A 57,671-nucleotide genomic window follows, 5' to 3' on the forward strand; every position below is an offset into this window, starting at 1 on the left:
GGTTCATCGCGGCTTTCCGGGGAAGGCCGCCTTGATTTTCAGAAAAAAGTATTCTGAGTCCCTAAATCCATATGCCATGCGCTTTATCACTTTGATCTTGTTGTTCACCCCTTCCAGCACACTCGTGTGCATCGGGTAGTTTGCACTCGCCAGGATCCCCCGCATATATTTCGATAAATTTCGACCAAATCGTTGCAGCGGCGCTAGCCCGCTTTCCTTCACCTGCCGCATCCAGCTCCGCCATCGTCGCCATCCTTCCCACACGCTCGGCGCATACCAGATGCCCTTCAACCCCTCTTTCAGCACGTACACCATCGCCAGCGGTTGATTCGCCGCCAACAGCTCCTGCAACTTCACATCCTGTTTTTCACTCAACTTCGCCCGATTACGTAGCAGCAACCAACGCGCACTTTTGACCACTTTTCGCGCCGGTTTATCGCTTTTCAGTGCATTCGCCTGCTCCACTCGCACCCGGTCCACCACCTCTCGGCCATAGCGAGCCACCACGTGGAACAGGTCGTAGACCACCTCCGCCTGCGGGCAGTGTTGCTTCACCTCCAGGTCGAACGCCGTGTTCATGTCCATCGCCACCGCTTCAATCTGCTGGCATCGCTCGCCGAGCTGCTCGAAGAAGGGACGGATAGCGGCCCGGCTGTTGCCGTGCCCCACCCACAGGACGCGGATTCGCTCGGCATCCATGATCACGGTGGCATAGCGGTGTCCCTTGTGCAGGGCAAACTCATCCATCACCAGCCGCCGCACCTCCCCAAGTTCGATGGTGCCCACACTGGTCTGCAAACGGCGCTTGTCGATCTCCTTGATGGTGTGCCAACCGACCCCGGTGAGCTGGCTGACATGGCGGATGGGGAGGTACTGAACGAGCGCTTCAATCCAGCACTGCATGCGCCGGGTGAGGCGGGAGCCAGAGGGGAGCCAGTCGATATGTTCACTGACGCGACCACAGCGCAGACAGTCGACGCGGCGAACAGGCAGTTGTAACCAGACTTGTCGGTCAAATAGGTCTCGCTCACGCACCCGGCGGATACGTTGGTCGTGGATCAATGGCGTGGGTTGCAGGCATCGGCGACAACGGGGCAACAGGTCGGCGCGAGGCTCAAGGGTAAACAGGGTGTGATGGTTGGCAGAAAGCGCTTGGGCGATGACGGTATAACCTGGCCAGAAGGAGGCAATATCAATATGATGCACGGCGACAGCAGGGTGATGGTGGTGGTGTGTTTGGAGACAGCCAGTTTACCAGCACCCTGTCTGTCAACTTCCACTTCCCCAAGATCCCGCGAAGAACCTTTTTTTATGGGTAACGAAACGATGAAAGGGTTATTGATCGCTGATGACGATGGCAACCCGGCGGTTGGCGGCCCGGCCCTCTCTGGTCTTGTTATCCGCCAGCGGCATGGTCTCGCCACGGCCATGGATCTCCAGATTGGCTGGCTTCATGCCGACCGAGACCAGCACATCGGCCACCGACTGGGCCCGCTTCAGGGAGAGCTGCTGGTTGTAGCTGCTCTCACCGGTATTGTCGGTGTGACCATCCACCCGCGCCTTGTCCAACCCTACGCCAAGCAGTGTTTTACCCAGTTTTTCAACGGATTGACGCGTCTGGGGGTTGAGCGCCCCCACGTTGTTGGCAAACAGCACCCGGTTGGCCAGATCCAGCGTCCACCCCTCATCGGTCAGATAAAAGCCCTGCTCCTTGAGCACGGCGATTTGCTCCGGGGTCAACCCCTTGGGCGCGCTCTGGCAACCGGCCAGCAGCGACAACATCAACCCCAGCAGGGTCACTTTCAACAGGTGGGTGATCTTCATGGTTTGCTCCTTGTTTATGTTGTTATTCTTGCCAGTCAGGCGATGGTTTGCTGTTCACTGCGGCGCGCCCGTTTCGCCAGATACATGGCTGCATCGGCCTGATCACACAGCACGCTGGCACTCATGCCCGCCTGATAGACGGCAAAGCCGACACTCACCCCGGCCACCAGCTGACGACCGTCACGCAGCGCCACCGGTTCGCTCATCGCCTGCTGGATGCGGCCAATCACCTCTTCCACCTCATGCTGTCGCTGGAGTGGGCCAACCAGCACTGCAAACTCGTCACCACCGAGGCGAAACACCAGATCATCCGGACGCAGCTGATGTTGTACCCGTCTTGAGAGCGCGATCAGCACATCGTCACCGGCGTTGTGCCCCAGCGTGTCATTAATTTGCTTGAAGCGATCGCAGTCGAGATAGAGCAGCGCAAACCCCTCTTGCTCGCCGAGGGAGATGGCCTGCGCGAGCCGTGCTTCAAACAGGGCGCGATTGGGCAGTCCGGTGAGGGCATCGTGGGTCGCCTGATGGAGCAAGCTCGCATTCTCGCGGGCTTGCTGGGCCTGCCAGGCTTGCAATTCATCCAGCAGGGAGTTGAAGTCATCCCCCAGCTCGTTTAGCTCAACGATATCGGCCGGTGGCGCCCGCATCCCCAGGGTGCGTTGTCGGCGTACCGAGTGGGCGACAAGTGCCAGTTTGCGCAGCGGTGCGGTGATGGAGACCTGCATCCGGTCAGCCACATAGAGTGCCACCATGGCGCTCAGCATCAGACAAACCACCATCACCAGCAGCGCCGAGAGCAAAAACAGCAACAGGTATTCACCGTGGCCGCGCAGCTCGATGGTGGCGATCTGCTCACCACCCCGCAGCATGGGGAGTTTGACAGGCCCCGGCATCAGCAGTTGGGCCAGATAGTCTTCGAGCGTCACCAGCGGGTTGCTTCTGGGGCGCTCCCAACTGGCGAGCAGCTGGCCATTGGTCAGCACGATAGTGGCTTCAGCCACCTCTTCCTTGGCAACGATGCCACTGAGCGCCTCGCTCGCCGCCTCCTCATCGTGGAACACCACCGCAGCCTCAGCGCTGTAGCTGATGGCGCGTGCTACCAGCTCCAGATTGTGGTCGGCGTAAAAATGCACTACCAGCAGGGCCACCAGTGTAAAAAAGAGTCCCGCCACGCTGACGGCTGTGATGGCGGCCACCAGATGGGTTCGCCCCAGGCTCTGACGCAGGGTCAGACGGCGGGGAGCCGCGCTCACCTGTCGTCTCATGGAACCCCCTTGTCGGCATGGGCCAGCTTGAGCACGGCGGGATGCACCCGCACGCCGCTCAGGGCCAGGGCATCGAGGTTCACTTTAAACCGCACTCGCACGCTGTCCGGCGAGGTCTGCAGGCAGAACACCGAGCTGGTGGAACAGTCGTGGTTGTATTCGCTGATGCTGAGCACTGGGTGTCCCTGCAGGCGGGCAAACAGCGCAATCCGGGTCGGCTCGTCGAGTACCCCCAGATAGAGCACATCGCAGTGATCGCTGATGGCCGGATCGCTCGCCTCGTAACGATGGACCTGCACGGTACGGCCATTGGCCTGACGATCGATGGTAAAGAGGGCGCCGGCATATTCGGTCGGCGCCGCCACACACATGCGCAGCACCGCAGGCTCGGTGGGCCAGCGGGTGTAACTCATGATATCGAGCACCAGCTCCCTGACCGCCGTCGCCCGGCTCTCCGCGGCCGTTTCCGCCAGCGCGCGGGGCAACAGCAGGCCAAACGCAACCAACAGGAGCGCCAGACGGGCAGTTAAACGGGGGGAAAAGAGTAACAGCATGATCGGGAGGTGGTCGCCTTGACAATACCGCTGCTATGGCATTGCGGTTCGGGTACATGACCCCAGATAGTAAGTTGGCTGACACTGGCCTGACAAGTCTCACCCCGCCATCGACTACAGAGTTCGTGTAAAGAAAACGGAGAGCCCGTCTGGTAACGGGCTCTCTGGTGGCAGGCAGCAAGGTGGAAATCACTTCTTGCTGATGCCGTATTCCCGCAGCTTGTTGGCGATGGCGGTATGCGACACGCCCAGGCGTTTGGCCAGCTGGCGCGTCGACGGGAAGGCGGGATAGAGCCGGGCCAGCAGCTGGCTCTCGAAGCGCTTCACCGCATCGTCGAGATTCCCCTCAAACCACTCGTCGATCAGCGGCATGGTATCGGCCGCCACCGGCAGGTCGATCTGCTCGGGCCCCAGCTCATCCCCTTCCAGCAGGGTCATGGCACGGTAGAGACAGTTGCGCAGCTGACGCACGTTGCCCGGCCAGCGATAGGCGGTCAGGTAGTCGGCCATGTTGCGGGTAAAGCGCGGACGGGGTCGCTGCAACTCGCTGGCAAAGCGGGAGACAAACTGCTGGGCCAGCACCATGATGTCCGCCTTGCGCTCGCGCAGGGGGGGCAGTGCCAGACTCAGCACGTTGAGGCGATAGTAGAGATCCTCGCGGAAGGTTCCTTCGTGCACCAGATCCAGCAACTGCTTCTGGGTGGTGCAGATGAAACGCACGTTGACCTTCACCTCCTGCTCGTCACCGACCCGGCGGAACACCCCATCCTGCAACACCCGCAGGAACTTGGTCTGCAGATGGGGAGACATGTCGCCGATCTCGTCCAGCATCAGGGTGCCGCCACTCGCCAGCTCCAGCACGCCGCGCTTACCCTCGGTGTTGTTGCCAAAGGCACCGGGGGCATAACCAAACAGCTCGCTCTCGGCCACGTTATCGGGCATGGCGGCGCAGTTGAGGGCCATAAAGGGGTGACTGGAGCGCAGGCTGGCCCCGTGACAGGCACGGGCCAGCAGTTCCTTGCCGGTGCCGGTCTCGCCGACAATCAGCAGCGGCGCGTCCTGCATCGCCAGTTTGCGCGCTTGCGACAGCACCTCTTTCATCTTGGGACTCTCGGCCTGCAGATGCTCGAAGCCCCCCACTTCCACCGCATGGAGCGCGCTGAAGTGCAGGCCGACCCGACGGGCAGATTTGAGCACCACCACGGCACCGGCCAGCGCCTGCTTGCCGCGGGCTTCTGCCACGAACAGCGGCATCAGATCCGCCAGATACTCTTCGCCATTGAAACTGAGCTTGCAGGTCTGTGGCTTGATCTCGCTCGCCTCCAGCCAGCGGGTGAAGGAGAACCCCTTGACCAGCGAACCGAGCGCCACGCCGCGCACCTCCTCCACCGGCAAGCCGAGGGTGGTGAGGGCCGACTGGTTGGCCTGGGTCACCTTACCCTTGCTGTCGAGAGAGAAAACCAGATCCGGCAGCGCCTTGAGCAGCGCCTCGATCTCGTGGTGCTCTCGCTCGGAAGGCATGTAAGGGATGGTCTTGACGTCGTAGACGCCGGGAATACGGCGGATCTCCGGCATCAGGTGCTGAAAATCACTGAACTCCAGCTCGGGAAAGTTGAGATAGATGATGCCTGAGGTATCTATTTCGATGCCGCGCAGATCGATATTGTGCTCCACCAGGCGGTCGAGCAGTTCCCGGGTCAGGCCCAGGCGGTCTTCACAGCTGACTTCAAGACGCATTCGGGACACACTTCCTAGCTAACTCTATGAATGAGCGGATAATACAGTCTCGATCCCCCCAGTGCGAGCGCCAGCCCATAAAAATGCGGGCCTGCCCCGCTTTCGCAGGCAGGCCCGGGTCAACCAATGACGCTGGTGTGGGGCGCCATTACCGGAGTAACTGATCGGTACGCGCAGCCATGATGAAGTCGTTGCGGTGCAAGCCGCCAATCTTGTGGGTCCACCAGCTGACGGTCACCTTACCCCACTCGGTCAGGATGGCGGGATGGTGGAACTCCGCCTCCGCCAGCTCCCCCAGGCGGTTGGTAAACGCCAGCGCCTCCTTGAAGTTGCGAAACGTAAATTCCCGCCGCAGTTGCAGCGCCCCCTCCACCACCAGCGGTTGCCAGTCGGGAATCAGCTGCATCAGCTCGCGCAGCTCCTCATCGCTCACCTTGGGGGCATCGGCGCGGCACGCTTCACACTGCTGACTGGCCAGTTCGGACATGGGTGACTCCTGCTTGAATTAATGAAAAATTAATGAAAATGAAATAGGGTTGTTTGCTGTTGGTCAGCTCGCCTGCTTGCCAGTGGCAACCTCAAAGCGCGGCGGATAGAGGCCCAGCCGACTGGCCTCGGCCAGCGCAGCCATGATCTCCTCCCCGCTCAGCTGGTAGAGCTGGTCGAGAGTCGGCAGCACAAAATAGGTGGGCTGCATAATGTCGATGCGATACGGGGTGCGCAACACGGTCAGCAGATCGAAAGATTGCAACAGCGGCTTACCCGAGAGGGCATAGGTAGTCTCGCCGATGGAGGAGAGAATGCCGCCACCGTAGATACGCAGCCCGTCCGGCGTTGCCAAGAGGCCAAACTCCACGGTGAACCAGTAGAGCCGCGCCAGAAAGACCCGTTGTTCCTTGCTCGCCTGTTGCCCCAACTGACCGTAGAGGTGGGTAAAGTGGGCAAAGGCCGGATTGGTCAGCATGGCGCAGTGGCCAAAGATCTCGTGAAAGATATCGGGCTCTTGCAGGTAGTCGAGCTCGTCCCGGCGCCGGATAAAGGTCGCCACCGGAAACTGGCGATTGGCCAGCAGGGCGAAGAAGCGATCGAACGAGATAAGTGCAGGTACTGCCGCCACCGACCAGCCGGTCGCAGGCTGCAAGACGGCGTTGATCTCGGCCAGCTGGGGGATGCGATCACGGGGCAGCCCCAGTCTGTCGAGACCGGCCAGATACTCGTCACACCCCTTGCCATCGAGAGCGGCGAACTGACGTTCGATCAGGACCTGCCAGGTGCCGTGCTCTTCGTTGCTGTAGTGAATCACCCCGTCAGCATCCGGCTGGTGGGCGGTGTAGAAGGTTGCCATAGCGGTTCCATCCTCTGGCGCCACATCAGGCGCCTTGCCGTTTCATCACGGCTTCACTGTAACGAAATGGCAACAAAAAAAGCAGCCGACCCATGAGTCGGCTGCCGGAAACAGTTGTAAATAAATTGTGACAACCGCTATTAATCTCCAGCAGCCATCAAGGCTTATTGAGATACCCCGCCAGCTGGCCGATCAGCCGCTTGCGCAACTCGCCGAGTTTGGGTTTCTCGTCCGCACACCAGGGCAGCGGGCGGCACGCCTCTATGGTGCGCAGGCCAAGGCGAGCGGTGAGCAGCCCGGCCCCCACCCCTTGTGCGGCGCGGGCAGAGAGCTTGGCGGCAAACTCGGCGCCCAGCAAGTCCATCCCCACCTCGGTCACCAGCTCGGTGGCACCGGCGTAGAGCATGTTACGAAACACCTGACGGATGAGGCGTATGCGGCTCCAGTAGCCAAGTTCGATGGCATAGACATCGGCGATATCCTCGATCATCCGCAGGTTGCGCCACAACATCAGCATCATGTCGACGGTGGCGAGCGGGCTGAGCGCCACCAGCACAGCGGCCTCCCCCGACCATTTGGCCACCCGCGCCTGTGCCAGCTTGTCGCGCTCGGCGAGCACCAGCTGGCTATAGAGGGTCAGCACTTCCCGATCGCTGTGGCTCTCGTCGAGCTGAGCCAGCCAGGTCTGATACCCCTCGCGCCCCTTGTCGCCACTTTTGACCGCCAACCCTTCGCAAAAGGCTTGCCCCTGCCCGACTCCCTGATGGGCCAGCAGATCCTCGGCCCGCGAGCGCACATCCTGGCGCCGCTTGAGGGTGCGCAGGCGCAGCCACTCGCGCCCCACCACCCCGGCGGTGCCCGCCGCCACCAGCGCCGAGGCTGCAAGCCAGGCGCTGCCCCAGAGCGGGGTGGTGAGGAATTGATCGTAAAGAAAGGCGCCATACTGGCCCAACGAGAGCAGACCGACCGCCCCCAGCCCCCACGCCAGCAGCCGATGACGGCGACGCGGTTTGCTGACGAGGGCGCTCTCCACCTCGGTGAAATCGTCCAGCTCGTCGAGGCGCTCGAAGCTCGCCTCCTCCAGCCGCTGGGCCGTTGCGGGCGGTCGCTCGTCACTGGCCACCGTCATGGCAGGCTCAAGGATCACCTTGCCCTGCAGCGGTGGCCGCTCTTTTATCTGATCGTTCATCGCATTGTTCTCCTGTGCGCAGCCTTCGGCTCAGGTGCCAAGACCGCACACCGTTATTCGAGGTGATCCCCGAGCAGAAACTCCAGCGCCGCATCGAGCCGGATATGGGGCAGCGCCTGATGGGCGCTCATGGGCATGGGGCGAAACGCCTGAAAATCAAAGCCCTGACTGTTCCACCACTGCGCGGGCGGAATATGGGGCGGCACCTCCCCGGGGAAGAGCAGCAGCGGCTCACCGCTTAGGCTGGTGCCGCGGATGGCGGGAAACTCGCGGCCATTGGCCACCCCCTTGCCCACCTCGGTCGCCTTGATGGCGGCGAGCGCCAGACACTCGGTAGTGATCCCCTCGAAACGGGCCTGGCCGCGGCCGCTGCGCACCAGATGCTGGAGCAGGGAGACCATGGGCGCATGCTGTTCGGGGGTGACGTGATCGGCCTTGCTCGCCACAAACAGCAGTTTGTCGATACGGGGCGAGAAGAGCCGCCGCCACCAGTTGCTCTTGCCGTAGGCAAAGCTCTCCATGATGCGGGCGATGGCCTGCTGCATGTCACCAAAGCTGGCTGCCCCGGCGTTGAGGGGCTGCAGGCAATCCACCAGCACGATCTGGCGATCGAAACCGGCAAAGTGCTGCTCATAAAAACCCTGCACCAGATGCTGCTTGTACTGCTCGAAGCGCTGCCTGAGGGTGGCGTAGAGGGTGCCATCGGCAGGCTCGCCGGCGGGCATCTCCCACACCCAGGGGACAAATTGCAGCATGGGGGCACCGGCATACTCCCCCGGCAAGACGAAGCGACCGGGCTGGATCAGGTGCAACCCCAACTCCTGTTTGCAGGCGTGCAGATAGGCGGTGTAGCGCTCGGCTAGCTCAGCCACCGGCCGCTCTTCGAAGCGCTGATCGACCTGCCACCCGGGTGTCAGCCAGCTGGCGGCAAGTGCCTGCAGCTCTGGGCGACGAAGCTGCTCGCGCACCTGTTCGCTCCACTGCTCGTAGCTCATCTCAAGGAGCGGCAAGTCGAGCAGCCACTCCCCGGGGTAGTCCACCAGATCCACGTAGAGGGTGGAGATCTCCCCCAGATGCTTGCGCAGAGGATGACGGGTGCGATAGCGAATTTCGAGCCGCACTTCGGCCACGCCGCGGGTGGGCTCTGGCCAGGCCGGTGGATCGCCAAATAGGGAATCGAGGCCGCGCTCGTAGGCAAAGGTGGGAATGTGGGCATTGAGCTGCGGCACCCGGCGAGCGCCGAGAATGCGCCCCTGACGCAGGGCATCCCACAACGGCAAACGGCCATCGATGGCCGCGTGTTCCAGCTGGTTGACCAGCGCCGTGATAAAGGCGGTTTTGCCGCTGCGAGAGAGGCCGGTCACCGCCAGCCGAATATGGCGATCCCGCACCCGGTTCACCACGTCGTTCGCCTTGTGTTGCAGGCGAGTCAACTTCTGTTCCAGTTTATTGAGTATCAAGGCTTGACCCGTTCTCCCTTGGTGGTTGCATCTGGATAGCTGGTGTCGATGGTGGCGCATCACGGGAGGCGCCGCCATCGACATGGGGGCTTCAGCAAGAACTACAGCTTGCGAAATTCCCGCTGCAGGGTGAACTCCCTGGAGGTCACCAGCTTCTCGATCCGCTGAACTCTGGGCTCCAGCGCGTCAAGTTCCTGCGCGATGCGGCCCAGCGCCTGATGAGGGGTGATCCCCGCCTGCCAGCTGCGCGCCTTCATCCGCACCTCGGCAAAGTCGGCATCCTCTTGCGAATAGAGGGTGACCGGCTTTTTATCGAGCAAGAACCAGGCAGCGATATAGGCGGTGAAGGTAATGAAACCGGCGAAGATAAGGCCACTGATGGCGAGCAGCCGCACGATCCAGGTCTCCACCCCGAAATACTCAGCCAAACCGGCACAGATCCCGGCTATCTTGCCACGCTGGGGATCGCGATAGAGGTTACGCCCTTCACGACTGACACTGCTCATACCTTGTTCCTCCAACCGGGTACTTCCGCATCCAGAATCGACTCCAGCGCGCCCACTCGCTCCTGCATCTTCTCGGTGCGAGCCAGCAGCCCTTGTAGCTGTTCCCGCTCGCTATCGGCAAGACCGGCGCCAATCCGCCCCTTGGCACGATAGTGCAGCACCAGCCAGATGGGAGCTACCACCACCATGAAGACCACCATGGGAACCATCAATACGCCCAGCAGATCTTCCATCTGTTACTCCCCCTGTTTGCCTTCGCTTTTGCTGTCGCCCTGGCCCAGCTTCTGGCGCATCGCCTCCAGCTCGCGGCTGATCTGGTCATCCACTTCCAGTTCGGCAAACTGCTGCGCCAGCGCCTTGTCGGACTGACCCAGATCGGCGCGCGCTTCCATTTCGTCGATGCGACGCTCCATCCGCTCAAACTTGCTCACCACCGCCTGGCTCTCGCCACGGGCTACCTGACTCTGCACATTGAGACGGCTGCTGGCCGCTTCGGTGCGAATGGCCATCGCCTTTTGACGGGCGCGGGCATCTTCCAGCTTGGCTTCGAGCTGACGGATCTCTTCACCCAGCTTCTCGATGCCGCTGTCGACCGCTTGCTGCTCGCGGTAGAGGGTCTCTGACAACTCGGTCTGTTTCTTCTTCTCGATAAGGGCGGCGCGGGCCAGATCTTCACGCCCCTTGGTCAGGGCCAGCTCGGCCTTGGCTTGCCACTCGTCGACCCGCTCCTGATGACGGGCGACCTGACGGCCAATCTCTTTCTGGCTGGCGAGGAAGCGGGCCAGATTGGAGCGCTCCTTGACCAACTCGTCCTCCATCTCCTGGATGATCAGGCGCACCATCTTCTGGGGATCTTCTGCCTTGTCGAGCAGGGCCGTCAGGTTGGAATTGATGATGTCGGCCAGACGGGAAAAAATACTCATGATTGCACTCCTGTTATTGGCATGGCGTTGTTTCTCCATTGACAATGGCAACTTGTGTGCCAATCTGGAACAAAATTTAACTTGTTGATTTATATGGGGCAGAATAGCCGGATTGCAAGATGCCTCGAGCAAGAGATGATTAAAATCACCAACTTTTGGTAAGATTGACCAGCTTTTACAACTGACAGGGATCACTATGACCACGGCCACGGAAAGCCTGCTGGGGGAATCCAACGCATTTCTCGAGATCATTGAGCAGGCCTCACGGCTCGCCCCGCTGCGCAAACCCGTGCTGATCATCGGTGAGCGGGGGACGGGCAAGGAGCTGATCGCCCACCGCCTACATTATCTCTCGGCGCGCTGGGATCAAAGCTTTGTCACCATCAACTGCGCTACCCTGAGCGAGAGCCTGCTGGAGACCGAACTGTTCGGTCACGAGGCGGGATCGTTTACCGGTGCAGCCAAGCGCCATCAGGGCCGCTTCGAGCGGGCCGATGGCGGCACCCTCTTCCTCGACGAGCTGGCCACCACCAGCGCCCGGGTGCAGGAGAAGCTGCTGCGGGTCATCGAGTATGGCGAGTTCGAGCGGGTGGGCGGGGCCAAGCCCCTCAAGGTGGATGTGCGGCTGGTCTGCGCCACCAACGAGGATCTCCCTGCGCTGGCCAACAAGGGTCAGTTTCGCCACGATCTGCTCGACCGGCTCGCGTTTGATGTGATCACCCTCCCCCCCTTGCGGGAGCGGCGGGAAGATATCCTGATGCTGGCGGAGCACTTCGCCCACAGCATGACCCGGGAGCTGGGCTATCCGCTGTTTGCCGGTTTCTCGCGCAAGGCAACCCAGCTGCTGCTGGATTACCACTGGCCGGGCAACGTGCGGGAGCTGAAGAACGTGGTGGAGCGCAGTATCTATCGTCAGGGCAATCCCCAACTGCCGCTCTCGCCCCTGGTGCTCAACCCGTTTGATTCGCCATGGCGACCACAGGTCACGCAACCTGCGCAAGAGGCCCGAAGCGAGGTACAATCTGCATCCCCCCTCGCCTTGCCGCTCGATCTCAAGCAGGCGGTGGCGGAGTACGAGATTAATTTACTCAAGCAAGCGATGCAGCAATCCCAGTATAATCAGCGCAAAGCCGCTCAACTGCTGGCCTTAAGCTATCACCAGTTCCGTGGCATGCTACGCAAATATCAGCTGCTGGATGGCGATAACGATGCAGAACAAGAGTGAAGGAGCGCGGTTGATGCCGACTCCAGCAACACGCCAGCCTTCGCGCTGGCACATTTGTATCAAAACGTGCGTACAAAACCCCTATAAGAACATGGTTCAACAATGAGAATGCTCACACCCTTGCTGCTGGGTCTGCTGGTGCTGGTCACCGGCTGCCAGAAGCAACCCGAGGCCTCCAAAACCGGACTCATCTATTGTGCTGAGGGATCCCCCCTCTCCTTCAATCCCCATGTTTCCAACTCCGGGGTGACACTGGATGCCAGTGCCCGTCCGCTCTACGACCGCCTGCTGGAGGTGAACCCCAACACCCTGGCGCTGGAGCCGGCGCTCGCCACCAACTGGCATGTCAGCGAGGATGGCCTCACCTATACCCTGACCCTGCGCAAGGGGGTGACGTTTCACCATACCCCCTGGTTCAAGCCCACCCGCACTTTCAATGCCGATGACGTGGTCTTTACCTATGCCCGCCAGCTGGACGAGCAGCACCCCTATCACAATGTCTCCGGCGGCGATTACCCCTACTTCTACAGCCTGGGGCAAGATCTGCTGATCAAGCGGGTGAGCAAGAAGGGGCCGCAGACGGTGGTATTCGAGCTGAACCAGCCGAACGCCTCCTTCCTCGCCACCCTGGCCAGCGACTATGCGGTGATCCTCTCCGCCGAATACGCCGAGCAGATGTTGCAGGCGGGCACCCCTGCCCTGCTGGATAGCCGCCCCATCGGCACCGGGCCGTTCAGCTTCAAGGAGTATCGCCACAACGAGTTCATTCGCTATCTGCGCCATCCCGGCTATTGGGGCGGCGATGCCAAGATTGAACAGCTGGTCTACGACATTACCCCCAAATCCGCCAAACGGCTGGCCAAGCTGCTGACCGGCGAGTGCGACGTGATGAGCACCCCTTCCGCCAGCCAGCTCTCGGTGATCAAGCAAAATCCGGCGCTGAGCCTCTCGGTCCAGTCGGGGATGAACGTCGCCTTTTTGGCCCTCAATACCCGCAAGCCGCCGTTCAACAACGTCAAGGTGCGGCAGGCCATTGCCAGCGCCATCAATATCGACAACCTGCTTCAGGCGGTCTATTTCGATACCGGCCTGCCCGCCAACAGCCTGCTGCCGACCCTCTCATGGGGGTACAACCCCAGCCTGCCCGAGCGCAAACCCGATCTGAAACGGGCGCGCCAGCTGCTCAAGGAGGCGGGTCTGGAGAAAGGGTTCGAGATGCAGGTGCTGGTACAACCGGACGCCCGCCCCTACAACCCGGATGCGGTCAAGACCGCCCAGCTGATCCGCAGCGATCTGGCCAAGGTCGGGATCAAGCTCAAGATCGTGCAACGGGAGTGGCCGGTGATCGAAGGCCGCCTCACCAAGGGGCAGTACGACAGCCTGCTCTCTGGCTGGATTGCCGACAACGCCGACCCGGACAACTTCTTCCGCCAGTTGCTGAGCTGCTCGGCAGTGGAGCGCGGCAACAACTACAGCCGCTGGTGTAGCCCGGCCTTCGATCAGTTGCTGGATGATGCGGTCACCACGCCCCAGCTCTCGTTCCGGCTGCGCAACTACTACTATGCCCAGACCCTGCTTAACGAACAGCTGCCGCTGATCCCGCTGGCACACGCCTTGCGTACCCAGGTCAGCCGCAGCGACATCGAGGGGCTGACGCTGATGCCCTTTGGCGGCACCTCCTTCAACCAGGCTCACAGGGAGTAAGCATGCTTCTATACACCTTGCGCCGCATCAACCTGCTGCTCATCACCCTGCTGGCGCTGACCTTTGTTGCCTATCTGCTGGACTATCGGCTGATCGGCCATCAGCTCAGCTTCTGGAGCGGCTATCCCGATTTCCTGCGCCGCATTTTCGCAGGTGACCTGGGGCTCTCCAGCGTCTCCGGACTGCCGGTGCTGGACGAGATCCGCCACTACTTCCCGGCGACCCTGATCCTCTGTCTGGCGGCGTTCGCCATCTCGCTGCTGGTGGGGATTCCTCTCGGCACCCTGGCGGCCCTGTCACAGGGCAAGACGCTGGATCTCTCCATCATGACTGCCGGTCTTATCGGCTATGCGGTGCCGGTGTTCTGGCTGGCGCTGCTGGTGGTGATGCTCTTTTCGCTGGATCTCGGCTGGCTGCCAGCCTCCGGGCAGATCAGCCTGCTCTACGACGTCCCCCCCATCACGGGCATCGTGGTGATCGATGTGCTGCTCAGCAACGAACCCTGGCGGCAAGCGGCGCTGCACGATGCCCTGCGCCACCTCATTCTCCCGTCACTGGTGCTGGCGGTGGTGCCCACCACCGAGGTGATCCGCCATGTGCGCAGCTCCCTCATCGACGTGATGAAGCAGAACTACATCAAGGCGGCGGCGAGCCGGGGCCTTTCCAAGGCGCAGATCGTCTGGCGCCATGGTCTGAAGAACGCCCTGCCGCCGGTACTGCCGCTGCTGGGTCTGCAGCTAGGCAGCGTACTCACCTCCGCCATGATCACCGAGGTGGTGTTCGAGTGGCACGGGATCGGCCGCTGGCTCATCAGCAGCATCGCCCTGCAGGATTACGCCGCCATTCGCGGCGCGACCCTGGTGGTGGCCAGTTTCGTGATCCTGACCAGCGTCAGCACCGAGTTGCTGACCACCCTTATCTATCCGGCACGGCGCAAAGAGTTGTATGCCAAACAAGATTGAACGCGCTCATGGCGTGACCAGGAGCCAGGTATCCTATGCAAGATAAATCGAACATCTATCCCGAGCTCAAGATCCTCTCACCCCTTGAGCAGACGTGGGCCTCATACAGCCGCAATCCGTTGGCGATGGCGGGGCTCTGGTGCTTTTTGCTGTTGCTGTTCATCACGCTGGTGGGGCCGCTGGTCGTCCCCTACGGCATCGATGAACAGCACACCGACAAGCTGCTGCTCGCCCCCTCCTGGGCGGCGACCGGCAACATCGACTACTTCCTCGGCACCGACGATCTGGGGCGCGACATGCTCTCCCGGCTGGTGGTAGGGGCGCGTCTCACTTTTGGTTACGCGCTGGTCGTTGTGGTGATCGCCATGGTGGTGGGCTCCGCCATCGGTATCCTCGGCGGCATGAGCAAGGGGCTTAAATCGAGCGTGCTGCACCACCTGCTCGATACCCTGCTCTCCATCCCCTCCCTGCTGATGGCCATCATCATGGTCGCCATCATGGGGCCGGGTTTTGGCAATACCCTGATAGCCATTACCCTGGCGTTGATCCCGCCCTTTATCCGGGCCACCTACAACGCAGTACATGCCGAGATGCAGAAGGAGTACATCACCGCCAGCCGTCTCGATGGCTCGCCCCCCTTCCGGATCATGCGTCTGGCTATTTTGCCCAACATTGTCGAAACCCTGGTGGCCCAGACCACCCGCACCTTGTCGGCAGCCATTCTCGATATCTCGGCGGTCGGGTTTCTCGGTCTAGGCGCCCAGTCTCCCCAACCGGAGTGGGGCACCATGCTGGCCGATTCGAGCGACCTTATCTATCTCGCCCCCTGGACTGTCACCCTGCCCGGCATCGCCATCCTGTTCAGCGTGCTGGTGACCAATTTAGTTGGTGAAGGCATTCGTGAAGCACTCAAAGAGGGGAATGACTGATGCCGCTGCTCGATATTCGCAATCTCACCATCGAGATCGACACCCCGCAAGGCAAGGTCAAGGCGGTGGACAAGGTGAGCCTGACCCTGACCGAGGGGGAGATCCGCGGTCTGGTGGGTGAATCCGGCTCCGGCAAGAGTCTGATCGCCAAAGTGATCGTCGGCATCGAGAAGGACAACTGGACGGTACGTGCCGACCGGATGCGCTTCAACGACATGGATCTGCTGACCATGGCCCCCAAGGAGCGCCGTCGCATCATGGGTCGCGAGATCGCCATGATCTTCCAGGACCCCATCAGCTGTCTCGACCCCTCCGAGGAGATCGGCACCCAGCTGGAAGAGGCGATCCCGACCGATTCGTTCGAGGGACAATTCTGGCAGCGCTTCCAGTGGCGCAAGAAGAAGGCCATCGCCCTGCTGCACCGGGTAGGCGTCAAGGATCACCGCAAGGTGATGCGCGCCTATCCCCACGAGCTGTCGGATGGCATGTGCCAGAAGGTGATGATCGCCATGGCCATTGCCAACCAGCCGCGTCTGCTGGTAGCCGACGAGCCCACCAGCGCCATGGAGTCCACCACCCACTCCCAGATCCTGCGACTGCTGGACAAGATGAACAAGCTGGGTAATACCACCATCCTGATCATCAGTAACGATATCGCCGCCATCGCCAATCTGACTGATACCATCAACGTGATGTATTGCGGCCAGATGGTGGAAGTGGGCACCCGGGAGCAGATCCTCGAAACCCCGCATCACCCCTATACCGATGCCCTGCTCAAATCGATCCCCGACTTTGACAAGCTGGTGCGCCACAAGTCGCGCCTCGAGACCCTGCCCGGCGTCATCCCGCCGCTGCAACACCTGCCCATCGGCTGCCGTCTGGGGCCGCGCTGCCCCTACGCCCAGAAGCAGTGCGTGCAAACTCCGTTGATGAACAAGATCAAGGGCCATCAGTTCAGCTGCCACTTCCCGCTGAACATGGAGGAGCCCAAAAAATGATGACCGTTAATGCCCCCATGAAGGAGCCCCGCTTGTGATCGAGCCATCCCTGTTGCAGGTCAGAGGCCTTAGCAAAACCTACCAGAACCGTACCGGTCTGTTTCGTCGTCAGGCGGTAGAGGCGATCAAGCCCCTCTCGTTTGACCTCGAAGTGGGCCAGACCCTCGCCATCGTCGGCGAGGCAGGCTCCGGCAAGAGCACCCTCGCCCGCATTCTGGCTGGCATGATCGAACCCACCAGCGGCGACATCGCCATCGACGGCCAGCTGATGGTGCATGGCGATTACCAGACTCGCTGCAAACTGCTGCGGATGATTTTTCAGGATCCCAACACCTCGCTGAACCGCAAGATCCGGGTCGGCCAGATCCTGGAAACCCCGCTGCGTCTCAACACCGAGATGACCGAGGAGGAGCGCCGCGAGAAGGTGGTGCAAACCCTGCGCATGGTGGGGATGCTGCCGGACCACTCCCTGTTTTATCCGCAGATGCTCTCCTCCGGTCAGCAACAGCGGGTGGCGCTGGCACGCGCGCTGATCCTCAACCCCAAGATCGTGGTGGCCGATGAGGCGCTCTCCACCCTGGATATCTCGGTGCGCTCCCAGATCATCAACCTGCTGCTGGAGATGCAGGAGACCATGGGGCTGAGCTATGTGCTGGTAGCCAACGATTTGGGCATCGTCAGCCATATCAGCGACGAGGTGCTGGTGATGCACGAAGGTCGGGTGGTGGAGCGCGGCAAGACTCTCAAGGTGTTTGCCGATCCCCAGCATGAGGTGACTCGCCGTCTCATCCAGAACTACAACAACGAATACCGTAAATAGAGAGGCGCTGGCCGCTTCCCTTGCCGCTGTGTTTCGCCGAGCTCACTCGGCGAGATCAAAAAAGCCCACTGCATGCAGTGGGCTTTCTGTTACCGGCGTTGCTGCTTAGGCTTGCAGCAGCAGACGGTTGATGCGGGAGACGAAGCTCGCCGGATCGTTCAGCCCGCCCTGCTCGGCCAGCTGGGCCTGTTCGTGCAGCAGGGTGACCCACTCACCGAATAGAGCCTCGTCTTCAATGGTGTCGAGTTTCTTCACCAGCGCGTGATCAGGGTTGAGCTCCAGAATGTACTTCTGCTCCGGTACCGGCTGGCCGGCCGCGCGCATCAGCTTGATCATCTGGGTGCTCATACCGTAGGCGTCGGTGACGATGCATGAGGGGGAGTCGGTCAGACGGTGGGTGACACGCACCTCTTTCACTGCATCGCCCAAGCTCTTCTTGACCCGCTCCACCAGACCGGCGTTGGCCTTTTCGGCCTCTTCCTGGGCCTGCTTGGAGGCTTCGTCTTCCAGATCGCCGAGATCCAGTTCGCCACGGGTGACGGAGATAAGCTGCTTGCCGTCGAACTCGGTCAGGTGGCTCATCAGCCACTCGTCCACGCGCTCCCACATCAGCAGCACTTCGACACCCTTCTTGCGGAAGATCTCGAGGTGCGGGCTGTTCTTGGCAGCGGCATAGGAGTCAGCAGTGATGTAGTAGATCTTCTGCTGGCCTTCCTTCATGCGACCAACGTAATCCTCGAGAGAGACGGTCTGGGCTTCGCCCTCGCCCGCGGTGCTGGCAAAGCGCAGGAGCTTGGCGATCTCTTCGCGGTTGGCGTAATCCTCGGCCGGGCCCTCTTTGAGCACGTTACCGAACTCTTTCCAGAATTTGGCGTACTTCTCGGCATCGTCTTTCGCCAGCTTGGAGAGCATGGTCAGCACGCGCTTGGAGCAAGCCTTGCGCAGAGAGGCGGTCACCTTGTTGTCCTGCAGGATTTCACGGCTGACGTTGAGCGGCAGATCGTTGGAGTCCAGCACCCCTTTGACGAAGCGCAGGTAGGTCGGCATAAACTGCTCGGCGTCGTCCATGATGAAGACGCGCTGCACGTAGAGCTTCAGACCGTGCTTCTGCTCGCGGTTGTAGAGGTCGAACGGTGCGCGGGCCGGTACGTAGAGCAGGCTGGTGTACTCCTGCGCCCCTTCCACCCGGTTGTGACCCCACAGCAGCGGATCTTCAAAGTCGTGGGCGACGTGCTTGTAGAACTCCTGATACTCCTCGTCCTTGATATCTTTCGGGTTGCGGGTCCACAGTGCAGTGGCGCGGTTGACCTGTTCCCACTCGCCCGGGGTGCCGACGATGGTCTCGCCATCCTCTTCCCGATCCGGGGTACCCTCTTTGAACATCTCGACCGGTACGCTGATGTGATCGGAATATTTACCCACCACGGAGCGCAGACGCCAGTCGTCGAGGAACTCGTCCTCTTCGGCACGCAGGTGCAGGATAACGTCGGTACCGCGACCCTCTTTGGTCACGTCAGCGACGGTGAAGGAGCCTTCCCCTTCAGATTCCCACTGTACGCCCTGCTCCGGAGCAGTACCGGCGGCGCGGGAGACCACGGTCACCTTGTCGGCCACGATAAAGGCGGAGTAGAAACCGACCCCGAACTGACCGATCAGCTGGGAATCCTTACCCTGATCGCCGGAGAGGTTTTTGAAGAATTCTGCGGTGCCGGACTTGGCGATGGTACCCAGGTGCTCAATCACCTGCTCACGGGTCATACCGATCCCGTTATCGGAGATGGTCAGGGTACGCTTCTCTTTGTCCACCACCAGACGCACACGCAACTGGCCGTCGTTTTCGAACAAAGAGGCATCGGAAAGCGCCTTGAAGCGCAGCTTGTCCGCCGCATCGGAGGCGTTGGAGATCAGCTCGCGCAGGAATACTTCTTTGTTGGAGTAGAGGCTGTGAGCCATCAGGCTCAGCAGTTGTTTGACTTCAGTTTGAAAGCCGTGGGTTTCGGCATGAACACTTTGGGTCATGGACCAATCCTCAGAAACATCGGGTTGAACATACGCCCAACCTAGATGGGGACGGCCAATCAAATATCAAGGGGCGAGTGTGCAATCCCGCTCACTCGCCCCTTTAAATCCGCTCAAACGGCTATTTCTTACCCAGCGCGACCGCTATTAATGCGGGGAAACTGGCTTTCGCCTTGCTATTTCAAGCGTTGGCGCCCCATCAGGGAGTGGGAGAGCGTAGTGCCATCCACCAGCTCCAGCTCGCCCCCTACCGGCACCCCGTGGGCGATGCGGCTCACCTCCACCCCGGCGGTACGGGCCATATCGGCGATATACCAGGCGGTGGCATCCCCTTCAATGGTGGGATTGGTGGCGAGGATCAGCTCGCTGATGTGCTCTTCCTTCAGACGGCGCTCCAGAATATCGAGCCCCAGCTCCTCCGGGCCGATGCCGTCCAGCGGCGACAGATGGCCCATCAGCACAAAGTAACGACCGGAAAACTGACCGGTCTGCTCGATGGCCGCCACGTCCGCCGGGCTCTCCACCACGCAGAGCAGGCCATTCTCTTCCCGCTTGGGATTGGCGCAGATATCGCAGCGATCGTTCTCGGTAAAGGTGCGGCAGTGGCTGCAGTGGCCAATCTCGGTCAGGGCGCGAGAGAGCAGCTGGGCCAACCGCAAACCGCCGCTGCGCTCACGCTCGAGCAGGGTAAAGGCCATCCGCTGGGCAGACTTGGGCCCCACCCCAGGCAATACCTGCAGGGCTTTCATCATCTCATCGAGCAGGGGACTGAACTTCATAACACTCCTTACACAGGCCTGCCCCTCGCCACCACCAGGGCCACGACGGGTCAGCAAAACAGGATAACGCCATTGGCGCAGGACTATACCCGAGCCCGCCGCCCATCGCCATCGGCTTGCCCACAGCGCTCGCAAAAACGCGGATAGCAAAAAGCCCTGATGTTTCCATCAGGGCTTTGCAATTTGGCGGTGAGGGAGGGATTCGAACCCTCGATACGTTGCCGTATACACACTTTCCAGGCGTGCTCCTTCAGCCACTCGGACACCTCACCAAATTTTTGCTCACTGTTTTATGTGCTTGAGCTGCACATTCGCTTGCGGACCATGCCGCGGCAACGGGGCGTAATGTAAGGGATACGATGGCTTTTGGTCAATGCAATTTTTTACTTTTTGCGTTCGTTTGCTCAATATCCGAACCAAGTGACCAAAAATATGCCGTTTCGTATCCCTTTCAATCAATTTACTGCCGCTTCGTGCAAATGTTCACCTTTGAGCGCCTCTTCCAGCGAGCCGTAAAATTCCAGCTTGCCGGGCTGCGGCCGCACCTTGGCACGGGCCAGGGTCTTGAGCGGTTGGAACTGCAACTCGGCCACCCGCAACTCGACACCGGCTTTAGCCATCTGCTTGCCAAAGTGGAGGAAGGCAGACAGACCGCCAGCATCGAGGATGGAAACCGCCTCCATCTGCAACACCAGCACCTTGTGTCCTTTCACTTGCGCTTCCAGCTCGGCAAAGACCCGTTCGGCCGCGGCGAAGAAGAGCGGGCCGTTGATCTTGTAGAGCAGGCCGTTGTCCGGCACCTCATGGGCATAGCGCTTGTGCTCGGCCAAATCGTGCAGTTTGGTCATCTTGGCGATTTCGCGCATAAAGAGCAGGGATGCCAGGATCACCCCGAAGGTGATGGCGATGACCATGTCGAAAATGACGGTGAGTGACAGGCAGACCAGCAGCACCAGCACATCGGATTTGGGCGCGCGACGGATCAGCTCCACCACCTTGTGCGCTTCACTCATGTTCCAGGCCACGATGAGCAGCAAGGCAGCCATGGCCGAGAGCGGCAACCAGGAGAGCCAGGGGGCCAGCACCAGAATGGCGGCCAGCACCACCAGCGCATGGACGATCCCAGATATGGGGGACGTAGCGCCGGCACGCACGTTGGCGGCAGAGCGGGCGATGGCTGCGGTAGCGGTAATACCGCCAAAGAAGGGGGCGACGATGTTGCCAAGCCCCTGCCCCACCAGTTCGGCGTTGGAGCTGTGTTTGCGACCGGTCATGCCATCGAGCACCACAGCGCAGAGCAGCGACTCGATCGCCCCCAGCATCGCCATGGAGAAGGCGGCAGGCAGCAGTCGCTCAACAGCCGCCAGGTTCCATTCAACCGGCAAGCCATCCGGTCCGGGCAAGGCCCAGGGCATCACCAGGGTCGGCGCGATGGGCGGGATCCCCATCCCCTGGGTGCCATCGGCCAGGGTATAGCTGAACTTGCTGCCGATGGTGGCCACATCCACCCCGAAGTAATGGAGGCCAAAACCAAGGCCCACCCCGACCAGCACGGCGGGCAGGTGGCCGGGCACTGGCAGGCGCAGGCGCGGCCAGAGCAGCAGCACGGCCAGCGTTGCGACCCCCACCAGGGTATCGCCCCACTGCCAGCTTGGCAGGGCGGCGGCCAGCGCCTCGACCTTGCCCAGATAGGTTTCCGGCATCTCGGGCACGCTCAGTCCAAAGAAGTCCTTGATCTGCAAGGTGGCGATCACGATGGCGATACCACCGGTAAAGCCCAGCGTCACTGACGGGGGAATGTACTCGATAAGGCGGCCAAGACGGGCCATCCCCATCGCCACCAGAAAAAGGCCGGAGATGAGCGTCGCCATCAACAGACCACCGACCCCGAACTGCTGGGCGACAGGATAGAGGATCACCACAAAGGCCGCGGTCGGGCCGGAGATGGAGTAGCGGGAGCCACCGGTCACGGCGATCACAATTCCGGCAATGATGGCGGTATAGAGACCGTGTTGCGGCGGCACACCGCTGGCGATGGCCAGTGCCATGGCGAGCGGGATGGCGATGATGCCCACCGTCACACCGGCGATAAGATCACGGCCGAAGCGGGCCATGCTGTAGGGTTCATCAATACAGGACTGGCGTAAGGCTATGGCGAGCTTCACGCTATTTAAAGAGGCTTGCTTGTGCATGTATATCGTAATACCAGAAGAGGGAGATAAAGGCCGGAGAGACCCGGCGCCCGATCATCATCAAGGGCCGGCAGGGCTGTCGACGCGGCGATGGTATCTTGCGTAACCTTACTCCAGACGGGCCATTTTTTCGATGGGCAGGATCAATGAAACGCGCGCTCACCCATTATTTGGCCTATTTGCCGCCAAATCGCCGATGTTGACGATTGCGCTCCCCAATTTAGCTGCAAAGTTCACCACTTGAGTCTTGTTAGCTTACCAGCACGTTCGCGACCTCATACTGGCATCATCAGGTTGATGCGAACCGAGCCAATAACCCCTAGGCCGGTTGGGGGCGGTGATGGCAAGGGACTGATTGTGCTGAAAATAAACCGCAAAGCGCAACTTTTGGGCAAACAGTCCGAAAATCCGGTTTTCGGGAAATTCGCGGGTTGACACCCGCCGCCCTGGTCATTAATATTCGCCCCGTCTTAACGAGACAGGCAATTCCTCCTTAGTTCAGTCGGTAGAACGGCGGACTGTTAATCCGTATGTCACTGGTTCAAGTCCAGTAGGAGGAGCCAATTCCCTCGTAGTTCAGTCGGTAGAACGGCGGACTGTTAATCCGTATGTCACAGGTTCAAGTCCTGTCGAGGGAGCCAAATTCTAAAGCCCAGCCTTTTGGCTGGGCTTTTTCGTATCTGCCTCAGAAGAGTCTAGAGAAGCCTGGATTACTCATCCCCACACTGGGGGCTGTCACGTCCACAAACAGGTCAATACCGCGCCACAACCGAGCATGCTCACGGAGTGCTTGCTGATAGGCCCAAGTAGCAATGGCAGTAGAACGCTCGGCATCGACGCTCACCAGAGGGGCCAGCTCGTCCGTGAGGTACGCCCCGTGAGTCAGGATATTCTGCTCGTACCAAGCATCCCTGTGCTCGGGCGCGGCAAGAAAATCCCGTTTGCTCCGGTTACAGTTGGCATGTGCCAATACGAAGTTGTGGCCCAAATCGATTGGATAACGACGCCAGGGGATGAAATGGTCTACCTCACCACTCCCGTGTATCGCCTTGTTACAGTAAAAACAGGTTCCCCCCTGCAAGTCCCTCAATACCTCTCCTACTCGCCCCAGCGCCTGACGGCTTGAACCAAATAGAAAATTCTCCAACCCCACACTTGGGCCAATCAGTGGCTGATTACCCTTGATGTCGCAGATAAGCTGTAACCAATGCTGTCGGGAGAGAGAGACCACCAGATCGTAAAAGCGGTGGAGACAGTAGAGAATGCCGGGGTTAAGGCAGATATGATCCGCGCCCCTTTGATGAGGATAGAGGTGGCACTCCTCTCGCCCACCCAGGATCTGCAGACGCCACAAGGGCCCCTCAACAAGGATGCGTCGAACTCGGGCAAGAAGAGGCCGCCAGGCGTTGTGACGACGCAGTGCAGTCACCGAGCGGACACCCTCTTCACGCAGCCGGGACAACTCCGTCAGCATGATGGCCTGACGACCGCTGCTCTGTTTGAGCAAGGTAGCCGTTTCTCCCGTCGCCGAGTAGGGCAAACTGTGCTGCCAATAAAGCTCCACAAACTTGGTGGCCAGTTCGTCCAGCGTAATGGTGCGCGCCGCAGTCAGATCATGGGTCTCGGTACTGCGCTCAATCGCGATATCTGCAATCCCGTGGAGCAAGGCGCACTTGTAAGTGGCAACAAAATCGCCTTCGGTAAAGATGCGTTGCAGATAGGCAATAAAAGCGAGTTGTTGCTCAGGGGAAGCGTGCATGCTCGCCCCCAAGGATCAGACTCTGCCAACTCAACCCGGTACGCGCCAAGGCATCCCCCTGAGGTTCTGACACATGGAGCAGTGTCATCCCCTCCGCCAATGCAAGCCGCTCCACTTCATCGACAGCTACCGGATAGATGGCTCGCACCCGCATCTCCTGCTCCGACACAGTCAGGCGAAGACTCAGTACCAGATAGCCGTCTGGTGAGAGCAGCTCATGAAGACGTGCCAGAGCCAAGGGGCGAGACTCCGGGGGTAGATGCATCCAGACAGCACTGAGCAAAATCAGATCAAAAGTACCGGTCACGCGAGAGAGAGCAGGCATAGCGTCATTGACCCACGCCACCGCTGACTCACGGGTATGACATTGCCCCTGCGCAGCAAGTGCCTGACAGGGCTCGGCAGCGACCACAGTGTTGCCCTGGTGGAGCCCGGCTAAAAACGCGGCATCCCGACCACTGCCAGCCCCCACATCAAGCACCCTGCGCGGTGCAACCCAAAGCCAAGGCTCCAGCAGAGTGAGCCAGTCGCCGTGAACGGCGCGCGCAGATACCTGTTGGTAACGGGTCACCAATGCACTGGCATGACACTGGTAGTAGTCGAGGGACACAATGCGTTCCGAACGGAGAAGAAAGTGAAATAATCTCACAAGATCAGTGGGTTGACCATGACAAGGACGACACTTTCCAAACATGAGCGATTAAGAGGGCAGCGGCATTTACAAAACCGGGTGTCCGCCAAAAGAAGCTCGGCCAGAGGGCTCTGAATGATGCCACCGCTCAACATTTCGGGTAATATTCGGCCAACTCACTGATCTCTTGGCACTTATTATCGCCATGAGAGGTCAACGCCAGATGGAGATGGCTATTAATGAACTCGACTGATGTCGTGCCCCTGTTTGGGGATGACAAGATTCTTTCCTTTGACCTTGAACTGACCCGGGACGAAAAACTCCGTCATCTGGGGGCGCTCCTGGCTGGTCGTGAACTCAATCTCAAGGGCCCGCAGGATCTCGCACTCAAGGAGCTAAATGCGCTGGCACAAGGGGCGGATGTGATCCTTGGTCACAATATTCTCGATTTTGATCTCCCCTGGTTGGCCAAACAGGCTGTACGCCCTCAGTTACTTCTCGAAAAGCCGGTAATAGATACCCTCTATCTATCTCCCCTTGCCTTTCCCAAAAACCCCTATCACCGCTTGGTCAAGGATTACAAACTGGTTCGGGATACCCTCAATGATCCGGTCGCGGATGCAAGGCTCGCATTGCAGATCTTCTCGGAACAGCTGATAGCACTACAAGCCTTACCCCTGTCCCAATTGCAGCTTTATCAATATCTGTTCGACCAGGGAGTCATGGCGCAATTTAACACTCAGGGTCTGTCACTGGTGTTTGCCAGACTGACAGGCCGCCCGCCAGTGCGGGTCTCGGAGCTACCCACTCTCATCAAGAGCATTGCCCATGAGAAAGCGTGCCCCAATCAGCTCAACCGAGTGATTGGTGATGCCCTGCGTCAACCCATGCTGTTGTTACCATTGGCTTATGCCTGCGCCTGGTTGCCCGTGTCCGGCGGGAACTCCGTGTTGCCCCCCTGGATTTGGCGCCGCTTCCCCCAGACTGCAGAGATCATTCACACAGTTCGTGAACGTCACTGCGGTCATGCTGACTGCAGCTACTGCCAGGAGAACCACGACGCACGCCGCCATCTGCAGCGAATTTTCGAGCTCGACAACTTCCGCAACCTGCCTGATGGGACACCATTGCAGAAGACCTTGATCGAGGAAGCCATGGCTGGCGTCGCATTGCTCGGCATACTCCCTACCAGCGGCGGCAAGTCGCTCTGCTACCAGCTCCCGGCACTGGTGCGCAACCAGCGCAGTGGTGCGCTAACTGTGGTGATCTCCCCTCTGCAGGCACTGATGAAGGATCAGGTGGACAACCTTAAACACAAGGCCGGTATTGAAGGGGTTGCCGCTATCTCGGGGCTGCTGACGCTACCAGAGCGAGGCGCGATTCTTGAACAGATCCGCATGGGGGATATCGCCTTGCTCTATATCTCCCCCGAGCAGTTGCGCAACCGCACAGTCAAACAAGCAATACGACAACGTCAAATCGGTGGCTGGGTATTTGACGAAGCGCACTGCCTGTCGAAATGGGGACATGATTTTCGCCCTGACTATCTCTACTGCGCCAAGGCCATCGCCACAATTGCCAAGGAACAGCAGGTCCCCATGCCTCCTGTCTTCTGCTATACCGCGACCGCCAAACCGGATGTGATTGAGGATATTTGCGCCCAGTTTCTCGATAAACAGCCCCGACCTCTTCTCAGACTGGAAGGCGGGGTTGAACGTACCAACCTCGAATATGCCGTCGTTGAGTGTCCCGGCCTCAATAAACAGGGCCATATCCTTAACCTGCTCGAGCAGTTCTTCGGTGAGGAAAAGCCCGGTTCCTGCGTTATCTACTGCGCAACCAAGCGCAGCGTGGACGAGCTGGCCGATTTCCTCGGTCAGCAACAATCCCTCCCTGTCTCGCGCTTTTACGCCCGAATGGACAGTGCACAGAAAAAAGCGACTCTCGAACAATTTATCAATGGCGAGATCCGGGTCATCTGCGCGACTAACGCCTTCGGGATGGGGATCGACAAGGATGATGTGCGTTTGGTGATCCATGCCGATATCCCTGGCTCCCTCGAAAACTATCTACAGGAAGCGGGACGAGCGGGACGCGATACAGCACAAGCTCACTGCGTACTGCTGTTTGATGAACAGGATATCGAGAAACAGTTCCAGCTCGAGGCCATGAGTGAAGTCAGCCTGCGCGATATCAAACAGATCCTGCGCGGAATAAGACTCAGGGCCAGCAAAGGAGGCAAGCAGGATAACAACTCGCCACTGGTCGCCACCAGTGCAGAGCTTATCAACCAGCCAGAGGTGGAAACCAGCTTCGCTGCCGATGACAGCAATGCGGATACCAAGGTCAAGACAGCTATTGCCTGGCTCGAACGAGCGGGCTATCTGGAACGCAGTGACAACATCACTCAGGTATTTCAGGGTCGTCCCCTGTTTGCCTCCACCGAGGAGGCGATGAAAAGGGTAGAGAGTCTGAAACTGGCCCCCAAGGCCAAAGCCATATGGCAAGCGGTTATCCAGGCGCTGATGAGTGCTGCCGACGATGATGGCCTCAGTGCCGATACCATCGCCGAAGAGGCAGGCCAATACATGGCAGACAAGGGAAGTGGTGTTCAGGCCAGCGAAGTGATGCGGGTACTCACCCAGATGGCGGATGTCGGTCTGCTCTCTCAGGGGATGTTACTGACTACCTGGCTTCGCCCCAAAGGAAGAGACAATGCCCGGGTGCTCTGCGGGCAAGTACACAGCATTGAAAAGGCGATGCTGGACATCTTGCGTGAAAAAGAACCCGAACCTGATACAGGGCAAGGGCTGATCTTTAACATTCGACTGGTCAATCAGGCCATCAAAGATCTGGGGCATGAGCGGTGTAACCCTGGCTTGCTGCGCAATTTGCTGACCAGCTGGGCCCAGGATGGTCGCTCGGGGGGCGAGAAAGGCTCCATTGATGTCAAATATCTCTCTCGGGATCTTTACCAACTCACCTTCAACCGAACCTGGTCCCAGATTGAGCAGACAATTGATCAACGCCATCGCGTCACTGGCGCTACCCTCGATTTTCTCTACACCCTGTTGGCAAGCAGCGAAGAGAGTGTCCAGCGCCAGGTAATGCTGTCATTTGCCTTGGAACAACTGGTCAAATACCTGCGAGAAGACATGGATGTGGCTCAGCTAATGAACAAGCGGGAGGCAAGCAGCCAGCAGGAATGGTTGCTCAAAGGGGCAGAGCGGGCACTGCTCTACCTGCATGAGCAACACGCCATCGTGCTGCAAAATGGTCTTGCCGTGTTCCGAAGCGCCATGACCCTCACTCTGACGGCTGAGCGGCAGCAACAATACAACAAGGCAGACTATCAGCCGCTTGAGCATCACTATCGCCAGAAGGTGATTCAGATCCATGTGATGAATGAATACGCCCGCATCAGCCTGGAGCACTTCAAGAAAGCCAAAAAGCTGGTGACAGACTACTTCTCCATGGAAGCTGACAAGTTCCTCGGTCACTACTTCAAAGGGCGCAACAAAATCCTGGAGCTGGCGACCAGCGAACACTCCTGGAAGCGCATTGTCGAAGATCTTCACAACCGTGCCCAGGAGCAGATCGTTCAGGCACCGCCCGAGCAAAACTTGCTGGTACTGGCAGGCCCGGGTTCAGGCAAGAGCAAGGTGATTATTCACCGCTGCGCCTATCTGATGCGGGTCAAGCAAATCTCCCCATCGCGGATCATGTTGCTCTGTTACAACCATAATGCGGCGATGTCCCTGCGCCGACGCCTGACCGAGTTGCTGGGGCGTGACGGAGCACGGGTCTCGGTATTCACCTTTCACGGTCTCGCAATGAGTCTGACAGGCAATGCGGTGCAAAACCGGACATCCGACGATATCGACTTTACCACCATCATTGATGACGCAATCAAGCTGCTTCGGGGGGAGCAGAACCAGCTCGGTCTCGAATTGGAAGAGCAGCGGGAAAAGCTGCTCGGTGGATTGCAATTTCTGCTCGTCGACGAGTATCAGGACATTGATGAACAACAGTACCAGCTTATCGCGGCACTGGTGGGCAAAAGCGAAGAGGATGAGGAGGCCCGACTGCATCTGATGGCTGTGGGTGATGATGACCAATCGATCTACGCCTTTCGCGACGCGAACGTCAGCTTTATTCGCCGCTTTGAGCAAGACTACAACGCCCAGACTCACTTCCTGACCTGGAACTATCGTTCCACCGCCCACATCATCGAGACCTCCAACCGCCTGATTGAGCACAATCAGGATCGCATGAAGCGTACACATCCCATCGAGATCGACGACAGGCGCAAGATGGAAGTGGCTGGGGGGCACTGGGAGGGGATGGAGACAGCACTGGGTCGCGTCATCATCCAGCAGTGCCAGGATGCAGCCCAACAGGCAGCCGAGGTCGTGAGACATATCACGCTTATCCGTGAGAAGACTCCCACTTGCCCGCTGGAATCTATCGCCGTGCTGGCCCGTAATGGGCTGGAGAAGGAGGAACTGGCATGGGTACGCTCGGCACTGGCAGATGCTGATATTCCCTGTCGTTTTACTCTGGATAAAGAGAACGGTTTTCCTGTGCATCGCTGCCGTGAAATCTTGCGCTATCAGAATTGGCTACAACAGCAAGGTCATGCCCTGCTGACAGCGGAGCAACTTGCAGCCCCTCTCCCTCCACTCTCACTGGCCAACCGTTGGGAGGAGCTACTGCACGATCTGATTGCTCAGTGGCAAGCCAGCCAGGGAGAGCATGCTCTTTCTGCCCACCACTTCCTGATGTTCCTCTACGAGTATTTGAGCGAGCAAAAGCGCCAGATCCGCTTCGGTAAAGGGGTATTGTTAAGTACGGTACATGGGGTTAAGGGGGAGGAGTATCGCCATGTGATACTTCTCGACGGCGGCTGGCAACGCGCGGCGGAGCTATCGACCAGTAACCTGGAAGAAGAGCGGCGCCTCTTCTATGTGGGGATGACACGTGCTATCGAAAGGCTGGTTCTCATGGCTCGCCACGATCAACGTAATCCCCATATTCCACTGATCGCCTCCCACTGCTACGTGCAGAGACCTAACGCAACCCGACCGGACAGACAACGTCGTTTCGCCATGATGGGTATGTCGCAACTGGTGTTGGGATATGCGGGTCACAGTGATGAAGGCCAGACTATTCACAATGAACTGAGAGCGTTGAAAGTAGGCGATGCCGTACGCATTGCCCCCGACAAACAGGACAGGCTCCATGTCTATCACCGCAGTCACAAGATCGCTCGCCTCTCCCTACAGGGAGAAGAAACCTGGAAATTCGATGTGAATACAATCCGCGAAGCCAGAGTGATCGCCTTGGTAGAGCGGCGTAAAGAGCAGGAAAAGGATGAGTATCAACCCAAGATGCGCAGCGAACGTTGGGAGATCCCCATAATCGAGCTGGAGTTATGAACCAAACTGGTAGCCCCCATGCTACCGGGATAGACCTTCACGACTTGCAGCACCAGCTGTGCCGGTACTGCAGTAGGTGATAGTGAAAGCTTGGTGACTTGACGACACGTCGCTGCCAATAGCCTCAATTCAGGTCATAATCACCCAGCTTCCCTTACCTTGGAGTTTTTATGCGTCGATTCAATTTCATGCTCAATGGCAGCAGATTGATGATGTTCCCCTTCTACATTGGCATCCTCATCTGCGTGGTATTGCTGATGGTGAAATTTGCCATGCAGCTATATCAGCTTTCTGTAAACATTTTCGAGATCCCCTATCTGGATCTCATTACCGGCGTGCTGACCCTGGTGGACTTTATACTGGTGGCCCAGATGCTGATCCTGGTTGCTATCTGTGGCTATGTGCAATTTATCCAGACGGAAGAGCAGCGCGCCTCCCTTAGCAGCAACTGGCTTAGCAAGATCAACTTTGCCTCCCTCAAGCTCATCGTCATCAACTCGCTGGTGACCATCGCCGGAGTAGAGGTCCTCAAAGCCTTCCTCGAAGATGGCATCATCAATGAAGTCGATATGAAGTGGTCCGTGGTGGTGTTTCTCGCCTTCTCGCTGGCCGCGCTCATCTATGCGGTGACCGAGCGGATGGCAGAACATAAATAGTCGAGTTTGATCACTGTGCTTGTTCAGCCTTGATTCACCAGCAATACAATTGATAACACTTTTCATTACTCTTACTGCGTTATAAACTTGCTCCCCCCGGGCTGCCCCGCCCGGGTGCTGGAGCCTTTATGACAAGCCTTTCTCTCTCACCCCGACAATTCTGGCAGTGGCTGGCCTACCACCATCAGGCCGCCGAGGGCACCCTCTATCTGATGTTCTTCTCCGGCCTGCTACTGTGGGAGCCGCTGACCCCGCTCTGGTCGCTGGCGCGCTGGAATCTGTTTTTCCATGTGATGCTCTCGCTCACCCTGTTTCCGCTGCTGTTTGGCGCCTTCTGGCTCTCCCATCGCAGCTTGTTGAACCGCAGCAACAAACCCTTTTTACGCACCACGGGACGGATTATCGAAGCCCTGCTGCTGGTCTGTCTGGCCAGCGGCCTGCTGCTGGTGCTGCACGGCACTCCGGGCGATGCCATGGGCAACCTCGCCAGCTGGGCCCACTGGTTGAGCGCATTGGCGTTAACTCCTCTGGTGCTGCGCCATGCCTGGCGCTGGACCATCTTGAAATGGCGCACCTGATCCCATGTTGAAGTCATCGTTCTCTGCATATTTGTCACCCCTGCTGGCACTCGTCCTGCTGCTGGCCAGCCCCTTCGCGTTTGCCCAGCAGATGGGCGCAGGGATGCTTACCTATGAGGAGGGGCAAAGCCCGCGCCTCGTCACCGCCAACCTGAGCGCAGGCTCGGTCACCCTGCTTGAACGCGATAGCGGCAAGCGCCTGAAAGAGGTGCAGCTGGGTGGCGATCTGCGCCAGCTGGCCCGCGCCGATGACGGTACCCTGCTGGTCACCGACTACAGCGGTGATCGCCTGTTGCTGCTGGATGATGACCTCGATCTGGAAAAGGCGATCCCCACCGGCCACCGCCCCTATGGGGTCATCTTCGATGCCAAGCGGCAGTGGTTCTGGGTCACGCTGTTCGAATCCGCTCGTCTGCAGGCCTATGACACCACAGGCAACCTCCAGCTGGATGCAGAAACCGCCGAGACTCCCCGTGGACTGGCTCTGACCGACGATGATCGCCTGCTGCTGACCCACGCCATGACCGGCCAGCTCGCCATCTATGATCTTGCCAAGCTTGAGAAGGACGCGAAGAATGCTGCCCTGCCCAAGCCCAGACTCATCACCCTGACCGAGACCCATAGCGACACGCCGAGCGACTCCCAGGGCTTGCCGCGCCTGCTCGACGGCATCACCCTCTCCCCCGATGGCAGCGAGGCCTGGCTGCCCCATGTACTGTGGAGTTTCGACCACCCCTTCCAGTTTCAAAGCACCGTCTTTCCGGCCGTCTCCATCATCGATCTCGATGAGGAGAAAGAGCGGGTCGATGAAAGAAAACAGCTCTTTTTGCAGATCAACCTGCCAAGCGTCGGCAACCGCAGCCAGATCGTCTCCAACCCGTTCGCTGCGCGCTTCGCCGCTGACGGCAAGCGGGTCTATCTGACCCTGGCGGGCTCGGAAGATCTGCTGGTGTTTGACCTCTCCCGCAGCGGCAAGTCCAACAACAACCGTCACCGCCGCAAGAAGTTTCAGGGGGGCGCCAAGGCGACCCAGCTCTTGCGTCACCTGCCGGGCCAGAATCCGCGGGATCTGCTGATCGATGGCAACCATATTCTGGTGCACAACGCCATGGGGCAGGATCTTACCCGCCTCAATAGTGGCGGCAGCGGCCCGTTTGCCCGAGTCACCGTCGATGCGCCCCACTTCGCCAAGCTGGTAGAGACGGATCCGCGCCCCGAGCCGCTTCAGCGCGGCGAGCGGCTGTTCAACTTGGGCAACACTGCGGCTAATAGCCGCTTCCCCATGGCGGGGGACAACTGGATGAGCTGCAACTCCTGCCATCTGGACGGGTTCAACTTCACCAACCGCTATCTGATGGCGGCCCATCGCCAAAAGAGCGGCGACAACGCCATCAACGGCCACGCCAACCTCACCAACATGGTGGCGGGGGATTTTGTCGGCGAATACCTGCGCATGACCCAGCAGACCCAGGGCGGCATGGGCCATGACACCCGCGATGGGGCCGAGGCAGTTGACCCCGCCAAGCCCCAGCCCGAGGTGAAGGCGATGATGGAGGACTTGCACGCCTTCGTCACCACTGATGGCAACCTCCCCTATCTCGCCAACTGGCTGCGACTCGATGCCCCGCGCACCGATCCCGCCAAGGCGCCGACCACTCACCCGAAAGAGTGGCTCAACTCCGCCTCCTGCCAGAACTGCCACCAACAGGCCTTCAAAGATTGGAGCGAGAGCAACCACCGACTAATGGGCAACTCCCACCCCTACTACAAGGTGGTGCAGGCGCTGGCCCGCGAAACCGAAGGGGAAGCGTTCGGTCAGTGGTGCCAAGGCTGCCATATGCCCCAGCAGGTGATGACAGGCCAGCTGGACCTGCCCAAGGGCTCCCACATGTTCGAGCAGGGCGGCGCCTCGCTGATTGCCGCCCACAAGGCGGGTGAACCTGTGGTTGAGGAAGGGACCGGCTGCGTGCTCTGCCATCGCATCACCAAGGTAGAAGATGCGGGCGGCAACAGCGCCTTTACCGTGAATCTGAAAGACCGCGAGAGCTATGTGTTCGAGGATGCCGCGGGCGGCAGCCTCCAGCACTGGCTGGCCGAGCGGCAGATCAACGCCCGCCCAGCGGCCCACAAAGCCTCCTATCAGAAGGATTTCTACCGCGACGCAGCCCTGTGCAAGTCGTGCCACAACGAGTTTGCCCCGGGCTCCGGCGCCAATATCGTCAACACCTGGGACGAGTGGGAAAAATCCAGCTTCGCAAACGCGGAGGATCCCGCCAAACGGCGCACCTGCATCGACTGCCATATGAACCCGGAGCCGGGCAATGGCGGCGCGCCAGTTGCGGGCCAGTCCACCGAAAACGGCAACATGAAGGAGCGGCTCTATCGCCACAACTTTACCGGCGCCCAGCACCAGCTGGTGGGGCTGCGCAATCCCGACCTTGAACAGGAGAGTCTGGCGCTGCTGCGCTCCAGCGCGACCCTCTCCGCCCGTATCGAACAGGCGGCCGATAGTCAGCAGTTGGTGGTGCGGGTCGCCAATACCGGCGCGGGCCATGCCCTACCCACCGGAGTGGCCGATTTTCGTGAACTCTGGCTGGAGCTGACCGTCACCGACGCCAGCGGCAAGATGGTGCTTGCCAGCGGCCAGCCGGTGGATGGCGCTGTCCCAGAAGATGCACGACTGTTCAGAAAAGTATTCGGCGATGCCGAGGGCAAGCCGGTAGGGCTCAAGTTCTGGCGTTACGCCAAACTGCTGGAAGATACCCGCATTCCGGCCGATGGCTGGCGCGATGAAGCCTGGCTGCTACCCGCAGATGCCCAAGGGCCCTTCAAGGCCGATATCAAACTCAATTTCCGCACCTACCCCAAGTGGGTCAATGATGCGGTGCGCGCCGCCGAGCCGAGCTTGCCGGAGCCACCCATAGTGCAGCTTAATCGGTTGCAACTTACCTTGCAGCCTCTCCTCGTCACGCCCGCTACGGAGCCTCAATCCTGATGTTTGCAAGTTTTCTGATTACCCTGCGCGAGGGGCTGGAAGCCTTCCTGCTGGTCGGCATCTGCCTCTCCTACCTCGCCAAGCTGGGGGCGAGTCGCTACAACAAGTTCATCTATCTGGGGGTGGGGCTCGGCCTTATCGCCTCCCTTGTGGTCGCCTTCCTGTTCCAGGTGGTGGTGAGCCAGTTCGAGAGCGAGCGTTACAACCACCTCTTGATGGCGGGGATCCTGATCTTCGCCACTCTGGTGCTCACCTATATGGTGATCTGGATGCAAAAGCAGGCCAAATCCCAGGTGGGAGCCATGACGGCGTGCATCGATGCGGCCATCGATGGCGGCAACCTGTTTGGTCTGGTGCTGCTCGCCTTTCTGGCGGTGATGCGCGAAGGGTTTGAAACCGTGCTCTTCTTCTCCGCCCTGCTCTACTCCGGGCAAGGGGTGGATCTGCAATCCGGCCTGATGGGCGCGCTGGCAGGGCTGCTGGTTTCCATCGCGCTGGTGTGGGGGCTGCTGCGTTCCACCCGCAAGGTGGCGCTGGCCCCCTTCTTCCGCTGGACCGGCCTGCTTATCATCATCATCGCCGCAGGCTTGCTCTCGTCCGCCGTCAACATGTTGCAGGCGGCAGAGATCATCACCTTCTGGACCACGCCGGTGTTCGACATCAGCCACATTCTCGACGATCAGGGGGTATTTGGTACCTTCTTGCGCGCTCTGTTTGGCTACAATGCCTCACCCGCTGGCTTGCAGCTGCTGACCTGGGCACTCTATCTGGCGATCTTCGTTACCCTCTGGCAGCGCAGCTATCGCCCGCAGGTGAGCGCCGCATCCAGCAAGGGCTGAGCCCGCACGCCCTGTGGCAACAAGGCCACGGGGTAACAACACTATTCGAGAGCCGCGCCTTGGCGCGGTTCCCTTATCTATCAAGCAGTTTCGGAATAGGTCATGAGCGATAACAACAAGAAAAGCATTGCAGTGCTGGGCGCTGGCCCCGCCGGTTTGATGGCCGCCTGGCGCCTGCGCCGCGCCGGTTTTGCAGTCACCCTGTTCGAGCAGGAGCCGGTGGTCGGCGGCATGTGTGCCACCCAGACCTTCAAGGGGCGCGATGGGGAGTATCGCTTTGACTACGGCGGCCACCGCTTTATCACCAAGAACCCCGAGCTGCTCGCCTTTATCGACGAGCTGATGGGGGACGATTTGCTCCACGCCGAGCGCAAGAGCGTCATCCGCTTTGGCGGGCGCACCTATGACTACCCATTGAACCTGCCCAACCTGCTCAAGACGGCGCCGCTCGTCCTGATGGCCGGTGCGGTGAAAGACTTGCTGCTGTTGCCTTTTGCCAAGAAGCCCACCGATTTTGCCAAGGCGAGCTTTGCCGAGTGGATCCAGAGCCACTTTGGTCGCACCCTCTACCGCCAGTTCTTCGAGGGCTACACCGGCAAGTTGTGGGGCATCAATCCGGACAAGCTCTCCGCCGACTGGGCTGGCCAGCGCATCAGCCTGATCGATCTCAAAGACGTGGCGCGCCGCCTGTTGCCAAGGCGCAACGGCAGCATTTCGGTGCGCACCTATGCCCGAAAATATCGTTATCCAAAGTATGGGTTCGGCCAGATCTTCACCACTCTGGGTGAGCGACTTGTGGCAGAGGGCGTTGAGCTGAAAACCGGTGCCACCATCACCCGCCTTGAGCAGGCCGATGGCCGCATCGAACGGGTTTATTGGAAACAAGATGACGTTGAGCAGAGCGAGCGCTTTGATCAGGTGATCTCCACCCTGCCGCTGCCGCTCACCTGCCAGCATCTGGGCTTGCCGTGCGATCTGCACTACCGGTCGCTTCGCTTCGTCAATATGCCGCTCAAACAGGAGAACCTGTCGGACAACACCTGGCAGTACCTCTCCGACCCCCATATTCTGGCCACCCGTCTGCAGGAGCCGCGCCGCCGCAGCCCCTTTATGGCGCCCCAAGGCCAGACCTCGGTAATGCTGGAGATCCCCTGCAATCCGGGGGATGCCACCTGGCAGGCTCCGCTTTCTGATCTGCGCGGTCGGGTTACCGCTGATCTGGCGAGCCTCGGCGTCGATACCCAGAAGCTTGGCGATGAGACCTTCGAAGCCCGCAGCGAGTACGCCTACCCACTGATGGATCTCGGCTATCAGGCCCGCCGCAACGAAGCCATCAAGGCGCTGATGCCCATCACCAACCTCATCATGACCGGCCGTCAGGGGACATTCCGCTACATCTTCACCGACACCGCCATGGAGATGGGGATGATGGCCGCTGACATGGTGATCGACGGGGTGGACAGACGCCATGCCATCTTCAACCATCGCAACGAAAATACCGTGATTGAAACCCAGAGCGTGGCCTGAGTGCCAACCTCTTGGCATTAAGTAAGGAGAACAGGATGATCATCCGCCCGGGTTTACTCGCCCTCACCCTGCTGCTGACCCTCTGCGGGCAGGCGCAGGCTTACTCCTACGCCGCCGCCGGCAAGGAGCCACTGATCGACGCCCGCGAAGCGCTGCTGGGCGCCGCCACTGACGGCAAGGATGCCAGCACCACCTTGAGCGAAATTGCCGAGGAGCTGGCCTATCTGGAACAGCACCACAAGGTGGAATTGCAAGCGCCACTGGCCGCAGCCATCAAGGCCAAAGACGCCGCAGCAACCGCCGCCCTGCTCAATCGCGCCTACAAGGCGGAGATCGAGCGCCGCCTCGAAGGGGCCAGCCAGAATCTTGGCGACTACCAGACCGCCAAGGTGTTGGTGGTCAAGAGCAAGCGCTTCCTCGACTTGCTCCTCCCATCACTCAGCGAAGGGGATCGCAAGGCGGCCGAACAGGCGCTGGCCAGGGTGCTGGATGCCATCGGCAACCCGGGGGTATTCGGGGTAGGTGCCAAGCCCGCCGACGCCGCAGCCTTTAGCGATGCAGAAAAAGCGCTGATGGCCGTGCTGGCGCCGCTTTGATGGCAACCTGCCAATCATTGCGCCACCTCGCTCTGACAAACGGTGGGTTTCGCTGCGCTCTACCCACCCTACGCACGGCCTGCCGATAAATGCACCCGGACGCTGGTTTGCCCCCTTCTCCCCTTGCGGGAGAAGGGCTGGGGATGAGGGGGAGGGCAACGTATCGGCGTTGGACTTCCCCCTGCTCAATCACCATTTGGCTGCTTGCCCTGCTGCAACTGGCCTGGCTTGACTGGCTGCTGGCCTTCCCGATAGCCCTCGACTCCGATGATGCCCTCAATTTCGCCCACGGGGTGACGCGCTTTAGCGTGCTGGAGTTCTCCCCCCACTTTCCGGGCTACCCCGCCTTTATCTGGCTGGCGCGGCTGATCAATCTGCTGGTGGACGACCCGGCCCGCGCGGTGCAGTGGGCAAGTCTGCTCGGGAGCAGTTTGCTGGCACCGCTCGCCGCCTGGCTGACGGTGAGGCTGTGGCAACGGCCAAGCCTGCTTGCCCCCATCTGGCTGCTGGTGCTGGCCCTGCCGCTCACCCCGACGCTGGCGCTCTCCGGCCTTTCGGATGGGCCGGCGCTCGCCGCCTGGCTCGGGACGCTGCTGGCCTTGCAGCAGCGCAGAATTGCGCTGGCGGGTCTGCTGCTAGGCCTTATGCTGGCGCTACGTCCCTCCTATTTTGTGCTGGCGCTGCTGCCCCTGTGGCTCGGGATGGCGCAGCAGGGCACGCGCGTCAGGTTTGTGCTCCCCATATTGCTGGTGGGGCTTATCAGCCTGCTGTTTGTCTGGCAGGCCGATGGCTGGGCCTATTTCAACGAAGGGCGGCGCTTTACTGACGGCCACTTTACCCTCTGGGGCAACACGGCGGCGGCCCACGGCGATCGGCTGCTGAGCTGGGCGCGTACCTTCGACGATCAGCTTACCCCGCTTTGGCCCTTGGCTGTTGGGGCGCTGCTGGTGCTGCCACTCTGGCAGCGCTCAAAAGGCAACACCGCCGTCCTCTCTCCACTCTGGACACTCTACTGGCTCGCCCTGCTGCTCTGGACCCTGTTTGGCCAGAATACCGACAATCCCCGCCATCTGGCCCCCGTCACCCTGCTCGGTATCGTGCTGCTGGTGGGTTGGCTGCCGCGCCGTGGCGAGTGGGTGGTCGCGGTCGCCGGATTGCTGCTGCTCGGCGCGACCTTCACCCTGCCCCGTCCACCCGCCATGGTGCAGGCAGCAAGGCTCGCAGAGAAAAGCTGCCCGGCGCTGGTGACCCAGTGGGGAGTGAGATTGCTGCGGGAGACCACGGCACTGCCAGTGACCGATGGCTGGTACAAGGGGGATGCGGCGCTGGCGCTCTCTCTGGGAGCCTGCCGCCTCAGTCGCCGCCCCATCACCGCGAACGAAATGCCCACTGCAGTGCGCCAGCACTGGTTTGCCCCGCGCTTTGCCGCCGAGCCCGGCCTCTGGCTCGCCATTCCCTCACTGCAGACACCCCATGGGGAAAGTGACAAGAAACATAGAAAGAGCACAAAAAACCGCCAAGACAACTAAAAAAGAGGGGAACAACTCGGGTACACTCACTGCGCATCCATAACAGGCGAGTCTCCTTATGCGTGTAACCAGAGAGTGGCTGTGGGTTTTGTCGGTGCTGAGCGTGGCCTGTTCCCTCCTGTTGCTGCCATTCTGGCTGCGCGGCGGCAGTCAGGGCCATGATCTGTTTCACCACCTGCTCTCCGGTCACTTCTTTGCCGTGCAACTGTGGCAAGGTGAGCTCTATCCGCGCTGGTTGATGGAGATGAACGGCGCCTTTGGCAGCCCGGTCTTTTTCTTCTATCCCCCCCTGCCCTACTATGTGAGCGCCCTGTTCGCCGGCCCCACCCCACTGGCCCACGAGGCTATGACGCCGCTGCTCTGGAGCAACAGCGTGGCACTCTGGCTCTCCGGCCTGTTTGCCTATCTCTGGTTGCGCCCCTTTGCCGGCCACGGACGGGCGCTGGCGGCCAGTCTGCTCTATATGGCGCTGCCCTATCATCTGGCCATCGATATCTACGCCCGCTTTGCCCTGGCGGAGAGCTGGGCCTTCGTCTGGGCACCGCTGGCACTGCTGGCGCAGGATCGCCTCTGCCGCGGCGCCCCCTTTGCGCTACTGCTGCTCGCACTGGCCGTCTCCATGCTGACGCTTTCCCATCTACCAAGCACCCTGCTCATTCTGGGCTTGCTCACCCTGCGCAGCCTGCTGCTAGTCTGGCGCTACAAGGGGAGCACAGCGCTTGTCAGTGTCCCTGTCACCGCCTCCCCGCTTATCGGCACCCTGCTGGGCCAGCTCTGGGGGTTGGCGATGGCCAGCCTGTTGCTGCTGCCCGCTCTGCTGGATCAGGGGGGGATCTCCATGGAGCAGATGCGCACCGGCATGTTCGAATTTCAGCGCAACTTTCTCGATCGTTTGCCCCAAAGCCGTGATGACTGGCGCTTTCGCGGCCATCTCGCCTGGCTGACGCTGCTCACCCTGGCTCTGCTACTGGTAGCTTGGGCGGCTGCCCGCGAGCCGCGCCATCCCGAGTTGCTGCTCTGGGGGGTCATTGGCACCCTGAGCTTTCTGATGATGCTGCCACCAAGCGAGCCCCTGTGGCACCTGCTCACTCCGTTGCAACTGGTGCAATTTCCCTGGCGTCTCAATCTGCTGCTGGTCATCGCTACCGTCGCCGTAGTGGCGCTGGGTACCCCCACCTATCGCCCGTGGCAGTGGGTCTGGTGGCTACTGCTTGCCCTCACCCTGCTCTCGCAGGGACTCTATGTACGCGAGGCGCCGCTCACCCAGGCTCCCGTAAAGAGTCAGCTCGACGGGGAGTTCGACAGCAAGCGCAGCGCCCGCGAATACCGACCAAAGCAGGTGCCGCGCGGCATGTTTGCCCCCACCCTGCTGGCCTGGAAAGAGGAATTCCAGCCCGCCATCACCAGCGACCATCAGGGGGTGAACTGGCAGATCCAGCGCTGGCAGCCGCGTCATATCGAATTGACGGTGGATGCCCCGGCACCCGCCAAGCTGGTCCTGCACCAGTTTGATTACCCGGGCTGGCAGGCAAGGCTCGACCAGCGCCTGCCGCTGAGCGTCAGCAGTACCCGCAACGGGCTGGTGCAGGTCTGGGTGCCCGCCGGACAACACAGCCTCACCTTTACCCTTACCGCCCGCTGGCCGGAGCGGCTCGGGTACGCCATCTCGTCGCTGGCCTGGCTGCTCTGGCTGGGGGGAGTGATCCGCGCAGCGCGCCCCCATGACCGCAAGCGTGCACCCCAAGGTGGCTGAGCAGCCGGGCACCTCCCCCTTTTGAGGGGGCAGGAACGTCATGCCGAGCGGGGGCAAACCTGATAGACTCGCCCTTCTCCCTTTTTCAACCAAGGTTCACCAGCGGATACCCTATGCCCCAATCGCCAACAGCTCAGGCTGCCGCCCTCTCCCCCCGTTTCCTGTTTATCCTGCTGGGTGCTCTGGCGGGTCTGACCCCGCTGGCGGTGGATATGTATCTGCCCGCCATTCCGGCCATCGCCCGGGATCTGGCCACCAGCATCGACGGTGCGCAGCTCACCATCAGCGCCTTTCTGGGCGGTTTTGCCATCGGCCAACTCTTCTACGGCCCGCTGGCCGACAGCTATGGCCGCAAGCCGGTGATCCTGGCGGGGCTGGTGATGTTTGCCATCGCCTCGGTGGGCTGTGCCATGGCAGACTCCCTGCCTGAATTGCTGGCCTATCGGATGTTGCAGGCGGCGGGCGGCGCGGCCGGCTCTGTGGTGGTCAATGCCCTGCTGCGCGATCTGTTCGAGAAGGATGCGTTTTCCCGCGCCATGTCATTCGTCATTCTGGTGATGACCCTGGCGCCGCTGGTGGCCCCTGTGGTGGGGGGCTATATCAGTGCCCACGCCGACTGGCGGGTGATCTTCTGGCTGCTGGTGGGGATCAGTCTGCTGATCTGTCTGGTGATGCAGTGGAAAATTCAGGAGACCCTGAAACCGGAGCACCGTCAGCCGCTCAAGATCGGCCAGATCCTCAAGAACTACTGGGGGGTGCTCTCCCATCGCGGCGCCATGGGTTACGTGCTGTGCGGCTCCCTCTCCAGCTCCGGCATGTTCGCCTTCTTAAGCGGCTCCCCTTACGTCTATATCGAGTACTTCAAGGTACCGACCGAGCACTACGGCTGGCTGTTTGGCCTCAATATCCTGCTGATGATGGTGGTCACCTTCGTCAACAGCCGACTGGTGAAAGGGGTGGGCGCCGAGCGGATGCTGCAATACGGCCTGCTGGTGCTGCCCTGCGCGGGCGCCCTGCTGGTCTACAACGCCTGGAGCCAGACCGGCGGCCTGTGGGGCATCGTCATTCCGGTGGTACTGTTTGTCGGCCATATCAGTCTGGTGGGCGCCAACGCCATGACCGGCCTGATGGGCCACTTCCCGCAATCTGCGGGCACTGCCTCGGCACTGGCGGGCACCCTGCGCTTTGGCATCGGCGCCCTGGTCGGCATTCTGGTCAACCTCAATCCGCCCCACTCGCCACTGCCGATGGCCATTGCCATCGCCTGCTGCGGGGTGGGCTCCACCCTGAGTTACTGGCTGCTGACCGGCAAGCGAGGCGATTGACCCCCCTCCCTCCTGTCAGGAAAACGAAAGAGGCTTCCGTCGACGGAAGCCTCTTTTCGTACTGGCTCGTACTGGCGGCCATACGTTCAGAACTGGGCACTGTTGAGCCAGAGGTGCGCCCCTATGCTCACCAGATAGCCGAGCAAGATAGCAGGCAGCCACTTCAGGTGGCCAAAAAAGGTATACATGCCGTGGGCCTGTCCCATCAGGGCCACCCCGGCCGCAGAGCCGATGGAGAGCAGGCTGCCGCCCACTCCAGCGGTCAGAGTCACCAGCAGCCACTGCCCCAGCGCCATATCCGGGTTCATCGACAGCACGGCAAACATCACGGGAATGTTGTCGATGATGGAGGACAAGACCCCGATAAAGATATTGGCCATGGTGGGATCCCCAGCGTCATACAACCAGTGTGATACCAGCTCCAGATACCCCATAAAGCCCAGCCCACCGACACACATCACCACCCCGTAGAAGAAGAGCAGGGTATCCCACTCCGCCTTGGCCACCTTGTTGAACACATCAAATGGCACCACAGAACCGAGACTGCGCAACCGCACCTCATCACCATTGCGTTCATAGAGCGCACGCTTGCGGGCAAGGGATCGTGGCAGCGACTTGCGCAAATAGAAGCCGAAAAACTGCAGATAACCGAGCCCCAGCATCATGCCCAGTACGGGTGGCAGATGGAGGAAACTGTGGCATAGCACCGCCGTGATGATGGTCAGCAAGAACAGCGCGACGATACGGCGGGCCCCTCGCTTGAGATCGACCACCTCGTTATCAGCCTCCGGCACATGGCGCGGCACCATCAGGCTCATCAGGATGGCGGGCACCAGAAAATTGAGCAGAGAGGGAATAAGCAGGGTGAAGAACTGGCCAAATTGCACCTTGCCCGCCTGCCACACCATCAGGGTGGTGATATCGCCAAAGGGACTGAATGCCCCTCCGGCGTTGGCGGCGATCACTATGTTGATGCAGGCAAGATTGACAAAACGCCGATCACCGTTGGCCACCTTCAACACCACGGCGCACATCAAGAGCGCAGTGGTCAGGTTGTCTGCCACCGGCGAAATACAAAAAGCAAGCCCGCCGGTCAACCAGAACAGGGTGCGCAAGTGAAAACCGGATCGCACCAGCCAGGCGCGCAGGGCATCGAACAGCCGCCGATCCTCCATGGCGTTGATATAGGTCATCGCCACCAGCAGGAACAGCATCAGCTCGGCATATTCCAGCAGGGTATGGCGAAATGCCTGCTCGGCGACAGGGCTCATCCCCTGCTGTGCATAGGCGATACCGATCAGGATCCAGATCACCCCGGCGGCCACCAGCACGGGTTTGGACTTGCGCAGTTGCAGATACTCTTCAGCCATCACCAGGGCGTAGGCCAGCACAAACAATCCGACACAAAAAAGTCCGATGGCGGAGGATGTCAACAGAACAGGGCCACTACTGGCATGGGCGGGAGGGATAAACAGGGAAAGCAGCAAAATAACAGGGGTGAGCGCAGACATGGTCTCTTCCTTTTAGAACCGTCTGGCAATCATGCTAGCACCTGGATGAAAAGAAAAATTCATCCAGGTCAATTAACGCTTAATTGGTTTGCTGTCGAAACGCGGGATTATTTCTTGCCGAAACCCGACTGCTTGAGGGTATAGCCTGCGCTGTTTTGCCAGGCATCCAGACCGCTGCGGTTATTGCCCGCCACCAGACTGGCGGCCAGACTCGGGCTGTTGAACAGCTGATCGGCGGTAAAGACAAAGCCACCCTGACTGCGGGGCACTATGACCCCCTTTTCCAGCAGTTCGTGACGCAGCTCGATCACCGCTTCACGCAAAGAGGCTGCATCCTCGCCATTGGCGGTGGAACCGGCCAGCACCATAAAGCCCGGATTTTGCCGCTTGCCCACCGGATAACCGTGGGCCTCGGCCCCTTTGCCGTTGAAGTGGTAGAGCTCGCGCTCCCCCGGCCGGTTATCGGAGAGTGCCTTTTGCAGGGTCATCAGCTCGTTGTAGATCTCGATGGGGACGACGGCAGCCTGCTTGTTGCCCTTGCTATCGATGATAAAACTGACTTGCTTGTGTAACATCCTTGCTCATCCTGTGACCCATGGAAGCCCCTATTCTAACCACCTCGGGCAAGCGGGATCCAGCGAGGATCCACTGCTCTTTTGCCGCCTTGATCACTAACTGGCACTCTTGATCAGCCGTAAGGGGTGTTGATCAATGCTGGCCGTGCTAGCGTACCAAGCATGATGAAAGCCATTGACCATCAAACGGTTATCCCATGCTGACCCTGCGCAACCTCTGCAAGAGCTTTGATAACGGCAGTGAACGACTGCCGCTGTTCCACCATCTCGATCTCGCCCTCCCCGCTGGCGAGATCACCCTGCTGCTGGGCCAAAGCGGCTGCGGCAAGTCGACCCTGCTCAATCTGATCGCCGGGCTGATTGCACCGGACGAAGGGGAAATCTGGCTGGGGGAGACCCGGATCGACACCCGATCCCCCGACGAGCGGGCGCGCCTGCGGGGTCGCCATTTCGGTATCGTCTATCAGGATTTCAACCTGCTGCCGACCCTCAACGTGGCCGAGAATCTGGCACTGCCGCTCGCCATCAACGCTCTGCCACCGGATGAGACAAAGATTGACCAGTTGCTGCATCGGCTCGATATGAGCCACAAGCGCCAAGCCTGGCCGGAGCAGCTCTCCGGCGGTCAGCGTCAGCGGGTAGCGCTGGCCCGTGCCCTTATCCATCAGCCCCAGTGGCTGCTCGCCGACGAACCCACCGGCAGCCTCGATGAGCACAATGCCGAACAGGTAATGGCGTTGATGGTGGCGGCGGTGCGTGATACCGGCGCAGGCTTGCTGCTGGTGAGCCACAACCCGGCCTATGCCGAGCTGGCCGACAGGGTGCTGCGCCTTGAAGGGGGTCAACTTATCGAACTAAAAGGGCCCCGTCATGACTAAACAGCGACTTCGTCTGTCGGGGGCACGCTGATGCTGCCACTCAAAGCGCTGCTGCGCCTCTATCGCAGCCACCCCTGGTTGCTGCTGATGAGTCTGGCCGGGCTGGTATTGGGAGTGTCGCTGGTGGTGGCCATCGAGCTGCTCAATCACAGCGCCCGCACCAACTTCGTCGCCGCCCGCAGCCAGCTGGCGGGGGAAGCCAACTACCGGCTGGCGCCCGCTGGCGGGCTGGATGAACAACTTTACGTGCAATTGGTGACCAGCCAGCCCGCCCTGGATGCCATGCCCCAGCTCCATGGCTGGCTCAAGGATGAAGAGGGGCGCAGCTTTCAACTGCTGGGGATGGATCTCTTCAACCCCGGCCCCCTGCGCCAGCTGTTTGGCGCCCAACCCGCGAGCGAACCCGCATTTTCCCTCAACCGCGCCGACAGCATCTGGCTGGCGACCCCCGAGGCAGATCGCCTTGGCTGGCAAGCGGGCCAGAGCCGACGTTTTGTATTGGGCGGCAGCGATGGCGCCAGCGCCCGCCCCCTGACCCTGACGCTGGCGGGCACGTTTGAACCGGGCGCCGTGCCCATGGAGCGACTGCTGATAACCGATATTGGCCTCGCCCAACCGCTGCTGGACAAAGCGGGTCGGCTCGATCGCATCGTCTTCAAGCTAAGCGACGCCGAGGCTCGCACTCTGCAGGCCACCCTGCAAACCGATTACCCCAACCAGCCCTTGTGGCTTGAGCCCATCAGCCCGGCGCTCGATGCCAGCCAGCTTGGCGATGCGCTGGCCCTTAACCTGACGGCGCTGTCACTGCTCGCCATGGCGGTGGGACTGTTTCTGGTGTTCAACGCCCAGCGATTCGTGCAGAGCGTGCGCCGCCCCCAGCTGGCCCAGTTGATCATTCTGGGAATGGGGCCAAGCCGGGTGCTGCGCTGGCTCATTCTGGAGCTGCTTATTCTTGCCACCATCGGCACCCTGCTCGGGGTGCTGCTCGGCAGCCTGTTGGCGCTCGCCTTGATGGGGCAACTGACCCAGGCGCTGGCCGATCTCTATGGGCCCAACCCCATCGATCTGCTTCGCCTCTCCCCTGTGAGCCTGCTCAAGGCGCTGTTGATCGGGCTGCTCGGTACGCTGGCCGCCAACCTGCCCGGCTGGTGGCAACTGCTGCGCCAATCCCCCCTCGAACTGCGAGCGGGAAGCAGCCGTCCCCCCGCTCACCCGTGGCGACGGCGCGTGCTGGCCATCGCCATCTTGCTGCTGTGCGCCCTCTGCCTGTGGCTGCCGCAAACGGGTCTGAGTGGCGCCCTCTTTATCGCCGGCGGCTGGCTGCTGGCCATGGCGCTCTGGCTACCCGATGCCCTGCGCGGCCTGCTTGGCTGGTTGCGACGGCGCGCGGGCGGCCCCCTCACCGCCCGGCTCGGGGTGGCCGAGACGCTCTATCATCTCGATCGCACCGCCATCGCGGTGATGGCGTTGCAGCTGGCCATCGCTGCGGCCATCGGCATCGGGGTCATGGTGTCGAGTTTTCGCTCCAGCGTGGAGATCTGGCTCGGCCAGCGTCTGGCCGCCGATCTCTATGTCACCGCCCCCAAGGGGGTGGCGGGCAACAAGGGCACCTTGAGCGAAGCGACCCTTAAGACCCTGCTCGCCAATCCGCTGGTGAGCGCCGCCTCGCGCCGCTCGGTGCACCCAGCCCGCTGGCAGGGGCAGCCCATCGAGTGGGCGCAGATGGACTTTATTCCCCAGCTTAAAGCGGCCTATCCGCTGCTGGCCGGACGCTGGCCGACCCGTCCTGACGAGGTGCTGGCGAGCGAGCCGCTGACGGTGCGCCTCGGGGTCAAGGTAGGCCAGACATTGGCGATCAGCGGCGAGCAGGGGCCAAGGCAGTTCACCGTCACCGGCGTCTATCAGGACTACGGCAGCGACAAGGGGCAAATTCTGCACGCCTTCGAGGCGGGGGCGGTGCAATCCCTCGCCCTTTTTAGCAACGACCCCGAGCAGCTGGCCGACCGTCTGCGCGAGCGCTTTGGCGAGCAGCTCAATCTGCTCTCCGCCCCCGCCATCCACAGCGCGGCGCTCAAGGTGTTTGACCAGACCTTTGTGGTGACTGAGCTATTGAAACTGCTGATCCTCGGCATCGCCTTTGTCGGCATTGGCTCGGCCTTTATGGTGCTGGGGCTGGCGCGCCGTGGCGAGCTGCAGACCTTGCAGAGTCTGGGCTTGAGCCCCCGCCACTGCCGCCAGCTGCTGGTGTGGCAAGGGGCTGGATTGGGGCTGCTTACCGCCCTGCTTGCCCTGCCGGTGGGGTATGGCCTCGCCTGGGTGCTGATCGAGGTGGTCAATCCCCGCGCCTTTGGCTGGCGCCTCGCCTTCGAGGCCGCCCCCCTTCATGCGGTCACCGCCCTGTTGCTGGCACCGGTATGTGGCGCATTGGCATCCTGGTATGCGGCAAGGAGAGTGGTATGAGATATCGGTTAGCGCACTGGCTCAGCCATGGTTGGAAGACCCCATTGACCACTTCCCTCTATCCGCCCCTTCTTCAGCACAGAGAAGAGCTGAGTGCGGCATTGAACCATCCCCTCTCCCTTCGGGAGAGGGCCAGGGTGAGGGGAAGCTTGTCCTCCTTACGGCCCCTGTGGCTCGCCGCCCTCTTGATCCCGCTGATTGCCATGATCGGCAGCGCGCAGGCCAGCGATCTGGGCGCCCTGCTCGGCGGCGGCAACGACAGCTTTAAAAAGGTGTTGCCGGGGCAAACCATAAAACTGCCGGAGGATCACGCCGCCCACCCCGATTACCGCTCCGAGTGGTGGTATCTCACCGGCAACCTCAAGGATGAGCAGGGGCGCGAATATGGCATGCAGTGGACCCTGTTTCGCCAAGGGATCGAACAAGAACTCCGCACCGGCAACCCCTGGCTCACCCCCCAGCTCTGGCTGGCCCAATTTGCCATCACGGATCTCGACCGTGGCTCTCACCAACAAGATGAACGGGCCAGTCGGCAGGGCCCGGGGCTGGCGGGGGCCAACGGCGGCCAATATTGGCTCAGGGAGTGGCGGCTTGCCTCGCAAGGGGCTGCGCTGTTCCCCGCCACCCTCAAGGTGCAGAGCAAGATTGGCGAGCTGAACCTCACCGTCACTGCCGCCAAGCCGCTGGTGCTGCAAGGCAAGGCCGGTTACAGCGAGAAGAGCCCGGGCAACGCCTCCTTTTACTACTCCTACCCACGCCTGCATTTGAGCGGCACCCTGACTCGCGATGGCGAAACCCGCACCGTCAGCGGACAAGGGTGGTTTGATCACGAGTGGAGCAGCTCGGTATTGGCGGAGTGGCAATCGGGCTGGGACTGGTTTTCGCTGCAACTGGCCGATGGCCGCGAGCTGATGCTGTTTCGCCTGCGCACCAAGGCGGGCCGCCGTGCTAATCCCGAAAACCAGCCCGAAAACCGCTACGGCATCTTGATTGAGCGGGATGGCAGCAGCCGGGTGCTCGCCCCCGACGCGATTCGCCTCACCCCGGGCAACACCTGGCGCGGCCCCAAGGGGCAGAATTACCCCGTCGAGTGGCAGCTAAACGCCGCTGGGATGAGCCTCACCATCAAGGCCCGTCAGCCCAATCAGGCCATGACAGGTCGCTTTGACTACTGGGAGGGAGCTGTCTCTGTCTCGGGGGATGCCAAGGGGGTCGGCTATCTGGAGATGACGGGGTACTGAGCCAACGGCCCGCTCCGTTTCTCTGCCGTTGTTCTGCTTTTTCCCGCTGATGCTTGCCTGCTCTGCGGCATTTTCTCTGTATATGCAGTGTTCCGAGGCGCCTTCCCTCCCCGATTTCTGATCCCCATCAAAAATGCGCTTAAGTTCCCCGCCCTAGAAAACGTTTTGCTTAACAACTGGATACGCACTTGATACCATGCTCATCCGGCACTCACAGCCCCAAAGGCAACCAAGAAACCCAATATGGATTTCCCCAATTCAATCAGGTCAACAACAGCACTCTGGGAGCTGAAACCCCGTGCGGTAGCCAGACCAAGAAAAATTCGCAAAACTCCGATTACGCTTCGCAATTATAACCTACCGAGCTGTGATGAATCATGAGAGTTACATTTCAGATTATTAGGGGCCATTATGAATAAGAAGATTGTACTGATAATTGCGAGTTCTATTACTGCTATAGGAGTTATATGGATAGGGTTATGGGCATTTAAGTCAGGTGCTGGCCTAGGATTAAATGTCAAGTTCGCTGCAACTTCCGAGTGCAACGAAGATTACCCCCTCCTAATTACGGTTACAAATCGCCTTCCTATTGCACTTGAATATTATCAGTTCAGAATACAGGCAAAGAGACCTGGGCGTAGTAGTTTAGTACGCAATGAATCCATTAGATATGAAAGCGATGTAATTTTAAATGGATGGAGTTCTCATAGCTCTTGCTGGAAAGCTCCCTGGATAGACCTAGATAATATACCAGTATCTTTTGATGATGATTATGTTGCAAAGTATAAATCGAAAACAGAGAAGGACAATGAAAATCTAATTTGGTCTGTCGGTGTTAGGTATGCTCGTTGGGGAACTATTACATTTGGTTATCGTTCATGAGGAATAACATGGAATTTGAGCTAAAAATTTGCAATGTTGAAAATTATTATATCGATGTAGAGCTAGAGAAATATCGTATTTACTTGAACGCTCTAAGAGATGACTTAATACGTATTAATGACTTCTCGAATGTGACGCTAATTAATGAAACCTTTAGATTTGAAGCACAGGCATCACTAAAAGAAGTTAAAGAATTAATTCAACCTTTATTAGATTCAAGTCTCAGTGATATGTTATGTTGTGAGCACCTAATTGAACTGTCATAGGACCGTAGGCTCGATTACGCTTCGCTAATCGAACCTACTTGAAATGCGCCAAACCGACGTTCGATGGGATGAAAATAATATTTCCGTGTTGGGTTTCGCTTCGCTCAACCCAACCTACGCCCAACCTTCCCCATTAAAAGGCTTATGCCACGACCGTCTGACTGGATATAAACGCCAACGACTGCCGGTTAAAGTGCTCCGGCTGCTCCACATTACAGACATGGCCGCAGTTTTCGATGATCTCGAGCTGGCTATAAGGGTCACGGGCCACCTGTTCGCGCACCGGTGCCAGAAACATATGATCCTCCTCCCCCATCACATAGAGGGTGGGAATGGGCAGGGAGCGTTCGCGGAAGTAACGCATCAGCGGGTTGACCTCGGTGGCGAGGCGGAACCAGCGTTTGAACTCTTTCTGGCAGAGCTTGCGGGCTTCGCGCACAAAGAGGTTGCGCGACTCCTGATGGTGCTGGCGCGGCATGATGATGAAGGCAAACAGCCGGTAGAGCCACATATAGGGCAGGAAGTGCTGGCCGAGTCGGCCCAGTTGCACCAGCACCCGCGAGCGGATATCGAGCCGCAGGATGGCGCCGCCCAGTACCATGCTCTTGACCCGCTCCGGGCAGAGCTCGGCCAGATGGCGAATAAGGATGGTACCAAGGGAGATGCCGACGAAGTGGGCGCGGCGGATATCGAGATGATCGAGCAGCCGAACGATATCTTCGGTCACTTCCCGAAAGCTGTAGTGGCCCTTGACCACCTGTTGCAGCTGGTGGGACTGGCCGTGGCCGCGCAAGTCCAGCAGCAGCACATTGAAGTGCTCGCGATAGGCGCGCAGCTGCTTGAACCAGATGGAGGAGCTGCCACCGGCGCCGTGGACAAACACCACCCAATCCCGCTCGGGACCCAGTTCGAAAGTCTTGTGATACAACATCCAATAGGCTCCCTTGGTGATGGGGGGTATACTCGGCTGCGCGCATATTAACAGAACAGGCCCGCCGATAGATATGCGCCTGACATGACCCGGATCACCCCTTGCGCGAGAACCCACCATGGATTTGACCCGTTTGCGCCACTTTCTGCTGACCCTGCCGGGCGCCACCGAAGATACCCCGTTTGGCCCGGAGATCCTGGTCTACCGCATCGCGGGCAAGATGTTCGCGCTGGTGGATTGGCAGGCCGAGCCGCTCACCATCAACCTCAAATGCGAGCCCGAGCTGGCGTTGCTGCTGCGCGAGATCCACCCCGAGGTCAAACCGGGTTGGCATATGAACAAGCAACACTGGAACACAGTGACCCTGAACAGCACCTTGCCAGATGATCTGTGGCAGGGCTGGGTGCACCACTCCTATGAGCGGGTTGTCGCGGGTCTGCCCAAAGCCAAACGGCCACAGGCGCCGCGTCCCCTCCCCACCACTGACGACCCAACCTTATGACGCCAGCACTTAGCCCAGCACTTTGCATTGTCCCCCTTGGCGAGGCACATATCCCCGCTCTCGTAACCCTGTTTGAGCAGGCGGTGCGACGCAGCGGCCCCGAGCACTACAGCGCCGAGCAGGTGGAGCAGTGGGCCCTCGGTTCACAACATCCGGGCTTTGTCAGCCAGCTGCGCGAGCACCACGGCTGGGTGGCGGAGCAGGCAAATGTGCCCCTCGGTTTTGTTACTCTGAGTGCTGATGGCCACCTCAGCCTGCTCTATGTGAGCGCCGACCATCAGCGCCAGGGACTGGGCAATCTGCTGCTCACCACGGCGCTCGCGGGGGCCCGAGGGCTCGGTATGACCCTCATCACCACCGAGGCCAGCGCCTTCAGTTATGAGCTATTTTTACGACATGGCTTTACGTTGACCGAGCTGGAGTGCGTGGAGCGGGGCGGAGTCAGTTTTACTCGCCATCGCCTGCACTGCTGCTTGCCAAGCTAGGGCAAGCCACTAAAATACGCTTAATTTTCGTATTGTTACTGTATTGAGGCAGCAACCATGGTGGTAGAAAGTGAAGGCTATATCTCGCTGATCGAGTATCTGGTGGAGAGTTTGGGATTGTTTGAATCCCAGCAGCAGAACGATGGTGAAGAGACCATCGAAGATCTGGTCAGTGGCCGTGTTGCCAGCAACCTGATGGCCATTTGCGAGCAAAACCCCCAGCTCGATCCCAAGGTGCGTTTCGCCATCATGCAGGAGGCCGACGCCGTGGTCGCCGATCTGGAAGAGGTACTCTCCGCCGTCTGGCTGCGCGCCCCGACCCCGGAACAGAAAACCTTCCTCATCGAGTTTATCGATCTCATCAAGAACCTGTTCGACAGCGCCATCGGCTGATCTGCCGTCCGGCTCTCCCGCCCAACACAAGATTTCAGAACAGCAGATAAGGAAAAGGGCCGCCTTGGTGGGCAGCCCTGCTTGCTATCATTTTCAACCCGCCAGTGCGTTCATTCATCAGGCGGTTATCAAGGCAAGAAATGTGTCTGGACTTTGCATCCGATCCCTGGACGCTACCTAGTTAGTCCCGCCTGGTCGCAATAAGTTCCCTCCTCCGACCATTTATTTTCACTTTTATTAAGAAATCGACTACAAACCTGTTCAGCGGTTCAGGCTGGGCGGCAAACAGACTCCAATGCCACCCAATCCGCAGTAGCCATCCGGATTTTTCTCCAGATATTGCTGATGGTAATCCTCGGCGTAGTAGAAGGGCGCCAGCGGCAGAATGCGGGTGGTAATGGCCCGGCTGTCGCCGCTTGCCGCCATCGCCTGCTGATAGGCCGCCATGCTCTGCTGGGCAATGATCTGCTGGCTCTCGTCACCATAGAAGATCACCGAGCGATACTGGGTGCCAATGTCCCCGCCCTGACGCATCCCCTGAGCCGGATCGTGCTGCTCCCAGAACAGTCTGAGCAGATCGCCGTAGCTGATCACCGCCGGATCAAACACCACCTGCACCGTTTCGGCATGACCGGTCAGGCCGCTGCACACCTCTTTGTAGGTGGGATTCTGGGTCACACCGCCCTGATAACCTGCCGCGGTGGAGTAGACGCCCGGCTGCTGCCAGAACAGGCGCTCAACGCCCCAGAAACAGCCCATGCCAAACCACGCGATCTCCATGTTCTCGGGCCAGGGACCCTGGGTCGGGTTGCCATTCACCGCATGCTGCTGACCAATCACCATCGCTTCGCGTCGTCCCGGCAGGGCATCTGCCGGTGAAATAATCTGTTCCATGAATTCTGTCCTTGTATAAAACCCTGTGAAATCACATAGCTGACGAAAAGGAGCATCGAAGATAGCAGTTTATCGCGCCGGATCAACCGGCGGGCCCCTCCCCGCTCGCTCCGGCGGCCGTCTGCACCGTCTGTCCCTCTTCCCCGATCCGCACGGCCAACCCGCCCCTCGTAGACCAGAAACGGTCAAAATCAATATTTAGTCTTGATTTGTGAATTAATTTTCATATATTGAGCCAATCGCTGTTTTTTTATGGAAGAAATATCAAGTGCGTGAACGCGAACCCAGTCTGGTCAATGCCTTCCGGCAATCCACCCCCTATGTCAATGTGCATCGGGGTGCCACCTTTGTGCTGATGATGGGGGGAGAAGCCATCTGCCACCCCAACTTCGCCAATATCGTCAGCGATATCGCCCTGCTGCAGACACTGGGCATACGCCTGGTGCTGGTGTTTGGTTCACGTCAGCAAAACGATGAGGCGCTGGCCCGCGCCGGTATCGAGGCCCAGTATCACAAGCGGATCCGGGTCACCGATGACGAAAGTTTCACCATCATCAAACAGGTGTGTGGCGGCCTGCAATACGACATCACCGCCCAGCTCTCCATGGGGCTCGCGAACACCCCCATGCAGGGGGCGCGGATCAGCGTGGTGAGCGGCAACTTCGTCACCGCCCAGCCGCTGGGTGTGGATGATGGCATCGACTTTTGCCACAGCGGCCGGGTGCGCCGCATCGACGTGGAGGGGATCACCCGCCAGCTCGATCAGAAGAGTCTGGTGCTCATCTCCCCCATCGGCTGCTCGGTCACCGGCGAGAGCTTTAACCTGAGCTCCGAAGAGGTGGCCCGCCGGGTGGCGGTCGATCTCAAGGCGGACAAGCTCATCTGCTTTAGCAGCACCCAGGGGGTAATGGACACGCGCGGAGAAGCCATCTCCGAGCTCTTCCCCGAGCAGGCCGAAGAGCTGCTGGTGGAGCTGGAGCAGGCGGGAGAAGAGATGTCCGGCACCGCCCGCTATCTGCGTGCGGCCATTGCCTCCTGCCGTGGCGGGGTGCCCCGCTCCCATCTGGTGAGCTATCAGGATGATGGCGCCATGCTGCAGGAGCTGTTCAGTCGCGACGGCCTCGGCACCCAGATCGTGCGGGAAAGTGCCGAGCAAGCCCGCGCCGCTACCATCGAGGATATCGGCGGCATTCTGGATCTCATTCGCCCGCTGGAGGAGGAAGGCATTCTGGTGCGCCGCTCCCGCGAGCAGCTGGAGATGGAGATCGACAAGTTCACCATCATCGAGCGCGATGGCCTCATCATCGGCTGCGCGGCCCTCTACTGCTTTATGGAAGAGGCGATGGCGGAGATGGCCTGCGTCGCCATCCACCCCGACTATCGCAACTCCAACCGGGGGGATCAGCTGGTGGCCAAGGTGGCCGAGCGGGCCAAACGGCTCGGGATCCGTCGCCTGTTCGTGCTCACCACCCGCTCCATCCACTGGTTCCGGGAGCGTGGCTTCGATCCGCTGGAAGTGGAAGATCTGCCGGTGGCGCGCCAGCGTCTCTACAACTGGCAGCGCCGTTCCAAGGTTTTGTCAAAGACCATTGCCTAAGTCATTGATCCTGCGTTGAGTTAGCTGACAATTTGAACTTTTTCACAAACTCGATTGACAGTGCAATCCAACGCAGGGTATTTCTAAATGCACTCCACCGCCCTGGTGGAGCCAGAAGAGGAGCGCTGCCCAGGCAGCCCAAGGGAGGACGCCAGCGTCCGGTGAACTTGGGTCAGGGGGTGCAGCGCCGAGACGAGTGAGGAGACTGGTGACCTCAACGTCGGCTGCGGGGGCTGAATCCCCCGGGTTGTCATCGGTAGTGATCATCCCCCACCGCGCCCTGTCAGGGGCGGTACGGGATGGGCTCTGCAGGTGGAGTGCTTCTGGCCGGGATAGCTTCGTTCATTCCTGCCATTTTCAGCCTCCTCCTCTCTTTTTTGCCCGATGGAACCGGAATCTTAAAATAAGACAGGAGTAAGCAATGAGCCCGATCAATGTCGCCAAGTTTGGCGGAACCAGTGTCGCCAACTTCCCGGCCATGAATAACTGCGCCGATATCGTGCTGGCCAATCCCGCCACCCGGGTGGTGGTGCTGAGCGCCAGCGCCGGTGTCACCAACCTGCTGGTCGCTCTGGCACAAGGGGAGCTGGACGAAGCGGGCCGCGACGAGCAGCTAGCCAAACTGGCCGGGATCCAGCAGGCCATTCTGACCGATCTCGGCAACCCTGTTGATGTGAGCGCCCTCATTCATGGCCAGCTGGACGAAATTCGCCTCATGGCCCAGCAAGCCCACCAGCATACCGATGCGGAGCTGGCCGATCGCCTCATCGCCTGCGGCGAGCTGATGTCTACCCGCCTCTTTACCGAACTGCTGCGCCAGCGCGGCGTCAAGGCCCACTGGCAGGATGTGCGCCAGCTGATGCGCACCGACAGCCGCTTTGGCAAAGCCACCGTCGATCTGGCCACCACCCGCACTCTCTGCCAGCAGACGCTGGGCCCGCAGCTGGGCGATAGCCTTATCATCACCCAGGGCTTTATCGGCGCCGATGGCGATGGCCGCACCACCACGCTCGGTCGCGGCGGCTCTGACTACAGCGCAGCCCTGCTCGCCGAAGCGCTCGATGCCGCCAGTATCGAGATCTGGACCGATGTGCCCGGCATCTACACCACGGATCCGCGCCTAGTCACCCGCGCCCGTCCCATTCCCGAAATCAGCTTTGTCGAAGCGGCCGAGATGGCCACTTTCGGCGCCAAGGTGCTGCACCCCGCCACCCTGCAACCGGCGGTGCGCCAGAATATTCCGGTGTTTGTCGGCTCCGCCAAGGATCCTGCCGCCGGTGGTACCTGGATCCGCGCCAGCACAGATTCAAGCCCGCTGTTTCGCGCCGTAGCCCTGCGCCGCCAGCAGGTGCTGGTGACCCTGCACAGCCTCAACATGTTCCACGCCTACGGCTTCCTGGCCGAAGTGTTCGGCATTCTGGCCCGTCACCGCATCTCGGTCGACCTCATCACTACCTCGGAAGTGAGCGTGTCACTGACCCTGGATCACACCGGCAGCCAGAGCAACGGCGAGCCGATCCTGAGCGACAAGGTACTGGCCGAGCTGGGCCAGCTTTGCAAGGTGGAGGTGGAAACCGGTCTGGCACTGGTGGCGCTCATCGGCAACCGGATGAGCGAAGTGAACGGGGTTGGCAGTCAGGTCTTTGACGCCCTGCGCGAGCACAACATCCGGATGATCTGCTACGGCGCCAGCGCCCACAACCTCTGCTTCCTGGTCAAGGAGAGCGAGGCGGGCAATATCGTCAACCGCCTCCATCAGGAGTTGCTGGACTGACCCTCAACCGAGGCAATTCCGGCCATGCAACAGGGCGCCTGCAAGGCGCCCTGTTCATTTGCGTATCCCTTACGTTGCGGCTCAGGCAAGGCTGGTGGCAGGCAGCTGACAGGCCACGGCTTCCCGGCGCAGTTGCTGCAAGCGGGCCAGCAGCCCGGTCTGGCCCAACTCAGTCTCCTGAGGCGAGAGATTGTCCACCAGCAGCGAATAGTGATCCGTCACCGCCTGCATCAACCAGTCGAGGCGACGCAGGGTGAGTGGGCCGCAGCTCTGGCCGCTCAGATCATCGGCCACATCGAGTCGGTGGCTGCGATACATGTCACGCCACCAGTTGGCGACCAGCGCCTCGTCGCTCGCCAGCGCGGCGCTCCACTCCCCTTGCAGGGCGTGCAGGCGGGCCAGCACGGGCGCGCTGGCCCCTTCACGGATCAGGTGGTGGATCTCCCGTTTCACCCATTTCAGACAAAGCTCGCGCCAGTAGCGAAATTGCGGCAGAGGATCGGCCTCATCGAGCCAGAGTCCGGAGAGGGTACGGGTCTCCAACCGCTCCGGTACATGGAACTGCGGGTCGACCAGACCGTTGGAGTTGTATTCAAAGCGGGGATCGAAGGTCCACATATAGCCAAAGTCGAACACGCAGATCTGCTCGCCGTCATCGAGCAGGTTGCCCGGGCTCGGGTCCCAGTCAAACCAGCCCCAGCGGGCCAGCTCACCCTGCACCTCCAGCATCTGGGCCAGATTGCGCTCGTTGAGCTGGTGGACCGGCACACCCCGCAACCAGGGGGAGACCAGCACCCCGGCCCGCGCCGAGCCAAAGCTGGTGCAGACCACGTGGGAGAGGACGGTAGGGTGCAACTCGCGCAGCGCCTCGATTTCGCGCCGCCGCTCCAGCTCGGTCAGAAAGGCGGTCTTGCCATCGAGGTTGGCCACCAGCGAATCCTGACGGCGCCGCTTGAGGCACCAATGATGCCCCTCCACCTTGAGGTGAAACACCTCGGCGGTGAGACCGTGGCGATAGACCTTGACCACAGCCGGATGGCTATCCTTCAGCTTGACCAGTTGGGCCAGCGGCAGCGGGCAGTCGCGCTCGCGTCCGATCCGGATCTCTTCCTTGCTCTCCAGCATGCGCAGCAATCTGGCCTGACGTGCCATCACTTTGGGATTCATACATGTACCTCCAGTCGCTATCGAGAGACTAAACAGCAGATCTCTCCCAAGCCAGTGG

Annotated in this window: 48 protein-coding genes, 3 tRNA genes and 1 riboswitch; of the genes, 28 read left to right on the forward strand and 23 right to left on the reverse strand. The window is 60.2% G+C overall.

Annotated features, from left to right (window positions below):
* Nucleotides 1-3: 3 nt before the first annotated feature.
* The 12 genes from AB5Y97_RS04530 to pspA all read right to left on the reverse strand — a co-directional run bounded on the left by AB5Y97_RS04530 (nt 4) and on the right by pspA (nt 10,803).
* Nucleotides 4-1,206 (reverse strand): ISL3-like element ISAeme19 family transposase, encoded by a 1,203-nt coding sequence (locus tag AB5Y97_RS04530; RefSeq protein WP_368157222.1) that lies wholly within the window; start codon nt 1,204-1,206, stop codon nt 4-6.
* A gap of 129 nt (nt 1,207-1,335) precedes the next feature.
* Nucleotides 1,336-1,824 (reverse strand): OmpA family protein, encoded by a 489-nt coding sequence (locus AB5Y97_RS04535; RefSeq protein ID WP_005333642.1) that lies wholly within the window; start codon nt 1,822-1,824, stop codon nt 1,336-1,338.
* 35 nt (nt 1,825-1,859) lie between these two features.
* Complete coding sequence (locus tag AB5Y97_RS04540) at nt 1,860-3,089, reverse strand: diguanylate cyclase (protein ID WP_201947936.1); 1,230 nt, start codon at nt 3,087-3,089, stop codon at nt 1,860-1,862.
* Complete coding sequence (locus tag AB5Y97_RS04545) at nt 3,086-3,643, reverse strand: YfiR family protein (RefSeq protein ID WP_005333646.1); 558 nt, start codon at nt 3,641-3,643, stop codon at nt 3,086-3,088. The genes AB5Y97_RS04540 and AB5Y97_RS04545 overlap by 4 nt, the downstream gene beginning before the upstream one ends.
* A gap of 189 nt (nt 3,644-3,832) precedes the next feature.
* Nucleotides 3,833-5,380, reverse strand: coding sequence for a transcriptional regulator TyrR (gene tyrR / locus AB5Y97_RS04550; RefSeq protein ID WP_005333656.1), 1,548 nt, complete (start codon nt 5,378-5,380; stop codon nt 3,833-3,835).
* A 148-nt stretch (nt 5,381-5,528) separates the two neighbouring features.
* Nucleotides 5,529-5,867, reverse strand: a complete 339-nt coding sequence (locus tag AB5Y97_RS04555) for a 4a-hydroxytetrahydrobiopterin dehydratase (RefSeq protein WP_021231380.1) — start codon at nt 5,865-5,867, stop codon at nt 5,529-5,531.
* A 63-nt stretch (nt 5,868-5,930) separates the two neighbouring features.
* Nucleotides 5,931-6,725 carry a phenylalanine 4-monooxygenase gene (gene phhA, locus AB5Y97_RS04560; RefSeq protein WP_201947934.1) on the reverse strand — a complete coding sequence of 265 codons (795 nt, stop codon included), beginning with the start codon at nt 6,723-6,725 and terminating at the stop codon, nt 5,931-5,933.
* Nucleotides 6,726-6,882: 157 nt separating this feature from the next.
* Nucleotides 6,883-7,914 (reverse strand): YcjF family protein, encoded by a 1,032-nt coding sequence (locus tag AB5Y97_RS04565; protein ID WP_201947932.1) that lies wholly within the window; start codon nt 7,912-7,914, stop codon nt 6,883-6,885.
* A gap of 53 nt (nt 7,915-7,967) precedes the next feature.
* Nucleotides 7,968-9,374: a YcjX family protein gene (locus tag AB5Y97_RS04570; RefSeq protein ID WP_201947931.1), complete on the reverse strand. Its 1,407-nt coding sequence runs from the start codon at nt 9,372-9,374 to the stop codon at nt 7,968-7,970.
* 101 nt (nt 9,375-9,475) lie between these two features.
* A complete protein-coding gene (gene pspC / locus AB5Y97_RS04575) occupies nt 9,476-9,880 on the reverse strand; it encodes an envelope stress response membrane protein PspC (RefSeq protein WP_005333670.1) in 405 nt (134 codons plus the stop codon).
* Complete coding sequence (pspB, locus tag AB5Y97_RS04580; RefSeq protein WP_005333672.1) at nt 9,877-10,113, reverse strand: envelope stress response membrane protein PspB; 237 nt, start codon at nt 10,111-10,113, stop codon at nt 9,877-9,879. Before pspB ends, pspC begins: the two co-directional genes overlap by 4 nt.
* A gap of 3 nt (nt 10,114-10,116) precedes the next feature.
* Entirely contained in the window at nt 10,117-10,803 is a 687-nt protein-coding gene (gene pspA / locus AB5Y97_RS04585; RefSeq protein WP_005361184.1) for a phage shock protein PspA, read from the reverse strand.
* 196 nt (nt 10,804-10,999) lie between these two features.
* On the opposite strand from pspA, the gene pspF reads away from it, so the two are divergent.
* The 6 genes from pspF (at nt 11,000) to AB5Y97_RS04615 (ending at nt 17,441) form a co-directional block, all read left to right on the forward strand.
* The gene (gene pspF, locus AB5Y97_RS04590; RefSeq protein ID WP_368157294.1) at nt 11,000-12,028 is read left to right on the forward strand and encodes a phage shock protein operon transcriptional activator; all 1,029 of its coding nucleotides are present in this window, start codon (nt 11,000-11,002) and stop codon (nt 12,026-12,028) included.
* A gap of 108 nt (nt 12,029-12,136) precedes the next feature.
* A complete protein-coding gene (gene sapA, locus AB5Y97_RS04595) occupies nt 12,137-13,732 on the forward strand; it encodes an ABC transporter substrate-binding protein SapA (RefSeq protein ID WP_041202111.1) in 1,596 nt (531 codons plus the stop codon).
* Nucleotides 13,733-13,734: 2 nt separating this feature from the next.
* On the forward strand, nt 13,735-14,694 hold the full coding sequence (locus tag AB5Y97_RS04600; protein WP_201947929.1) for an ABC transporter permease subunit: 960 nt from the start codon (nt 13,735-13,737) through the stop codon (nt 14,692-14,694).
* A gap of 35 nt (nt 14,695-14,729) precedes the next feature.
* Nucleotides 14,730-15,623 carry an ABC transporter permease subunit gene (locus AB5Y97_RS04605; RefSeq protein ID WP_368157295.1) on the forward strand — a complete coding sequence of 298 codons (894 nt, stop codon included), beginning with the start codon at nt 14,730-14,732 and terminating at the stop codon, nt 15,621-15,623.
* Nucleotides 15,623-16,621: an oligopeptide/dipeptide ABC transporter ATP-binding protein gene (locus AB5Y97_RS04610; protein WP_005333679.1), complete on the forward strand. Its 999-nt coding sequence runs from the start codon at nt 15,623-15,625 to the stop codon at nt 16,619-16,621. Before AB5Y97_RS04605 ends, AB5Y97_RS04610 begins: the two co-directional genes overlap by 1 nt.
* 34 nt (nt 16,622-16,655) lie before the next feature.
* Nucleotides 16,656-17,441 (forward strand): ATP-binding cassette domain-containing protein, encoded by a 786-nt coding sequence (locus tag AB5Y97_RS04615; protein ID WP_201947927.1) that lies wholly within the window; start codon nt 16,656-16,658, stop codon nt 17,439-17,441.
* Between the two features lie 105 nt (nt 17,442-17,546).
* On the opposite strand, the gene htpG is transcribed toward AB5Y97_RS04615, so the two are convergent.
* The 4 genes from htpG to dauA all read right to left on the reverse strand — a co-directional run bounded on the left by htpG (nt 17,547) and on the right by dauA (nt 22,431).
* Complete coding sequence (gene htpG / locus AB5Y97_RS04620; RefSeq protein WP_201947925.1) at nt 17,547-19,460, reverse strand: molecular chaperone HtpG; 1,914 nt, start codon at nt 19,458-19,460, stop codon at nt 17,547-17,549.
* A 176-nt stretch (nt 19,461-19,636) separates the two neighbouring features.
* Nucleotides 19,637-20,239: a recombination mediator RecR gene (gene recR, locus AB5Y97_RS04625; protein ID WP_005352677.1), complete on the reverse strand. Its 603-nt coding sequence runs from the start codon at nt 20,237-20,239 to the stop codon at nt 19,637-19,639.
* A 184-nt stretch (nt 20,240-20,423) separates the two neighbouring features.
* Nucleotides 20,424-20,511 (reverse strand) — tRNA-Ser (locus AB5Y97_RS04630).
* Nucleotides 20,512-20,694: 183 nt separating this feature from the next.
* On the reverse strand, nt 20,695-22,431 hold the full coding sequence (gene dauA, locus AB5Y97_RS04635; protein ID WP_201947924.1) for a C4-dicarboxylic acid transporter DauA: 1,737 nt from the start codon (nt 22,429-22,431) through the stop codon (nt 20,695-20,697).
* Between the two features lie 487 nt (nt 22,432-22,918).
* On the opposite strand from dauA, the gene AB5Y97_RS04640 reads away from it, so the two are divergent.
* Nucleotides 22,919-22,994, forward strand: a tRNA-Asn gene (locus AB5Y97_RS04640).
* Nucleotides 22,995-22,996: 2 nt separating this feature from the next.
* Nucleotides 22,997-23,072: transfer RNA gene (locus AB5Y97_RS04645), tRNA-Asn, on the forward strand.
* A 44-nt stretch (nt 23,073-23,116) separates the two neighbouring features.
* Here AB5Y97_RS04645 and AB5Y97_RS04650 read toward each other — a convergent pair.
* Both AB5Y97_RS04650 and AB5Y97_RS04655 read right to left on the reverse strand, forming a co-directional pair.
* Nucleotides 23,117-24,190 carry an HNH endonuclease gene (locus AB5Y97_RS04650; RefSeq protein ID WP_139429697.1) on the reverse strand — a complete coding sequence of 358 codons (1,074 nt, stop codon included), beginning with the start codon at nt 24,188-24,190 and terminating at the stop codon, nt 23,117-23,119.
* Complete coding sequence (locus AB5Y97_RS04655; protein ID WP_368157296.1) at nt 24,174-24,800, reverse strand: class I SAM-dependent methyltransferase; 627 nt, start codon at nt 24,798-24,800, stop codon at nt 24,174-24,176. Before AB5Y97_RS04655 ends, AB5Y97_RS04650 begins: the two co-directional genes overlap by 17 nt.
* A gap of 260 nt (nt 24,801-25,060) precedes the next feature.
* Here AB5Y97_RS04655 and AB5Y97_RS04660 point away from each other — a divergent pair, with 260 nt between their 5' ends.
* The 10 genes from AB5Y97_RS04660 (at nt 25,061) to AB5Y97_RS04705 (ending at nt 42,057) form a co-directional block, all read left to right on the forward strand.
* Nucleotides 25,061-30,259 (forward strand): RecQ family ATP-dependent DNA helicase, encoded by a 5,199-nt coding sequence (locus tag AB5Y97_RS04660; RefSeq protein WP_368157297.1) that lies wholly within the window; start codon nt 25,061-25,063, stop codon nt 30,257-30,259.
* Between the two features lie 170 nt (nt 30,260-30,429).
* The gene (locus AB5Y97_RS04665) at nt 30,430-30,915 is read left to right on the forward strand and encodes a YqhA family protein (protein WP_005333692.1); all 486 of its coding nucleotides are present in this window, start codon (nt 30,430-30,432) and stop codon (nt 30,913-30,915) included.
* A gap of 128 nt (nt 30,916-31,043) precedes the next feature.
* Entirely contained in the window at nt 31,044-31,493 is a 450-nt protein-coding gene (locus AB5Y97_RS04670; protein WP_005333700.1) for a hypothetical protein, read from the forward strand.
* 4 nt (nt 31,494-31,497) lie between these two features.
* Nucleotides 31,498-34,488 carry a YncE family protein gene (locus AB5Y97_RS04675; RefSeq protein ID WP_201947919.1) on the forward strand — a complete coding sequence of 997 codons (2,991 nt, stop codon included), beginning with the start codon at nt 31,498-31,500 and terminating at the stop codon, nt 34,486-34,488.
* Nucleotides 34,488-35,327: an FTR1 family protein gene (locus AB5Y97_RS04680; RefSeq protein WP_368157298.1), complete on the forward strand. Its 840-nt coding sequence runs from the start codon at nt 34,488-34,490 to the stop codon at nt 35,325-35,327. Before AB5Y97_RS04675 ends, AB5Y97_RS04680 begins: the two co-directional genes overlap by 1 nt.
* Before the next feature lie 102 nt (nt 35,328-35,429).
* A complete protein-coding gene (locus tag AB5Y97_RS04685) occupies nt 35,430-36,854 on the forward strand; it encodes an NAD(P)/FAD-dependent oxidoreductase (protein WP_201947915.1) in 1,425 nt (474 codons plus the stop codon).
* Nucleotides 36,855-36,889: 35 nt separating this feature from the next.
* Complete coding sequence (locus AB5Y97_RS04690) at nt 36,890-37,450, forward strand: hypothetical protein (RefSeq protein WP_201947913.1); 561 nt, start codon at nt 36,890-36,892, stop codon at nt 37,448-37,450.
* Between the two features lie 200 nt (nt 37,451-37,650).
* A complete protein-coding gene (locus tag AB5Y97_RS04695) occupies nt 37,651-38,979 on the forward strand; it encodes a hypothetical protein (protein ID WP_368157308.1) in 1,329 nt (442 codons plus the stop codon).
* A gap of 58 nt (nt 38,980-39,037) precedes the next feature.
* A complete protein-coding gene (locus AB5Y97_RS04700; protein WP_201947910.1) occupies nt 39,038-40,732 on the forward strand; it encodes a hypothetical protein in 1,695 nt (564 codons plus the stop codon).
* A 113-nt stretch (nt 40,733-40,845) separates the two neighbouring features.
* Nucleotides 40,846-42,057 (forward strand): Bcr/CflA family multidrug efflux MFS transporter, encoded by a 1,212-nt coding sequence (locus tag AB5Y97_RS04705; RefSeq protein WP_076491839.1) that lies wholly within the window; start codon nt 40,846-40,848, stop codon nt 42,055-42,057.
* An 86-nt stretch (nt 42,058-42,143) separates the two neighbouring features.
* Here the strand turns inward: AB5Y97_RS04705 and nhaD are convergent, their stop codons facing one another.
* The gene (gene nhaD / locus AB5Y97_RS04710) at nt 42,144-43,568 is read right to left on the reverse strand and encodes a sodium:proton antiporter NhaD (protein ID WP_201947908.1); all 1,425 of its coding nucleotides are present in this window, start codon (nt 43,566-43,568) and stop codon (nt 42,144-42,146) included.
* A gap of 107 nt (nt 43,569-43,675) precedes the next feature.
* The gene (locus AB5Y97_RS04715; protein WP_005333716.1) at nt 43,676-44,143 is read right to left on the reverse strand and encodes a DUF4357 domain-containing protein; all 468 of its coding nucleotides are present in this window, start codon (nt 44,141-44,143) and stop codon (nt 43,676-43,678) included.
* 197 nt (nt 44,144-44,340) lie between these two features.
* Here AB5Y97_RS04715 and AB5Y97_RS04720 point away from each other — a divergent pair, with 197 nt between their 5' ends.
* The 5 genes from AB5Y97_RS04720 to AB5Y97_RS04740 all read left to right on the forward strand — a co-directional run bounded on the left by AB5Y97_RS04720 (nt 44,341) and on the right by AB5Y97_RS04740 (nt 49,870).
* Nucleotides 44,341-45,021, forward strand: coding sequence for an ABC transporter ATP-binding protein (locus AB5Y97_RS04720; RefSeq protein ID WP_201947906.1), 681 nt, complete (start codon nt 44,341-44,343; stop codon nt 45,019-45,021).
* Nucleotides 45,022-45,051: 30 nt separating this feature from the next.
* Nucleotides 45,052-47,481 carry an FtsX-like permease family protein gene (locus AB5Y97_RS04725; RefSeq protein ID WP_368157299.1) on the forward strand — a complete coding sequence of 810 codons (2,430 nt, stop codon included), beginning with the start codon at nt 45,052-45,054 and terminating at the stop codon, nt 47,479-47,481.
* A gap of 185 nt (nt 47,482-47,666) precedes the next feature.
* Nucleotides 47,667-48,722: a lipocalin-like domain-containing protein gene (locus AB5Y97_RS04730; protein ID WP_335854181.1), complete on the forward strand. Its 1,056-nt coding sequence runs from the start codon at nt 47,667-47,669 to the stop codon at nt 48,720-48,722.
* Between the two features lie 411 nt (nt 48,723-49,133).
* Complete coding sequence (locus AB5Y97_RS04735) at nt 49,134-49,604, forward strand: hypothetical protein (RefSeq protein WP_236302851.1); 471 nt, start codon at nt 49,134-49,136, stop codon at nt 49,602-49,604.
* An 8-nt stretch (nt 49,605-49,612) separates the two neighbouring features.
* Nucleotides 49,613-49,870 (forward strand): hypothetical protein, encoded by a 258-nt coding sequence (locus AB5Y97_RS04740; RefSeq protein WP_236302850.1) that lies wholly within the window; start codon nt 49,613-49,615, stop codon nt 49,868-49,870.
* A gap of 142 nt (nt 49,871-50,012) precedes the next feature.
* On the opposite strand, the gene AB5Y97_RS04745 is transcribed toward AB5Y97_RS04740, so the two are convergent.
* Nucleotides 50,013-50,801, reverse strand: a complete 789-nt coding sequence (locus tag AB5Y97_RS04745; RefSeq protein WP_236302849.1) for an alpha/beta fold hydrolase — start codon at nt 50,799-50,801, stop codon at nt 50,013-50,015.
* Nucleotides 50,802-50,919: 118 nt separating this feature from the next.
* On the opposite strand from AB5Y97_RS04745, the gene AB5Y97_RS04750 reads away from it, so the two are divergent.
* From AB5Y97_RS04750 to AB5Y97_RS04760, 3 genes are read left to right on the forward strand one after another with little or no spacing between them, the layout of a single operon-like run.
* Nucleotides 50,920-51,303: an MmcQ/YjbR family DNA-binding protein gene (locus AB5Y97_RS04750; protein WP_201908858.1), complete on the forward strand. Its 384-nt coding sequence runs from the start codon at nt 50,920-50,922 to the stop codon at nt 51,301-51,303.
* A complete protein-coding gene (locus AB5Y97_RS04755) occupies nt 51,300-51,788 on the forward strand; it encodes a GNAT family N-acetyltransferase (protein ID WP_368157300.1) in 489 nt (162 codons plus the stop codon). The genes AB5Y97_RS04750 and AB5Y97_RS04755 overlap by 4 nt, the downstream gene beginning before the upstream one ends.
* 57 nt (nt 51,789-51,845) lie before the next feature.
* Nucleotides 51,846-52,181, forward strand: a complete 336-nt coding sequence (locus AB5Y97_RS04760; RefSeq protein WP_005333735.1) for a DUF3802 family protein — start codon at nt 51,846-51,848, stop codon at nt 52,179-52,181.
* 261 nt (nt 52,182-52,442) lie between these two features.
* Here AB5Y97_RS04760 and msrA read toward each other — a convergent pair whose 3' ends face one another.
* On the reverse strand, nt 52,443-53,075 hold the full coding sequence (msrA, locus tag AB5Y97_RS04765; RefSeq protein ID WP_005352745.1) for a peptide-methionine (S)-S-oxide reductase MsrA: 633 nt from the start codon (nt 53,073-53,075) through the stop codon (nt 52,443-52,445).
* Between the two features lie 268 nt (nt 53,076-53,343).
* On the opposite strand from msrA, the gene argA reads away from it, so the two are divergent.
* Both argA and lysC read left to right on the forward strand, forming a co-directional pair.
* On the forward strand, nt 53,344-54,672 hold the full coding sequence (gene argA, locus AB5Y97_RS04770) for an amino-acid N-acetyltransferase (protein ID WP_368157301.1): 1,329 nt from the start codon (nt 53,344-53,346) through the stop codon (nt 54,670-54,672).
* A gap of 107 nt (nt 54,673-54,779) precedes the next feature.
* A riboswitch (Lysine riboswitch) is annotated at nt 54,780-55,003 on the forward strand.
* 90 nt (nt 55,004-55,093) lie between these two features.
* Nucleotides 55,094-56,446, forward strand: coding sequence for a lysine-sensitive aspartokinase 3 (gene lysC / locus AB5Y97_RS04775; protein WP_040066429.1), 1,353 nt, complete (start codon nt 55,094-55,096; stop codon nt 56,444-56,446).
* Between the two features lie 81 nt (nt 56,447-56,527).
* Here the strand turns inward: lysC and AB5Y97_RS04780 are convergent, their stop codons facing one another.
* Nucleotides 56,528-57,613, reverse strand: coding sequence for a hypothetical protein (locus tag AB5Y97_RS04780; RefSeq protein ID WP_107684959.1), 1,086 nt, complete (start codon nt 57,611-57,613; stop codon nt 56,528-56,530).
* Nucleotides 57,614-57,671: the final 58 nt, after the last annotated feature.

Origin of the sequence: Aeromonas sp. R10-2 (assembly GCF_040908445.1) — a bacterium.
Lineage (GTDB): Bacteria > Pseudomonadota > Gammaproteobacteria > Enterobacterales > Aeromonadaceae > Aeromonas > Aeromonas veronii.

Bases quoted from the DNA above. Each gene is read 5' to 3' on its own strand.
- AB5Y97_RS04535 (WP_005333642.1), bottom strand. From the start codon at position 1,824: ATGAAGATCACCCACCTGTTGAAAGTGACCCTGCTGGGGTTGATGTTG.
- AB5Y97_RS04540 (WP_201947936.1), bottom strand. From the start codon at position 3,089: ATGAGACGACAGGTGAGCGCGGCTCCCCGCCGTCTGACCCTGCGTCAG.
- AB5Y97_RS04545 (WP_005333646.1), bottom strand. From the start codon at position 3,643: ATGCTGTTACTCTTTTCCCCCCGTTTAACTGCCCGTCTGGCGCTCCTG.
- tyrR (WP_005333656.1), bottom strand. From the start codon at position 5,380: ATGCGTCTTGAAGTCAGCTGTGAAGACCGCCTGGGCCTGACCCGGGAA.
- AB5Y97_RS04555 (WP_021231380.1), bottom strand. From the start codon at position 5,867: ATGTCCGAACTGGCCAGTCAGCAGTGTGAAGCGTGCCGCGCCGATGCC.
- phhA (WP_201947934.1), bottom strand. From the start codon at position 6,725: ATGGCAACCTTCTACACCGCCCACCAGCCGGATGCTGACGGGGTGATT.
- AB5Y97_RS04565 (WP_201947932.1), bottom strand. From the start codon at position 7,914: ATGAACGATCAGATAAAAGAGCGGCCACCGCTGCAGGGCAAGGTGATC.
- pspC (WP_005333670.1), bottom strand. From the start codon at position 9,880: ATGAGCAGTGTCAGTCGTGAAGGGCGTAACCTCTATCGCGATCCCCAG.
- pspB (WP_005333672.1), bottom strand. From the start codon at position 10,113: ATGGAAGATCTGCTGGGCGTATTGATGGTTCCCATGGTGGTCTTCATG.
- pspA (WP_005361184.1), bottom strand. From the start codon at position 10,803: ATGAGTATTTTTTCCCGTCTGGCCGACATCATCAATTCCAACCTGACG.
- pspF (WP_368157294.1), top strand. From the start codon at position 11,000: ATGACCACGGCCACGGAAAGCCTGCTGGGGGAATCCAACGCATTTCTC.
- sapA (WP_041202111.1), top strand. From the start codon at position 12,137: ATGCTCACACCCTTGCTGCTGGGTCTGCTGGTGCTGGTCACCGGCTGC.
- AB5Y97_RS04600 (WP_201947929.1), top strand. From the start codon at position 13,735: ATGCTTCTATACACCTTGCGCCGCATCAACCTGCTGCTCATCACCCTG.
- AB5Y97_RS04605 (WP_368157295.1), top strand. From the start codon at position 14,730: ATGCAAGATAAATCGAACATCTATCCCGAGCTCAAGATCCTCTCACCC.
- AB5Y97_RS04610 (WP_005333679.1), top strand. From the start codon at position 15,623: ATGCCGCTGCTCGATATTCGCAATCTCACCATCGAGATCGACACCCCG.
- htpG (WP_201947925.1), bottom strand. From the start codon at position 19,460: ATGACCCAAAGTGTTCATGCCGAAACCCACGGCTTTCAAACTGAAGTC.
- recR (WP_005352677.1), bottom strand. From the start codon at position 20,239: ATGAAGTTCAGTCCCCTGCTCGATGAGATGATGAAAGCCCTGCAGGTA.
- dauA (WP_201947924.1), bottom strand. From the start codon at position 22,431: ATGCACAAGCAAGCCTCTTTAAATAGCGTGAAGCTCGCCATAGCCTTA.
- AB5Y97_RS04650 (WP_139429697.1), bottom strand. From the start codon at position 24,190: ATGCACGCTTCCCCTGAGCAACAACTCGCTTTTATTGCCTATCTGCAA.
- AB5Y97_RS04660 (WP_368157297.1), top strand. From the start codon at position 25,061: ATGAACTCGACTGATGTCGTGCCCCTGTTTGGGGATGACAAGATTCTT.
- AB5Y97_RS04665 (WP_005333692.1), top strand. From the start codon at position 30,430: ATGCGTCGATTCAATTTCATGCTCAATGGCAGCAGATTGATGATGTTC.
- AB5Y97_RS04670 (WP_005333700.1), top strand. From the start codon at position 31,044: ATGACAAGCCTTTCTCTCTCACCCCGACAATTCTGGCAGTGGCTGGCC.
- AB5Y97_RS04675 (WP_201947919.1), top strand. From the start codon at position 31,498: ATGTTGAAGTCATCGTTCTCTGCATATTTGTCACCCCTGCTGGCACTC.
- AB5Y97_RS04680 (WP_368157298.1), top strand. From the start codon at position 34,488: ATGTTTGCAAGTTTTCTGATTACCCTGCGCGAGGGGCTGGAAGCCTTC.
- AB5Y97_RS04685 (WP_201947915.1), top strand. From the start codon at position 35,430: ATGAGCGATAACAACAAGAAAAGCATTGCAGTGCTGGGCGCTGGCCCC.
- AB5Y97_RS04690 (WP_201947913.1), top strand. From the start codon at position 36,890: ATGATCATCCGCCCGGGTTTACTCGCCCTCACCCTGCTGCTGACCCTC.
- AB5Y97_RS04700 (WP_201947910.1), top strand. From the start codon at position 39,038: ATGCGTGTAACCAGAGAGTGGCTGTGGGTTTTGTCGGTGCTGAGCGTG.
- AB5Y97_RS04705 (WP_076491839.1), top strand. From the start codon at position 40,846: ATGCCCCAATCGCCAACAGCTCAGGCTGCCGCCCTCTCCCCCCGTTTC.
- nhaD (WP_201947908.1), bottom strand. From the start codon at position 43,568: ATGTCTGCGCTCACCCCTGTTATTTTGCTGCTTTCCCTGTTTATCCCT.
- AB5Y97_RS04715 (WP_005333716.1), bottom strand. From the start codon at position 44,143: ATGTTACACAAGCAAGTCAGTTTTATCATCGATAGCAAGGGCAACAAG.
- AB5Y97_RS04720 (WP_201947906.1), top strand. From the start codon at position 44,341: ATGCTGACCCTGCGCAACCTCTGCAAGAGCTTTGATAACGGCAGTGAA.
- AB5Y97_RS04725 (WP_368157299.1), top strand. From the start codon at position 45,052: ATGCTGCCACTCAAAGCGCTGCTGCGCCTCTATCGCAGCCACCCCTGG.
- AB5Y97_RS04735 (WP_236302851.1), top strand. From the start codon at position 49,134: ATGAATAAGAAGATTGTACTGATAATTGCGAGTTCTATTACTGCTATA.
- AB5Y97_RS04740 (WP_236302850.1), top strand. From the start codon at position 49,613: ATGGAATTTGAGCTAAAAATTTGCAATGTTGAAAATTATTATATCGAT.
- AB5Y97_RS04745 (WP_236302849.1), bottom strand. From the start codon at position 50,801: ATGTTGTATCACAAGACTTTCGAACTGGGTCCCGAGCGGGATTGGGTG.
- AB5Y97_RS04750 (WP_201908858.1), top strand. From the start codon at position 50,920: ATGGATTTGACCCGTTTGCGCCACTTTCTGCTGACCCTGCCGGGCGCC.
- AB5Y97_RS04755 (WP_368157300.1), top strand. From the start codon at position 51,300: ATGACGCCAGCACTTAGCCCAGCACTTTGCATTGTCCCCCTTGGCGAG.
- AB5Y97_RS04760 (WP_005333735.1), top strand. From the start codon at position 51,846: ATGGTGGTAGAAAGTGAAGGCTATATCTCGCTGATCGAGTATCTGGTG.
- msrA (WP_005352745.1), bottom strand. From the start codon at position 53,075: ATGGAACAGATTATTTCACCGGCAGATGCCCTGCCGGGACGACGCGAA.
- lysC (WP_040066429.1), top strand. From the start codon at position 55,094: ATGAGCCCGATCAATGTCGCCAAGTTTGGCGGAACCAGTGTCGCCAAC.
- AB5Y97_RS04780 (WP_107684959.1), bottom strand. From the start codon at position 57,613: ATGAATCCCAAAGTGATGGCACGTCAGGCCAGATTGCTGCGCATGCTG.